The organism is Demequina sp. (assembly GCF_016278765.1).
Lineage (GTDB): Bacteria > Actinomycetota > Actinomycetes > Actinomycetales > Demequinaceae > Demequina.
In genome coordinates this window covers 1-55269 of the sequence record NZ_JADQBE010000065.1, presented here as the reverse complement: position 1 = coordinate 55269, position 55269 = coordinate 1, and the positions used below count along the sequence as shown (strand labels likewise).

The following is a 55269-nucleotide window of genomic DNA, read 5'->3' as shown; positions in this document are numbered from 1 at the left end:
TGGCAGGCAATTGTTGAGCAGCACGCCTCTCGCGTGTATCGCTTGGCCTACCACCTCACGGGTAACCAGCACGACGCGGAGGATCTCACGCAGGACGTTTTCGTTCGCGTGTTCAACTCGTTGTCGCAGTACAAGCCCGGTACGTTCGAGGGCTGGCTGCACCGCATCACCACCAACCTGTTCCTTGACCGGATGCGTCGCAAGAGCCGCATTCGCTTCGACTTCATGGCCGACGACGACGCCTCGGTGGCGACGTCCGATAGCTTTGACAGGGAAGAGCGGTCAGGACAGCCTGAAGAGGCCTTCGAGATGGCGCACCTCGGTGCGGACATCATCGAGGCTCTTGCCGATCTCCCGCCCGAGTACCGCGCAGCCGTGGTGCTCTCAGATATCGAGGGCCTGTCCTACGAAGAAATCGCGGCGACGTTGGGCATCAAACTCGGCACCGTCCGATCCCGCTTGTCCCGCGCCCGTGCCCGTTTGCGTGACTCGCTCGCGCATCACGCGCCCTCGCGGGGCGGGCAGTGAGACCTAAGCACCTCGGGGACTCCATTCACGACTTGCTTGACGGCAGGTTGCGGGGGGATCGCGCCTACACGGCAATGGCCCACCTGGGCGAATGCGAAGAGTGCACCAGCCGTTTCCACGAGCTCCGCGCCGCCAGGGACGCACTCAACAGCTCCGAGGCGGGCATCGACATGCGGTTTGCCGCGCAGCTGCTGGACCGCACCAGGATCGCAGAGATCGCGGCCGCCGAGCGTCCCGAGAACGCCCGCGCCACCCGGTCCGTGCACCGAGGGCCCCTCATCAGCGTCGCAGTCCTTGCGTTGGCGGCGGTGCTTGTCGTGGGCGCCGCTTGGCGGGTGGGCGCTCCCGACGACGTGTCGCTGGAGTTCGCTCAGCCGCGCAAGGCGGCCGGAACCTCGTCCGTCGCCTACGTTGATCCACAAGGGATGCGCAATGGCGAGATGCTGCGCTCCTGGATCCACCCCGACTTCTCACAATCTGACTTGATCCCCATTGAAGCGCGCGTCGTGCAACGCGCAAATGGTCAACTGGCGCTGTTTGCCACCCTGCTATCGGGACCGACAGTCGTGCAGATCGTGCAACAGCACGGTCACCTCACGTCGTCCGTCGTGGCGCAGATGCCGCATGCAGATGTCGACGTAGCCAATGTCTACGTCGTCGAATCGGGTACCTCCTCGACCGTGGTCTGGCAGACCGGCGACGTCGTCGTGGCGCTGTCTTGCGAGTGCTCTCTGCCCACGCTGGAGTCCGTGGCTGCCGAATTCCCGGCAGGAGCAGATCCCGGTTTCGTCGATCGCGTCTCGGAAGGCTTGCATAGTTTTGCCGACGCGCTCAGCCGTTAGGAGTTTTCATGTCTCAACTCTTCGCTTCACCTGACGAGCCGCGCCCGCAGGACGACGCGCCACGTGGCGCCGTCCGCACCGACGCCGCCGTCGAACACCACGCAGTCTCGCCCGACTCCCGTCCCCAGACCCCTGCGCCCGACGTCGCTCCCGCGAGCGGCGACCAGGTGTTTGAGGCGCCGCCGCGGAATCCTGAATCGACGACCGAATATGTTGTTCCCGGTGCCCCAGCGCGACCGTCACGGCCGGTGCCGCCTCGTCGCGGAGTGGGAGCGGCGATCGCCGTCACCTCCTTGCTGCTCGGTGTCGGCGGCGGTGTCGGCGGAGCGGCCGCGTGGCAGGCATGGGGTCCGGAGGACTCCGCGTCTCCCGCGCAGGTCGCGGCCCTGCCGGTTCCAGCGACAAGCGACTCGGGCCAACCCGCGACGGGCTCCGTCGCGGCCGTCGCCCAGGCCGCACTGCCCTCGGTCGTGCAGATCGAGACCAGGTCCGCATCGGGCGGCTCGACTGGGTCGGGCATGGTCATTCGCTCGGACGGATACGTCCTCACCAACAACCACGTGGTCGAGGGTGCAAACGGCACGGTGCAGGTGATGTTCAGCGATGGACAGGTGGAAGATGCCACGATCGTCGGCACGTCGGCGGACTACGACCTCGCCGTGTTGCAGGTGGCCCGCACCAACATCACGCCGCTCGTGCTCGGCGACTCCGACGCGATGGTGGTAGGCGACCCGGTGGTCGCAGTGGGTTCGCCGCTCGGCCTTGAGTCGACCGTGACAACGGGCATCGTGTCGGCGCTCGACCGCCCCGTCACCACCGGTCGCGGTGGCACGCCCGCCTACATGGCCGCTATCCAGACCGACGCCGCGATCAACCCCGGCAATTCGGGTGGTCCGCTGCTCAACATGAGCGGCGAGGTCATCGGCATCAACTCGGCCATCGCGGCCCTTCCAGGAGCGACCCAGGCCACGGGCGCCGGTTCGGTGGGACTCGGGTTCTCCATCCCCTCGAACCAAGCGCGCCGTGTGGCCGAGGAGCTCATCGCCACCGGCAAGGCCGCGGTGCCCGCGATCGGCGCTCAGCTCGACTCGACGTACGCGGGCCGTGGGGTGCGAGTCGCCGATTCGACGCAAACCGGCGGCAACCCCGGAGTCGTGGCAGGTTCGCCCGCCGACAAGGCGGGCATCGTCGAGGGCGACATCATCGTGGCGATCGAAGGCGAGCTCGTCGCTGATTCTGAGACCGCCATCGTCAAGATTCGCACCCACGCCCCGGGCGACGAGGTGACGTTCACCCTCGAGCGCGACGGCAAGGACGTCGACGTGAACGTGACGCTCGGCGCCCTCGGCGATCTCAACTACGGAGACACGACTTCCGGCAACGGCAGTAACGGGTCACAATAGGGGGCATGTTCGACATCAACGGGTCCGAATTCCTGGTGATCGCCGTGATCGCGGTCATCCTCGTAGGGCCCGAACGACTCCCCGAGTACGTGCGCGGGCTGCGCTCGTTCGCGAAGCGAGCGCGCGGGGCCCTGCGCGAAGGCCAGGCGGCGCTGACCTCCGAATTCGGCGAGGACGTCGACTGGAAGCAATTCGACCCACGCCAATACGATCCACGCAAGATCGTCCGCGAAGCCCTGTTCGATGACGACGACGCGACGCCTGCCGCCGGACCGGCACCGGTAGCGGCGGCAACCGGGACCGTCGGGACGGCGGGCACCGCGGCTGTCGGTTCACGTCGCAAGCGACGGTCTGCAGCGAGCGACCCGGCCGTGGTCGAGGCCGTCGCAGGGGCCCCTTTCGACGACGAGGCCACGTAGGTCCAGCTCGGGCGTCGGCGGCGCGCCCAGAGTTTGGAACAATGTCCCCATGACTCAGCGCGTGTTCTCGGCGATGCAGCCGACCTCGGACTCTCTCCAGCTCGGCAATTATCTGGGCGCCCTGCTGCAGTGGGTCGCGCTACAAGAGGGTCGCGACGCCGTGTACTCGGTCGTTGACCTGCACGCTCTGACGGTCGCACCAGATCCCGCCGTGCTGACCCGCCGCACCCGCGTCACTGCGGCGCAGTTCCTGGCGGCGGGAGTGGATCCGGAACGGTCCACGCTGTTCGTCCAGTCGCACGTGCCGCAACACGCCGAGCTGACGTGGATCCTGTCGACCTTCACGGGCATGGGCGAAGCGGGCAGGATGACCCAGTTCAAGGACAAGTCCTCCAAGGTGGGCGAGTCCGGCACCAACGTGGGCCTCTTCATCTACCCCGTGCTGATGGCCGCCGACATTCTGCTGTACGACACCAACGTGGTGCCCGTGGGCGAGGACCAGCGCCAGCATCTAGAGCTCTCGCGCGACCTCGCACACCGGCTCAACACCCGCCTAGGCGAGGGCACCGTGACCGTGCCGGAGCCACACATTGTGAAGGAGGTCGCCAAGATCTACGACCTCCAAGACCCCACCGCGAAGATGTCCAAGTCTTCGTCGAGCCCCAACGGCATCATCGACATCCTTGACGACCCCAAGGTGATCACCAAGCGCATCAAGTCGGCCGTGACGGATGCGGACACCGTGATTCGCTTCGACCGTGAGAACAAGCCCGGAGTATCCAACCTGCTGACGATCTACTCGGCCTTCACCGGCAGGCCGGTGGACCACATCGTCGCCGATTTCGAAGGCAAGATGTACGGCCACCTCAAAGCCGACCTGGCCGATGTCGTGGTGGGAGCGCTGGCTCCCGTGCGCGACGCCGCGATGGAATGGATCGAGTCCCCGGACAGGTTGGACTCGGTGTTGGCGGACGGCGCCGCGAAAGCCTCCGTCATCGCACAGGCCACGCTTGAGCGCATCTACGACCGCGTGGGTCTGTTGCCACCCAAGCGTCGCTAGTGCATGTCAGGAGGGCCGCATGATGCACAACCCGTCTCTCAAGGAGCGGGCACGGGTCCTGGCCTCCCGGGGCAAGCACCTCAAGTCGCGTTTTGACCAAACCCACGCGGGCCGCATGATTTCTCGCTACGGCGAGCGGAACGGCAACGTGCTCGCAGGCGGCATCGCGTACTACTCGCTCGTGTCGATCGCGGCGGGCCTGGTCATCGGCGCGACCATCGTCTCCTTCCTTGCCCAATACATCCCGGGTGTGCGGTCGGCATTCTTCAGGGTTCTGGAGAACGCGGTGCCAGGCGTCGTGGGATCCGGCAACGACGCGCTGGTGTCACCGGACACCACGCTGGCGACCACGGCGACGGGTCTGGTGGGATTGTTCGCGCTGCTTTTGGGTGCCAACCGCGCCTCCCGCTTCATTGGCGGCTTGCGCACGGGCGTCGTCACCATGCTCGGGCGCGATGCGGGCAACCCGTTGCAGGGCAAGTTGCGCGACGTCATTGCGCTCGTCGGGATCCTGCTGATTGGCATCGCGGGCCTCGTGGTGCAGGTGGTGGCCTCGGGTGCCGCGAAGTGGCTGGCGGGGCTGATCTCGGATACGACGGTGAGCGAGTGGTTGTTGCGCATCCCGGCACTGATGGTGGGCCTCGTGATCGACATGCTGTTCGTGGCGATGGCGATCGTGGTGCTGGGTCACGCCCGGGCGCGGTGGCGGCGCCTCTGGCCGGTGCTCCTGGTCACCGCGGCAGTGATCGGCATCCTGCGGCTCGCCAGTTCCGCGTTGGTGGGTTCCGCGGCGGACAACGCCGTGCTCGCCTCGATCGCGGCGGTCGTGACGCTCCTGATCTTCGTGGACTTCACGACGCGTGCGATCCTCATGGCTGCGGCCTGGATCGGCGCGCACCGCACGATCGATGCTGAGAACGTCGCACGGCCCGAGCGCCAGGTTGTCACGCGCGTAGGCGCGAAGGCCCGCAAGGGCAAGGTCACCACGCGGCGTGCCACGGTGCGGCTGCCACTCTAGGTGGAGCTGGCTGCTAGATCTCGCCGGTGTTGAGCACCCTCTTGACCTCGGAGATCGCTTTGGTGACCTCGATGCCGCGCGGGCACGCCTCGGTGCAGTTGAACGTGGTGCGGCACTTCCACACGCCCGCCTTGTCGTTGAGGATCTCCAGGCGGTCCCACTGACCAGAGTCGCGGCTGTCGAAGATGAACCGGTGGGCACCCACGATGGCTTGCGGGCCAAAGTACTGGCCGTCGCTCCAGAACACGGGGCACGCCGTGGTGCATGCGGCGCACATGATGCACTTGGTGGTGTCTTCGAAGCGCTCGCGCTCCTCCGGGGACTGCAGGCGCTCGCGTTCCGGCGTGGGGCCCGACGGCATCAGGAACGGCATGATCTCGCGGTAGGAGGCGAAGAAGGGCTCCATGTCCACGATCAGGTCCTTCTCGACGGGAAGTCCCGCGATGGGCTCCACGAGGATCGGCTTGGCGGGATTGAGGTCCTTCAGCAGGGTCTTGCATGCCAGCCGGTTGCGCGCGTTGATGCGCATGGCATCCGAGCCGCACACGCCATGCGCGCACGAGCGCCTGAACGCGAGCGTGCCGTCTTGCTCCCACTTGATCTTGTGCAGGGCATCGAGCAGGCGATCGGTGGCGTGGGCCTCGACCTGAAATTCCTCCCAGTAGTCCTCGCCGGCCGCGTGCTCGCCTGCTCCCTCTGGGTTCATGCGACGGATGCGCAGTGTCACCGTCATGGTGGCGATCTCGTCGACGGCGATGGGGGCGTCGTCCACAGCGGTCATGTCAGTACTTCCGTTCCATGGGCTGGTACTTGGTGATGACGACGGGCTTGTAGTCGAGGCGCACACCCTCGCCCGATGCGTAGGCCATGGTGTGCTTCATGAACTTCTCGTCGTCGCGGGTGGGGAAGTCCTCGCGGTAGTGGCCGCCACGGCTTTCCTCGCGCGCCAACGCTCCCGCGACGACCACCTCGGCCAGCTCGATCAGGAAGCTCAATTCGACCGCCTCCAGCAAGTCGGTGTTGTACTTCTGGCCGCGGTCGTGGATCGCGATGTTGGCGTAGCGCGCCTTGATGTCAGCGATCACCGCTGCGGCCTCGGCCAGGGTGTCCGACGTGCGGAACACCTGGACGTTGCGGTCCATCGTCTCCTGAAGCTCGCGGCGCAATCCCCCGACGGTTTCCGTGCCTCCGCCCGAGACGGACGTCCGCAGCTTCTCGACCATTCCGGCCACAACGGTCTCGGGGTCCTTCGGCAAAGCGGGGGTCGATGCCGTGGCCACCGCGTGTTCGGCGGCGGCGATGCCCGCGCGGCGGCCGAACACGTTGATGTCCAGCAGCGAGTTGGTGCCCAGGCGGTTGGCCCCGTGAACGGACACGCAGGCGCACTCGCCGGCCGCGTAGAGGCCGGCCACGACGTCGGTGTTGTTGCGCAGCACCTGGCCGGTGACGGTAGTGGGGATCCCGCCCATGGCGAAGTGCGCCGTGGGGAACACGGGAATGGGCTCTGTGTACGGCTCCACGCCCAGGTAGGTGCGCGCGAACTCGGTGATGTCCGGCAATTTGGCGTCGATGTGGGCGGGCTCGAGGTGGGTGAGGTCCAGCAGCACGTAGTCCTTGTGGGGTCCGCAACCGCGGCCCTCGCGCACCTCGTTCGCCATGGCGCGCGACACCATGTCGCGCGGCGCCAGGTCCTTGATGGTGGGCGCGTAGCGCTCCATGAACCGCTCGCCGGTGGAGTTGCGCAGGATGCCGCCCTCGCCGCGCGCGGCCTCGGACAGCAGGATGCCCAGACCCGCCAGGCCCGTCGGGTGGAACTGGAAGAACTCCAGGTCCTCGAGCGGCAGGCCCGCGCGCAGCACCATCCCCATGCCGTCGCCGGTGAGGGTGTGGGCGTTGGAGGTGGTCTTGAAGATCTTGCCTGCACCGCCGGTGGCGAAGATCACGGACTTCGCCCGGAACGTGTGGATCTCACCTGTGGCGAGTTCGTAGGCGACCACGCCAGCGACGGCCACCTCGGCGCCCGGTTCGGCGGACTGCGGGTCCTCCGTCAGCAGGAGGTCCAGCACGTAGAACTCGTTGAAGAACTCAACCTTCTGCTTGACGCACTGCTGGTAGAGCGTCTGCAGAATCATGTGGCCGGTGCGGTCTGCGGAGTAGCACGCGCGACGCACGGCGGCCTCGCCGTGGTTGCGGGTGTGGCCGCCGAAGCGCCGCTGGTCAATGTGGCCGTCCTCGGTGCGGTTGAACGGCAGGCCCATCTTCTCCAGGTCGAGCACCGCATCGACGGCCTCGGTGCAGAGAATCTCCGCGGCGTCCTGATCGACCAGATAGTCGCCGCCCTTCACGGTGTCGAAGACGTGCCATTCGACCTTGTCGTCTTCCACATTCGACAGTGCGGCGGCCATGCCGCCCTGGGCGGCACCCGTGTGGGAGCGGGTCGGGTAGAGCTTGGTGAGCACCGCGGTGCGGGCCCGCTGGGAACTTTCGAGGGCGGCGCGCATGCCGGCGCCGCCGGCGCCGACAATGACGACGTCGTAATCGTGGTGGGTCATAGCTTTCCGAGCTCCTGACAGAGGGGGACATTGAGATTCTGGGGGTCAGCGCCAGAGGGGCAAGGGTCAAAGGTGAAGATCACGAGCGTGCCCAGCACGATGATGATGGCCGTGGCTGCGCCGAGCAGGGCATTCAGGGTGGTGCGACTCCGCTTGGTGCGTGCGTAGTCGCTGATCAGGTAGCTCATGCCGTTCATGCCGTGGAGCATCGCCAGCACGAGCATGGTGAAGTCCCACCACTGCCACACGGGGGAGGCCCACTTGCCGGCGACAAAACCGAAGTCGATCTGGCTGACGCCGTCCCCCAACACAAGGTTGTAGAACAGGTGCGTGAAGATCAGGGCGACGAGCACGACGCCGGAGACGCGCTGGAAGATCCACCACCACCGGAGTGCGGGTGTGAGGCGCTTGCGCGTGCGGGGCAGGGGCTGAGCCAACTCTGGGGCCGCCATCACTGGCCTCCGAACACGTTGCCGAGGTGGCGCGGCAGGAATCCGGCCATGAGCACTACGAAGATGCCCCACACCACCCACACCAGCAGTTTCTGGTGGCGCAGTGCCCACGTCCACCGGTCCACCGCGATGATGCGCAGTCCGTTGAAGGCGTGCACGACGATTGCGGCGACCAAACCTGCTTCGACGAGCCCGTAGAGCGGCGTCTTGTAACTACCGATGACCTGGTTGTAGGCGTCTGGCGAGACGCGCACCAGCGCCGTGTCGAGCACATGCACAAGCAGAAAGAAGAAAATGGCCACACCGGTGGCACGGTGGACGATCCACATCCACATGCCCTCGTGGCCGCGGTAGAGCGTCGGCGTCGACGGCACGGCTTTCTCCTTCATTCGGACTTCGAGGCGAATGCCTCCCATCCTAGACTTCCCACATGAGTGCAACTTCTCCCGTCACGTCTGCCATTCCCGGATTCGCCGCCGTCATCCCCGCCGGTGGCGTCGGTTCACGCTTGTGGCCGCTATCGCGGCCCGACAGGCCCAAGTTTCTGTTGGACCCGCTGGGCGAGGGGCGCACCCTGTTGCAGGCGACCGTCGACCGGCTGCAACCCCTCGCGGACAGCACGATGGTGGTGACCGGTGCGCGGCACGCCGACGCGGTTGCAGAGCAGCTTCCTGGGCTTGCCGGGGCCAATGTGGTCACCGAGCCGAGTCCCCGTGATTCGATGGCCGCCATCGCCCTGGCGGCGGCGCTCCTGGAACGCCGTCACGGGCCGATCGTGATGGGTTCTTTCGCGGCGGACCACGTCATCCGCAAGCCCGCGGCGTTTGAAGCTGCCGTGCGCGAAGCCGTCGAAGTGGCCAGGACGGGCAAGGTCGTCACCATCGGCATCGAGCCGACGGCACCGTTGGAGGCGTTCGGCTACATCGAGGCGGGGGACCTGTTGGGGGACACCGCCCGCAGCGTGGTCGCGTTCACGGAGAAGCCCGACACTGAGACTGCCGAGCGATTTATCGCCACGGGGCGCTACTTCTGGAATGCGGGCATGTTCGTCATGCGCACCGACGTGCTGTTGGGCCACGTGGAGCGACTCCAGCCCGCCATCGCCACCGGCGCCCGGGAACTGGCCGCCGCGTGGGACGGCCCGCGCCGCGACGACGCTCTGGCCCAGTGGTGGCCCACGCTGACCAAGATTGCAATCGACCACGCCATTGCCGAGCCCGTCGCGGCAGAGGGCGGAGTGGCCGTGGTGCCCGCCGATCTGGACTGGAACGACGTCGGTGACTTCGACTCCCTTGCGGGCCTGCTCACGCCCCGGGCGGACGGCGTGATCGAGGTGGATCGGGGCGACGTCACGGCGGTGCAGGACTCGCCGGGAGCGCTCGTCATGGGCGGCAACAGGCCGGTCGTGGTCATCGGCATTCCCGATGCGGTGGTGGTGGACTCCGGCGACGCTCTGCTGGTCACCACCCGAGCCGCGGCTCAGCAGGTCAAAAATGCGTCGAATCTGGTCAAAAACCAGCGGTCGTGACCGTTTCGATGCCGAATGGCAACGTTGCCAGGTTAGCGCACGACATTTGGCGCGTAGCATTGGATTAACGCACAGGCCTGGCGTGGAACAGGCCGCAGAATTGGGGAAACACCTTATGAAGAACACCTTGCGCATCGGTGCCATCAGCGCCGTGTCGGCACTGGCACTCGCCGCATGCTCCAGCGCCCCGGCAGACGAGCCCAGCACCAGCTCCTCGGCGACCGAGACGACTCCGGCACAGACCATCGACTACAAGGCGTGCATGGTCTCCGACGCCGGCGGTTTTGACGACGGCTCCTTCAACCAGTCGGGTTACGAGGGCCTCCAGCAGGCAGCCTCTGACCTTGGCATCGACGTCGCGACAGCCGAGTCGAACGGCGAAGACCAGTACGCCCCGAACATCGAGGCCATGGTCGCCGCCAACTGCGACTTGATCATCACTGTGGGATTCGCCCTCTCGGCCGCAACTGTTGACGCGGCACTCGCCAACCCCGACACCTCTTTCGCTATCGTCGACGACCTGGCCGACAACGACTTCGACGGCACCACCGACGCCCCGAACATCAAGCCGCTGACCTTCCAGACCGACGAGGCCGCATACCTTGCGGGCTACGCGGCCGCCTCGGCTTCCGCGTCGGGCACCGTCGCTACCTTCGGCGGCATGGCGTTCCCGTCCGTCACCATCTTCATGGACGGCTTCCTCGCTGGCGCCAACGCCTACAACGCCGACAGCGGTTCCTCCGTGTCGGTCCTGGGTTGGGACGGCACCGACGGCGCCTTCACCGGTGACTTCAGCGACCTTTCGAAGGGTCAGACCACGGCTCAGGGCTTCATCGACCAGGGCGCGGACATCATCCTCCCGGTCGCGGGCCCCGTGGGTGGCGGCGCTGCCGCTGCAGCTCAGGCCGCTGGCAACACGTGGATCGTCGGCGTTGACGCTGACTGGACCGTCACGTTCCCCGAGTACTCGGACATCATCTTCACCTCGATCCTGAAGAACATCGGCAACGCCGTGTACGACACGATCTCTGAGGGTGCTTCCGACGCCGGTCTGACCTTCACGCCGTACGTGGGCACCCTCGAAAACGGCGGCGTGGGCCTGGCGCCCTTCGCCGCTGGCACGGTCTCGGCTGACGTGGAGGCAAAGCTCCAGGAGCTGACGGACGGCATCATGGCGGGCACCGTTACCCCCAACACCGGTGGCTAGCACATAGCGTTGTCACCAAGAAGTCGCAGGTGGGGCGTGCCGCGGTCACCCCGTGGCACGCCCCACGTGCTTCACTGTGCTTGTCGGTAGTGACGACGCCGCCGACAGGCGACCACAGAAGGGTCTCGACGTGAAACTCGAGTTACGGGGGATCACCAAGAAATTCGGGGACTTCGTAGCGAACGACAAGATCGACCTCACGGTCGAACCTGGCACGGTGCACGCCCTGTTGGGCGAAAACGGTGCGGGTAAGTCGACGCTCATGAACGTACTTTTTGGTCTCTATGACGCCGATGGCGGTGAGATCCTGGTCGATGGCGAAGTCGTGAACTTCGCTGGCCCGGGTGACGCCATGCGCGCGGGCATCGGCATGGTGCATCAGCACTTCATGCTGGTCCACCCGTTCACCGTGGCGGAGAACGTCATGCTCGGTCACGAGCAGTTGGCGTCCAACCGACTTCTCGACGTCGAGGCGGCGCGCCGCAGGGTGCTCGAGATCTCCGACCGTTTTGGGTTCAATGTGGATCCCGATGCCGTGGTCGAAGACCTATCGGTGGGTGCGCAGCAGCGCGTCGAGATCATCAAGGCGCTGTCCCGTGACGCGAACGTGCTCATTCTGGACGAGCCGACGGCAGTGCTGACTCCGCAGGAAACGGATGAGCTGCTCGACATCGTCGGCCAGTTGCGTGACTCCGGCACCTCGGTCGTGCTCATCACCCACAAGCTGCGCGAGGTGCAGGCCGTCGCCGACACCATCACGGTGATCCGCTTGGGCAAGGTCGTAGGAACGGCGCTGCCCACGGCCAGCCAATCTGAACTGGCCACCATGATGGTCGGCCGCGACGTGACGATGGCAGTGGACAAGCCCAAGGCGAAGCCTGGCGATGTCGTGCTCGAAGTGACCAGTCTCACCGCGATGGACGAGAACGGCCTCACCACGTTGGACGACGTGTCCCTGGAGGTGCGCGCGGGCGAGATTCTCGCGATCGCAGGAGTTCAGGGCAACGGTCAGACCGAGCTGGCTGAGGCGATCCTGGGTGCCGTGAAGGCGACCTCAGGGTCCGTCACCCTCGACGGCGAGGAAATGCTGGGACGCTCCATCAAGAGCGCATTGAACTCGGGTATCGGGTTCGTACCGGAAGACCGCACCGTAGACGGCATGGTCGCCACGTTCACGATCGAGAACAACCTGGTACTCGACCTCATTGACCAGGCGCCGTTCTCCTCGCACGGCAACATCGACGTGGAGGCTATCGAATCTAACGCTCAGGACAAGATCGCCCAGTTCGACGTTCGTACCACCTCGTCGAAGGCCACCGCGGGTTCGCTGTCCGGCGGAAACCAGCAGAAGGTGGTCCTTGCTCGCGAGCTGTCGCGGGAGCTCAAACTCCTCATAGCATCGCAGCCCACTCGAGGGCTTGACGTCGGTTCGATCGAGTTTGTGCACCAGCAGATCGTCGCCGAACGCGACAAGGGAGTGGCCGTGCTCATCGTGTCGTCCGAACTGGACGAGGTAGTGGCGCTCGCCGACCGGATCGCCGTGATGTACCACGGAAAGATCGTGGGCGTGGTGCCGCCAGACACTGACCGCAACACGCTGGGCCTGATGATGGCAGGCGCCCACGAGGAGGAAGCCGCATGAGCGTCGCCGAGGCCAAGACGGAGACCCCCGAGAACGAGGATCGTAGCGACGATGCCCGATCTTTCTTCCGCGCCGTCGTCGAGTCCAATGGGCTCGTCGTCTTCCTTGCCGTGGTCGCGGCGCTCATCGTGGGCGCCCTGCTGGTGGTGGTGGCCGACAAGTCGGTTCAGGACGCCGCCGGCTACTTCTTCTCACGACCCACGGACATGCTGTCGGCGGCCTGGACCGCCGTCACCGACGCGTATGCGGCGATGTTCCAGGGTTCGATCTACAACCTGCAGGCGGACTCGTTCTCCGGGGCGATCAAGCCGCTGACCAACTCGCTGACGTTCTCCGCGCCGCTGATCTTTGCGGGCCTCGGACTTGGCGTGGGCTTCCGGGCTGGCCTGTTCAACATTGGTGCTCAGGGCCAGGTCATCCTTGGCGCGATCCTGGCGGGATTCGTTGGATTCCAGTTCCACCTGCCGCTGGGGATTCACTTGGCCCTCGCCGTCATCGGCGCGATCCTCGGTGGTGCGCTGTGGGGTTTCATTCCGGGCCTGCTGAAGGCGACCACGGGGGCTCACGAGGTGATCGTCACGATCATGCTCAACTACGTGGGCCTCTACCTGTTGGCGTGGCTGCTCAACCTCGAGTCCTTTCAGGCTCCCGGCTCGGACAACCCCAAGTCGCCGCCCATTGACGGCAGCGCGCAGTGGCCCAAGCTCCTGGGCGACAACTACGGCTTGCACTGGGGCTTCATTGCCGCCTTGCTCGCGGCCTGGGGCGTGTGGTGGCTCATGGAGCGCTCGACGTGGGGCTTCACCTTCCGCGCGGTCGGTGCCAACCCGTCGGCCGCGACCAACGCCGGTATGAACGTCAAGCTCACGTACGTACTCGTCATGGTTATCGCGGGTACGTTGGCGGGCCTCGCGGGCGGCACTCAAGTGTTGGGAACCGAGAAGGCGCTCACCACAGGCATCGCGGGTTCGATCGGTTTCGACGCGATCACCGTCGCGCTGTTGGGGAGATCCCGGCCCGCGGGCATCGTCGCCGCGGGAATCCTCTTTGGTGGTCTCAGGGCCTCCGGCCCCACGCTGCAGGTGCAGGCCAACCTGCCGATCGACATCGTGCTGGTCATCCAGTCGGTGATTGTGCTGTTCATCGCCGCGCCTCCGTTGGTGAGGTTCCTGTTCCGTTTGCCCAGCCCCCGCCTCGTGAAGGAGGTGACCGCATGACCACGGTCAGCGCGTCAGTGCACGCAGGTCAAGTCACGTCCTTCAGGTCCGTCATCAGCGAGTGGAAGGCCGTCATCGGCTACGCCGTGATCGCCCTGGTTGCCCTCGTCGTGTTTGGGTTGCGCACGGAAAGCGGGGTGTCAACGTCGTTCGCCATTTCGCGGTCCGTCGACGCCCTCCAGGTCCCGACGTTCTCGGTGCCGGCGCAGCCGGTCACACTGACTCTGTCGGTCATTCTGTTCGCCCTCACCGGGTATCAGGCGTGGGCCAAGCTGCGCGGTGCGGCGGTGGGCGTGTGGCTACCGATTGCGTTTGGGGTGACTTTCATGGCCGCCTTGCTCACGTGGGCGGGCGCGGGTCGCGAGAACACCAACGTGGCGGTGACGGGAATGTTGGTTTCGGGGGTGTTCCTGGCGGTGCCGCTGGTGTTCGGTTCCATGGCGGGCACGCTGTGCGAACGATCCGGCGTGGTCAACATCGCGATCGAGGGCCAGCTGCTCGGAGGCGCGTTCTTGGCCGCCGTGGTCGCGTCGGTGACCAACAACGCCTACGTGGGCATGCTGGCCGCCCCCATCGCGGGCGCTCTGGTGGGAGCGCTGCTCGCATTGTTTGCAGTGCGGTACTGGGTGGATCAAATCGTCGTCGGCGTGGTGCTCAATGTGCTCGTGATCGGCATGACCAGCTTCCTGTTCTCGACCGTCCTGAGTGACAACACCGACCTCAACCAGGCGGGCGCTCAGATCGGCGCTCAGGGTGGCGTGGTGATTCAAAGCCTGCCGATCCCACTCCTGTCCGACATCCCGATACTGGGCCCCGTGCTGTTCGACCAGAACGCGCTGGTGTACATCATGTACGCGATTGTGATCGTGTTCCAGATCATGCTGTTCAAGTCGCGTTGGGGCCTGCGCGTGCGCGCGGTGGGCGAACACCCCAAGGCGGCGGACACGGTGGGCATCAAGGTCAACCGGACCCGCGTGCGCAACACCATCCTGGGCGGCGCGATAGCCGGTCTGGGTGGCGCGTTCTTCACGGTCGCCTCGGGGCTCGCGTTCTCCAAGGAGATGACGGCAGGCAAGGGCTATATCGCCTTGGCCGCCATGATCCTGGGTCGGTGGAACCCCAAAGGCGCGCTGCTGGCGGCGTTGCTCTTCGGGTTTGCCGACGCGCTGCGCATCCAGCTGGGCGTGATCGGGTCGGCGATTCCCAGCCAGTTCCTCGCGATGCTGCCGTACCTGGCCACCATCTTTGCCGTGGCCGGACTGGTGGGACGGTCGCGCCCGCCGGCCGCCGAAAACATCCCCTACAAGAAGTAATCCATGACTGATATTGATTGGGCCGGCTTGCGGTCGGCGGCGCGTGCCGCCTCCGAGCGGGCCTATGTGCCGTACTCGCACTACCCGGTGGGCGCCGCGGCGCTCACCGACACCGGCCAGGTGGTGACGGGCGCCAACGTGGAAAACGCCTCGTACGGCCTCACCCTGTGCGCGGAGTGTGCACTGGTTTCCAAGCTCCACACCGACGCCCTGGGCACCCGCCTGGTCGCGTTCGCTTGCGTCGATGCGGCCGGTTCGCCTCTGCAGCCGTGCGGCCGATGCCGTCAGTTGCTGTACGAGTTTGGTGGCGACGAGTTGCTCATCGACGGGCCCGAGGGCACGCTGACCATGAAGGACATCCTGCCGTGGGCCTTTGGCCCGCAGCACCTGGAGGACACGAAATGACCGAGGCCTTCGACGCCGTCGATGTGATCGTCACCAAGCGTGACGGGCGACGCCTGAGCCCCGAGCAGATCGACTGGGTGGTGGACGCCTACACGCGGGGCGTGGTCGCGGACGAGCAGATGAGTTCGCTCGCCATGGCGATCCTGCAGCGCGGTATGGACCGTACCGAGATAGCGCGCTGGACGCAGGCAATGATTGCGACGGGCGAGCGGCTCGACTTCTCGGGGCTGTTGCGTCCCACGGCCGACAAGCACTCAACCGGTGGAGTGGGCGACAAGATCACGCTGCCGTTGGCACCGCTCGTGGCCGCCTGTGGTGTGGCAGTGCCGCAGTTGTCCGGCCGCGGCCTCGGCCACACGGGCGGCACCCTGGACAAACTTGAGTCCATCCCCGGTTGGCGCGCGTCCGTCTCGAACGAGGAGATGTACGCACAGTTGGAAGAGGTTGGCGCCGTCATCTGCGCGGCCGGCTCCGGACTGGCACCGGCCGACAAGAAGCTCTACGCCCTGCGTGACGTCACCGGCACCGTGGAGTGCATCCCGCTGATCGCGAGTTCCATCATGTCCAAGAAGATTGCCGAGGGCACCGGCGTGTTGGTGCTTGACGTCAAGGTGGGCTCGGGAGCGTTCATGAAGGATCTCGACAGGGCGCGCGAACTCGCGGCGACACTGGTCGAGTTGGGCACCGACGCGGGAGTCGTGACGTCGGCACTGCTGACCGACATGTCGACCCCGCTTGGCCGGGCCATCGGCAACGGGCTTGAGGTCACCGAGTCGCTGGAGGTGCTCGCCGGAGGCGGCCCCACAGACGTGGTCGAACTCACCGTGATGCTGGCCCGCGAGATGCTCGCCGGCGCGGGAGTCGCAGATGTGGATCCGGCCGAGGCGCTGGCCGACGGTCGCGCCATGGACGTGTGGCGCCGCATGATCGAGGCTCAAGGCGGAGACGCGGATGCGCCCATGCCGGTCGCTCCTCACACCGAAGAGGTGCGTGCGGAGTCCGACGGCGTCATCGCCCGCATGGACGCCCTGGGCGTGGGAGTGGCGGCGTGGCGACTTGGCGCTGGGCGGGCCCGCAAGGAGGACCCGGTGCAGGCGTCGGCCGGCGTGTTCCTCCACAAGACGCTGGGAGAGACCGTGCGCAAGGGTGACATCATCATGACTCTCAATACGGAAACCCCGAAGCGTCTGGCTCGCGCACAGGAAGCACTGGCGGAGGCATGCGACGGCCAGGGCGCGTTTGAGATCGCCGCGAACGGTGCTGAGCGTGGTCCCATCGTGATGGATCGGATCGGGACGGCTACGTAGCAGTGGCGTGGACGCTGGTCTCCCTCGCCGCGCGCACCGGGCGCGCGCTGGGGGGACGCCGCGCCTTCATTTCGCGGGCGGCGACCGACCGTGCCGCCGCACTGTTGCTGACCTCCCCGGATAGTCCTGACGTCTTTGCCCGGGTGTGTGCGCGACGCTTGGAGGCGGCCTCCCCGGCCGACCGCAAGGCCCTCGAGGCGGCCCTGTCGGAAGTGGGCAATGACGCCCCCGTGGTGGAACGGGCCATCGCGACCGGCGCACCGCTCGATGCGGTCGCCATCCTGGCCGCCGCGTGGGAATCACTTGACGCCGACGCGAAGGCATTGGTGCGTGACCCGCTGTCGCGCCGCGACCCCGGACCCGTGACCTGGAGCAGGGTCACTGCCACGCAGGTCAACCAGACCACGTGCGGCGCGGCATCCATGGCCATGATGCTCATGATGGGCGACCCGCTGGTGGCGATGTGGGTGGCCTCCGGGCGCCGCGGAGGCGCCTACATGCCGCCCGAGGTGCTTGCGGCCGATGTCCGGGGCGGCGCTCACCACACCGTTGCTGACCGCTGGGACGCCCTGCAACTGGCGATCCATGACCGCGTGACGCGCCACGGCCTGGGGTTGGTCGCGTGGCCGAAGGCGTACGGCACGCCCCCGTGGCGGGTCGACGACCTCACGCGCTTTGCCGGGCTGCGCTTTCGCGGGGTCCTGGTGGACGATGCCCGGGCCGACGAGGTCTCGGCGCTGGCCGCCCACGCGCGCGCCGCCTTGGCGGACGGGATCCCCGTGCCCCTGTTCGTGTCCGGTGACTCTGACCGGGGGCTGGACGCGGTGGTGCCGCGCCACGTGGTGCTGCTGGTGGGCGTTGATGGCGACGCGTTCCTGGTCTACGAACCCTCAAGTGGGGCGTTGCATCGGCTGGACTTGGGCTCGGTGGGTGGCGGGCCGGTGGCCGCGCTCGGGAACTGGAACCGGCTGGCGTGGGCGGTGCTGCCGAAGGCGAAGGCGCGTTAGGCGCCGGCGGTCCGCCGACGGTGGGTACCCCGGGTGCACCGCGGGGCCTGTCGGGCGCGGGGCGCGTCGGGCGCCGTGCGAGCACCGACCGTGCGCTCCTACCCCCGCAGCACCTTCTCCATGGCCTTGCCGCGCGCGAGTTCGTCCACGAGCTTGTCGAGGTAGCGGATCTTCTGCATGAGCGGGTCCTCGATGTCCTCGACCCTCACGCCGCAGATCACGCCGGTGATGAGCGGGGCGTTGGTGTTCACGGTGGCGGCGTCAAAGAACTCCTCGAACGTCGTGCCGGCGTCCAGGTGCCTCTCGAGAGCGGCACCATCGAAACCCGTCAGCCACTCGATGACCTGATCAAGTTCCGCGCGCGTGCGGCCCTTGCGCTCAAGCTTGGCAACGTACAGCGGGTAGACCCTCGCCACCGGCATGCCGAAAATCTTGCTCATGTCACGAAGCGTAACCGCCCGTCCGATGCGGTTCTAGGGTGGTCGTATGCCCACTCCCGACTTCGTCCTCGACCTGCGCGCCAAGATCGGCCACGACCCCCTGTGGCTGCCCGGCGTGACCGCCGTGGTGCTGCGCGACACCGGCGCGGCCGGGTGCGACGTGCTGCTGGTCAAGCGCGCCGACACGGGCGCCTGGACCCCGGTCACGGGCATCGTCGATCCGGGCGAACAGCCCGCCATCGCCGCGGCGCGAGAGGTGCTCGAGGAGGCGGACATCGTGGCCGTGCCGGAGGCACTAAAGTCGGTCCGCTCGCTACCTCCGATGCAGTACGCGAACGGCGACCGGTCACAATACTTGGACCTCACCTTCCGCTTCCGCTACGTCAGCGGCGAGCCCCACCCGGCCGACGGTGAGAACACCGACGCCGCCTGGTTCTCGGTGGACGCCATGCCACCGATGACCGACGACATGGCCGCGCGGGTCGCATCGGGGCTGGCGCCCGGCGACGTGTGTGCGTTCGAGGGCTGAGCCAGCGTGTGGCCGGATGTGAGTCCGCCGTAGGCTTGGCCCCATGACTCTTACTCACCATGAGCTTCGCGCCCTGCCCAAGGTCCTTCTGCACGACCACCTCGACGGCGGGCTGCGTCCGTCCACCCTTATCGAATTGGCGGGCAAGATCGGCCACGAGCTGCCCTCCACCGACCCCGACGAGTTGCAGAAGGTGTTCGTGGAGAACGCCAACTCCGGCGACCTGGTGCGCTACCTCGAGGCCTTCGCCCACACGATCGCCGTGATGCAGACCGCCGAGAACCTCACCCGCGTGGCCCGCGAGGCGGTGGTGGACCTGGCCGAGGACGGCGTGGTGTACGCCGAACTGCGCTATGCGCCCGAGCAGCACCTGGAAGGTGGACTCACCCTGCAGGAGGTTGTCGAGGCGGTGCAGGCTGGCATTGAGGAGGGTGTGGCAGAGGCCGCCGAGGCGGGCAGGGGTATTCGCGCGGCGGCGCTGCTGGACGCCATGCGTCACCTGGGCCGCTCGCTCGAGATCGCCGAGCTGGCACTGGTCAATCGCGGCACCTGCTGCGTGGGATTCGACATCGCCGGGCCCGAGTTCGGGTTCCCGCCGTCGAAACACGCGGACGCCTTCGCACTGCTGCGCGACAACCACATGGCCGTCACGATTCACGCGGGCGAGGCCGACGGCGCCGCCTCCGTGGGCGAGGCCCTGGGGCTGGGCAGCGCCCGACGCCTGGGCCACGGTGTGCGCATCCACGAGGACATCGAGAACTTCGGCACCGACGAGGAAGCTGTGTTCGGCGTGATCGCCCAGCACGCGCTCGACCAGCAGATTCCCCTCGAGTGCAGCCCCACGTCCAACGTGCACACGAGTGCGGCGCCGTCGATCGAGAAGCACCCGATGCACGAGCTGCGCGACCTGGGCTTCGCCGTCACCATTAACACGGACAACCGCCTGGTCTCCGGCGTGTCCATGACGGGCGAGTTCGAGGCCATGGTGGGCGCGGGCTGGACCAAGGAAGACCTGTTCGAGGCCACCTTGGTGGCCGCGTGGGGTGCCTTCCTGCCGTATCACGAGCGCGCGGACCTGGCCGAGACCATCGTCGAGGGTTTCGAGGGCTGAGCCAACGTACGCTGGTGTCATGACTCTCTCTCGTGCGGAACTTGCTCGCCTCGTTGACCACACCCTCCTGAAGCCCGAGGCCACTACCGCCGACGTCGCGGCCCTGGTGGCTGAGGGCGCGGAACTGGGCGTGTACTCCGTGTGCGTCTCGCCGTCGATGATTCCGCCGTCGGTACCGGACGGCCTGCTGGTCGCGACGGTCTGTGGCTGCCCCTCCGGCAAGCACACCTCCGCCGTGAAGGCCGCGGAGGCCGCCGAATCCATTACGAATGGCGCAGACGAGGTGGACATGGTGATCGACATCGGCGCCGCGCTCGCGGGTGATTTTGGCGCAGTCCAGGCCGACATCGCGGCCGTGCGCGCGGCCACCAAGGGCGTGGTGCTCAAGGTGATCATCGAGTCCGCTGCGTTGACCGACGACGCCATCGTGGGCGCGTGCAAGGCCGCCGTCGCCGCCGGCGCCGACTTTGTGAAGACCTCCACCGGCTTCCACCCCGCGGGCGGCGCGAGCGTGCACGCGGTAGAGCTCATGCGCAAGACCGTGGGCCCCGACATGGGTATCAAGGCGTCGGGTGGCATCCGCACGGCCGAAGCCGCACTCGAGATGATCGCGGCGGGCGCCACGCGCTTGGGCCTCAGCAGCACGCGCGCCGTGCTCGATGGTGTGGGGCCTGTTGACGGCACGACCCCCACGGGTGACGCCGGGTACTAATTCTCGAGGTCGGTCGTCATGCGCGCCTCATCCGGACATGTACAGGGTGAGAGCAACCCTGAGGAGGAGCCATGACCGATCACGAACCACGTGAACTCGACGCACTGCTGAGCGCGTCGTCGCCCGCGACAAGCGAGCACGGCCCGGTGCGCACAGCAGCACTCGAGACGATGGCGCGTGACGCGCGCCCGAGCCGAGGTCGCCGCGTACGTCGACCGGTGCTCGTTGGAGCGGGCGCGTTGGCACTCGTGTTCGCCGGCGGGATGGGGGCCAGCGCGGCCTTCGATTGGCACCTCCCGTGGCAGAACGATGCCGCGGGATCCTACGTCTACACTTTGCCAAGCGGAGCCGAATGCAGCGGTATCTTGGGCAATGTGCAGGGTCCGGCCAATATAGTGGCTGCGACCAATGCGTTTATGGCCCGTTCGGATCTGCTCGATGTGATCGACGTCGATGCCGCGATCGCCTTCCTCCGCGCGAACCCCATGACACACGTCCTCCCTGATGGCAGCGAGGTTGCCGTGGTTCCAGGCAGTCCCTACTGGACGGCCGACTATGAGTACGAGTTGGCATTCCAGAAGGCATTCCAGGACGGGTTGCGGGCCGACCTTGCCGCCGAGGGTTACGACCTGAACTCCCTCACGTCCTTCGAGGAAGGCTTCACCTGCCCCGGCGCCGACAACCCCGACTGGATGGACCAAGCGGGTGGCTGACCTTACCCCCGCGCTCGACGCGAATGCCGGTGCGCTGCTGAGTTACCTTGAGCGGCGCATCGGCATCGACGACGCGCCCGATGCGCTCGTGGAGGTCATGACCGTGGTGTGGCGGCGCGAGGCCGACCTCCCCTCGGATGAGATCGACGTGCGCATGTGGATGTTCGGGATCGCCAAGGGGGTGGTGGCTAACGCGGCGCGCGGCAAGGTGCGGCGCGCCAAGCTCGCCGACCGGCTGCGCGCGGTGACTGCGGTGTCTAGCGGTGCTGGGTCGAGTGGCGCGGCACCTGCCGCAGATCACGGCCACGAAGTACGCGACGCGATTTCCCGGCTTGACCCCGAGCTCGCCGAAGTGGTGCGCCTGTTCCACTGGGACGGTTTCAGCCTGGGTGAAGTGGCGCAGCTCGAGGGCATCCCCGCATCCACCGTACGTAGCCGCTATGCGCGCGCCAAAAGGGAGCTCGCGACCGCGCTCGGCGCGCAAGACCGGGACTCGGTCGCGAGGCGGGCGTAATCCCCTTGGAGTGGGCCCCCGTCACGAGCGTTGCAGCTCCAGCAGGGCTGGCTCCGTGAAGAACTCACTACCACACGGACATCAGCGATGCGGAGCACCCTTGGCGAACCGCGTGTGGGTCGAACCAGTAGTGAGTTCTTCACGCGGACGCAGGATTCGGCCGCCGGGCGGGCGCCGAGCGCGTCACAGCAGGTGCCCCTCGCAGGGAAGACCTCTAGACCCCGAGCAACTTCTCCACATCGGCGCTCAGTGCTGTCATCGCGACCCCGGCGGCGGCGCGCGCACTGCGCACATCTCCACCGGTGACCGGCTCAATGACCTCGAGGTACGCCTTGACCTTGGGCTCCGTGCCCGAGGGCCTGATGATCACCCGCGCGCCCGACTCGGCGGCCAGGTGCAGCCCGTTGGTGGGAGGCAGTCCCGCGAAGCCGTCGTTCATGTCGTCGGTTGCGGTCACGGGCGAGCCGGCCAGGGTCGAGGGCGGCTCGCCCAGCAGCCGCGACATCAGCTCCGGAATCTGAGCGAGGTCGTCGAACCTCGCAGAGACCTGTGACGACAGATACACGCCGTAGTGGCGAGCGAGGTCGTCGATCGCGTCGGCCAGGGTGCGGCCGTCGGCCTTCAGTTCGGACACCATCTCCGCGATCAGCACCGCGGTGGAGACGCCGTCCTTGTCGAGCACCACGTCCGGCGCCACGCAGTAGCCCAGGGCCTCCTCGTACCCGTAGACCAGATGGGGTGCCCGGGAGATCCACTTGAAGCCCGTCAGCGTGCTCGCATGGGCCAGCCCGTGGCGCCTGGCGATCGCCACCAACTGCTGGGACGAGACGATCGAGTTGGCCAGAGTCGCGAGAGGCTCACCCGCGAGTGCGGCCGCCATCCGCTCGCCCAACAACGAGCCGACCACGTCGCCGTGCAGCATCCGCCACTCACCGTCGATCACCGTGGCCACCGCACATCGGTCCGTGTCCGGGTCATTGGCGATCACCACGTCGGCGTCGATGGTGGTCGCCAGCTTGAGGGCCAGGTCGATCGCGCCGGGCTCCTCCGGGTTGGGGAACGCGACGGTCGGGAACTCCGGATCGGGCTCGGCCTGCTCGGGCACCGAGGTGAGGTCGGCAAAGCCCGCGGCGGTCAGCGCCTTGCGGACGGTCGCGTCGCCGACGCCGTGGATGGGCGTGAGCACCACCTTGAGGCCCGCGCGGCGCTGGCTCACGTCTCCGGACGGCGGGGGAACCAGGGCGGCGACCTTGGCCGCGTACTCGTCGACGATGCTGGGGGAGAGAATCTCCCAGCCCGACGTCGCGCGCTGCACGCCGGCCACGGCGTCGACCGCCTCGATCAGCTTCGCGATGGCGGCGTCATGTGGAGGGACGATCTGCGCGCCCGCCGCCTCGGGCGTGATCGACGCGCCCAGGTACACCTTGTAGCCGTTGTCCCACGCGGGATTGTGGGACGCGGTGACCATGACGCCGGCGTCGGCGCCCAGCGCGCGCACCGCATAGGCGAGCACGGGCGTGGGCAGGGGGGACGGCAATAGCAGCGCCCGATGCCCGGCGGCCACGGCGACCGCGACGGTGTCGTGAGCAAAATCAGTCGAGCCGTGGCGGGCGTCGTAGCCGACCACGATCGTGCCCGGGCGGCCGAGTTGGGCGGTCACGTAGGAGGAGAGCCCCGCCGCCGCGCGAATGACCACGGCGCGGTTCATGCGGTGGGGCCCGGCGCCCAGGCGCCCCCGCAGACCGGCGGTACCAAACTGCAGCAGGCCGGACATGCGATCGGCTAGGTCGGCCACGGCATCGTCGTCGCCGGCCGCGATCGACTCGAGCACCGCTTGGAGTTCCGCCCGGGTGACGGGGTCCGGGTCGTCGGCCAGCCATTGGGCGGCCGCGACGGCCGCGTCGTCGATCTCGGAAACGTCCACGGCTACATCTTCCCCACGATGTCGGCGAGCAGTCGCGAGATGCGGGGAGCGGCGGCGGCGCCGGCGTCCAGTACCTCTTGGTGGTTGAGCTCGTCCGTGCCGATGCCGGCGGCCAGGTTGGTGACGAGCGAGAGGCCCAGCACCTCAAGGCCCGCCTCGCGCGCCGCGATGACCTCAAGCGCGGTAGACATTCCGACCAGGTCGGCGCCCATGATGGTGGCCATCGTGACCTCGGCGGGAGTCTCGTATTGCGGACCCGTGAATTGCGCGTAGACGCCCTCGATCAGGTCGCCGTCGACGCTGCGGGCCAGGTCGCGCAGGCGGGGGGAGTAAGCGTCGCCCATCGGCACAAAGGTCGCACCCTCAAGCGGCGTGGCGCCCGTGAGGTTCAGGTGGTCGGAGATCAGGACCACCGACCCGGGGCCGACGTGGGGGCGGGTGGAGCCGCACCCGTTGGTGACGACGAGCTGAGTGCAACCCGCTGCGGCCGCCATGCGCACCGCGTGGGTCACGGTCGCCGCGTCCCGCGACTGGTAGAAGTGCTGGCGGGCGCCCAGCACGAGCACCCTCTTGCCACTCGGAGTCAGGAGAGAACGGAAGGTGGAATGATGCCCGGCGACGGCGTGCCCCGTGAACCCCGGAACGTCGGATGCCTCGACGGAGGCGACCTCATCACCAATCACCTCGGCGGCTCCACCCCAGCCCGAACCCAGGATCAAGGCGATGTCATGGGAGGGCACGCCGGTGCGGTCGGCAAGGAGGGTGGCGGCTTCGGCCGCGAGTGCGTGTGCAGACATGGAAATAGCGTATCTCCCGGCCTCGCACCCACCTAGGACCAGGTCAGCCGCGCGTAGCGACACCGCCCTCACAGTGGGACCATGGTCCCATGGTGAATGTGGTCATTGTCGGGGGAGGGCCCGGCGGTTATGAGGCGGCCCTGGTCGCGAAAGCGGCGGGAGCCGACGTCACGCTCGTGGAGCGGCAGGGCCTCGGAGGCAACGCCGTGCTCACGGACGTGGTGCCGTCCAAGACGGTGATCGCGACCGCGGAGTGGCTCACGATCGCGGATCGCGCAGGGCAACTGGGCATTCGCGATACTCGCGGGCACGCCACGGGAGGCGCGAACCATCACACGGTGGACCTTGGCGCCGTCAACGAGCGCGTCACGCGCCTTGCCGACCGCCAGAGTTCCGACATCCATGCGCGGCTCGAGCGCGAAGGAGTGGTGGTGGTACGGGGAACCGCGCAACTGACGTCTCCGTCGACGGTGGCAGTCGACGGCACGGAGCTTCACGCCGACGCCATTCTGCTGGCGCTCGGGGCCCGGCCCCGGATACTGCCCGGCTGCGAGCCCGATGGGGAACGCATCTTTACGTGGACGCAGCTGTACGCACTGCAGGAGCTCCCCGAGCACCTGATCGTGGTGGGTTCGGGCGTGACAGGTGCCGAGTTTGCGGGCGCCTACCGGACCCTTGGCGCGCGGGTCACACTCATTTCCTCGGGCGACCGCGTGCTCGCCACCCAGGATCCCGAGGCGGCCGCCGCGGTGCAGGACGAGTTTGCCCGCCGCGGCATGACGGTGCTGGGCGGTGCCCGGGCCGCGTCCGTCGAGGCGGTCGCCGGCGGAGTGCGTGTCACGCTGGCCGACGGCCGCGTGATCGAGGGTTCTCACTGCCTGATGGCGGTCGGAGCGGTCCCCAACACGGAGGATGTCGGCTTGGCCCACGCCGGCGTGGACGTCGACGCTCGCGGATACATCGAGGTGGACCGCGTGTCGCGCACGAACGCCAAGGGCATCTACGCCGCGGGCGACTGCACCGGAGTGCTGCAACTCGCGTCGGTGGCGGCCACCCAGGGTCGGATTGCCATGGCCCACGCCTTGGGCGATGCAGTCAAGCCGCTCGATCTGCGTGAGGTGGCATCGAACGTCTTCACGCTTCCGGAAATCGCGTCCGTGGGCGCGACGGAGGCGGACCTCCAGCGACGCGGCATCTTCTATGAGGTCTCCAGGTTGGACCTGGCCCGCAATCCGCGTGCCAAGATGCTGGGCATCGAGCACGGGTTCGTCAAGATCTTCGGCCACACGGTCACCGGCCAGATCCTGGGGGCCGTGGTGGTGGGGCCGCGCGCGGGCGAGAGCATCTTCCCCCTCACGCTCGCCGTCACGCATCACCTCACGGTTGACGACGTGGCGTCGGCGTTCACCGTCTACCCGTCCTTGGCGGGAACCATCGCCGAGGCGGCACGCCGGCTCCACACCATGACCGACGGCGACGGGACGCGCTGACGGACGCTAGGTCACGAGCGATACGCCAACGTCATGACCGGAACACCTAGCCCGCGTCGGTCGCGACAAAGTCGGCACGGATGTCATCGCCATCCATGCCTGGGTCGCACGACGTGACGTACGTGCCGGGTTCCAGTTGGGCGACAAGGTCCCGCGTGAGGCCGGGCCCGACGTTCTCCACTTCGGCCACGATCGTGGTGCCGTCGGCCTCGTACACATAGAACTCGGTTTCCTGGGAGCCGTCATTCGTCACGGAGAAGACGACGTTGCCTGCGGGTGCGGACGCCTGGGCGACCACGCAGCTGTCGTCGGTGGAGGACACCGCCACGGTGAGGTCGCCCCCGGAACTCGAAGCGGTGCATGCGGTGGCGGCAAGGGCAGAGACGGGCAGGAGGCAGGCAAGCGCCCACCTGTGGGTGGTGTTCATGGTGATTCCTTGTCAGTTCAGACGGACGTGGCGACCGCTTGCTGCGGCGCCTTGTGCGGTGTGCGCGCAAACGCCATGCGCACGAACAGCCACATGGTGGGTACGACGTAGGCGACCCACGCCACCGCCTCAAGAACGGTCGTGGAGGGGGAGAAGTTGAAGATGCCCTTGAGGAGCGTTCCCAGCACCGAACCAGGGGTGATGGTGTCGCTCACATCGAATGCGAGGGTGTTCATGCCGGGAAGGACACCCGCCTCCTGCAGGTCGTGGATGCCGTAGGAGAGCACTCCACCGGCCACGATAATCAGGAAGACTCCGGTCCACTGGAAGAAGACGCGCAGATTGATGCGGACGGCCCCGCGGTAGATGAGCGCGCCGAGCGCGACCGCGGTGGCGAGGCCGAGTGCGGCGCCGACGATGGGTGCGGCGGTCGATCCTGCGGCCTCGATCCCGGCCCACAGGAACAGTGCGATCTCGAGGCCCTCGCGGCCGACCGCGATGAGCGCCATGGCCAGGATCGCACCCTTGCCGACGGCGATAGCGCGTTCCATGCCGTCTTCGAGACGTTGCTTCAGGAAGCGGGCGGTCTTGCCCATCCAGAAGATCATCCACGTGATGAGCCCCACCGCCAGGATGCTGAGGCTGCCGCCGATGATCTCCTGTGCCGTGAAGCTCAGGCCGCGCGGTCCCAGCGTCAGGGCCGCGCCCACGGCCATCGACACCCCGATCGCGATGCCCACGCCGTTCCACACCGACGGCAGCAAGTCACGACGCCGCGTGCGCACCAGGTAGGCGACCAGAATGCCGATCACGAGGGCCGCTTCGAGACCCTCTCGCAAGCCGATGAGGTAGTTGGCGAGCACGTGGCCTCCAGGGGGTGAGTAAGGCTGACCTAACTCGACGAGGCTATGGGGCATCAATGGCCCGTGTCAATATTTCGCAACGGATACGTTGCGAAATTCGCTGGGGTGGGCCGAAGAGGCCCAGGCGCCTACTCCGAAGGGGAGTCGACGATGTCGCAGATCAGCGCGCCCGCCGTCACCGAGGAACCCACTGCGGCCGTCAAACGGCTCACCACGCCCGTCCTGTGGGCCCTCAGAGGCTGTTCCATCTTCATCGCCTCGAGCACCACCACGAGGTCGCCCTCGGCCACCGTGGCGCCGTCCTCGACAGCAACCTTGACGATGGTTCCTTGCATGGGCGAGGACAGGGTGACGCCTGACGAGGCCCGCACGGTCCCCGCCTTCTTGGTGGTGCGGCGCGTGGGGGTGCCGGCCCGGGCGCGCGCTCTGCCGGCCTGCGCGAGCGCCGCCGGGAGCACCACCTCAAGCCGCTTGCCGCCCACCTCGACCACCACACGCTCGGTCGCGGGGCCCTCATCGCCGCCGTCGGCCGAGCCGGCGGCGCCCAGCGCCTCCACGGTGTCGGCGAAGCCGGTCTCGATCCACGTGGTGTAGACGCCGAAGCCCTGGTCGCCGACGAACTCGGGTGCGCTGAGCACCGCCGCGTGGAAGGGAAGCACCGTGGGGATGCCCTTCACGACAAACTCGGAGACGGCCCGACGCGCACGCTGAATCGCCTCGGCGCGCGTGGCGCCCGTCACGATGAGCTTGGCGATCATGGAGTCGAAGTTGCCCGAGACAGTGTCGCCTTCGCGCACGCCGGCATCGACGCGGACGCCGGGGCCCGCTGGCAAGCGCAGGGTGTTGATCCGACCGGGCGCGGGAATGAAGCCTGCCGATGGGTCCTCGCCGTTGATGCGGAACTCGATGGAATGCCCGCGCACCTGAGGCGTGAGGTTGGCGATCGGCTCGCCCGCCGCAATGCGGAACTGCTCGCGCACCAGGTCCACGCCCGTGACCTCTTCCGACACGGGGTGTTCGACCTGGAGTCGGGTGTTGACCTCGAGGAAGCTGATGGTGCCGTCCACGCCGATGAGGAACTCGCAGGTGCCGGCGCCGACATAACCGGCCTCGCGCAGAATGGCCTGGCTGGACTGCACGAGCCGGGCATTCTGATCGTCGGTGAGGAACGGGGCGGGCGCCTCTTCCACCAACTTCTGGTGGCGCCGCTGCAGCGAGCAGTCGCGCGTGGAGACCACCACGATGTTGCCGTGCGTGTCCGCCAGGCACTGGGTTTCCACGTGACGCGGCTTGTCAAGGAAACGCTCCACAAAGCACTCGCCGCGCCCGAATGCCGCGACGGCCTCGCGAGTCGCCGAGTCGAAGAGTTCCGGGATCTCCTCGCGGTGGCGTGCCACCTTCAGCCCGCGTCCGCCGCCGCCGAAGGCGGCCTTGATAGCGACCGGCAGGCCAAACTCGTCCGCGAAGGCAACCACCTCATCGGCCGATGCGACGGGGTCGGCGGTGCCGGGAACGAGGGGGGCCCCGGCCGCCTGGGCGATGTGGCGGGCGCTCACCTTGTCGCCGAGCGACACGATGGCGGCGGGCGGCGGCCCGATCCACACGAGACCGGCATCGAGCACCGCCTGCGCGAATTCGGCGTTCTCCGACAGGAAGCCGTACCCGGGGTGGATTGCCTCCGCTGTTGAACGCCTGGCGACGTCGAGGATCTTGTCGATGTCGAGGTAGGACTCCCGCGCGGTCGTGCCGCCAAGGGCGTAGGCATCGTCCGCAAGCGAGACGTGGGGGGCATCGCGGTCGGGATCGGCGTACACCGCGATCGAACGCAACGAGGCGTCTTGACAGGCGCGGATCACGCGCACGGCGATCTCGCCGCGGTTGGCGATGAGAACCGAGGAGAACGCAGGCACGTCGCTCAACCTACCTTGGCCACAGCCGCCTGCACCGACCCGGGACTCTCATGCGGACGGATTTGGTCGGAAGTACAGCACTTAGGGATCATGTTGTGGAAAACCTACAACGAATCGATCGAGAATCGAGGCTACCTCGTCGCTGGTTGTGGGTACGCAACAAACCGCGGTCTAGGACCCGCTAGCGCCACAGGTCCCGGATGAGCACGCCACACTCGCCGAGCAGATGCCGTAGCACCGGCAGGCTGACGCCCACGACGTTGTGATGGTCGCCCTCGATGCGCTCCACGAAGGGGCCGCCGAGCCCGTCGACGGTGAACGCTCCCGCGACGTTCAATGGTTCGCCGGTGGCGACGTACGCGTCGATCTCGCCGTCCGTCAGGTCGGCAAAGTGGACCGTGGTGGACGCCGTCTGCCCCGTGTGCGAGCCGTCGCCGGAGCGCGCGTCGACAAGCCAATGCCCGGTATGGAGCACGCCCGTGCCACCCCTCATGGCGCGCCAGCGGTCGCGGGCGGTCTGAGCGTCGCCTGGCTTGCCCAGCACCTCGCCGCCGAACTCGAGCATCGAGTCGCAGCCGAGCACCAAGGAACGGGTTCCCTTGGCGGCGACGTCCTCCGCCTTGGCTCGCGCCAACAGCAACACCGCTGTGGTGGGGCTCACGCCCTCGGGTGACGCCGCGGTGGCGCCGGCGAGCACGGCGTCTTCGTCGACGTTGCTGACCACCACGGTGGGGGAAATCCCGGCGGCGCGCAGCACGGCCAGGCGGGCGGGGGAGGCGGAGGCAAGGATGAAGGGGACGCTCACCCAAGTGAGCCTAGCGAGTGACCCCGCCATCCTCGGGCGGCGGTGCCGTCGCGCGGCCGGTGCCTAAGCGGATGCGAGCGGACACCCGGCACACGCGGGCGACGACTGGGGTATGCACGTGCCGCATGCCGCCGATGCCGACACCACGAGTCCCAACCGGGCGGCCTGGTCGGCGACGGCCTCTGCCAGATCGAGGGGGATGCCCAAGGTGCGTGCCGCGGCACGCGGGCTCTCGCCTGCGGCCAACCGCTCCATCACGGCCCCGAAGACGCCGCTCACAGCAGCCTCCCCAGCTGAAACACCGCGGTGGCCATCAGGTATGCGCCGGTGAATTGAGCGCCGGCCGCAAGGGCCGTCCAGCGCCAGCCGTACAGCCGGCGCTGCTCGGCCAACGTGGCCATGCACGGCACGTAGGACAGGGTGAAGATCATCAGCGCCAGGGCCGCCGCGCTCGCGTGCCCACCGGAGGTCTGTGTGACCGTGGCGCGCAGGTGCTGACCCAGGGTGGCATCGGCGTCGGCGGCGGCATCGTCCACCGCGTAGGACTGGGCGAGGGCCGCGATCACCACCTCCTTGGCCGCCACGCCGGTCACGAGTGCGGAGGCGATCTTCCAGTCGTTGAGGCCCATCGGAGTCAGGCCGGGTGCGGCCGTGTGGGCTACGGCACCGTACGCGGAGTCCTCGATGGGAACGTCCGCGAGCGGGTGGCCGCCGCGCACCGGAATCGCCTGCAGCACCCACAGGGCGATCACCACCAGCACGATGATGGTGCCCGCCTTGCGCACGAACGAGGACACGCGGGTCCACACGCTCATGCCCAACGAGCGCGCGTGCGGAGACTGGTAGTCGGGCAAGGCGATGATGAGCGGTTCGGGGACCACGTCACGTAGCACCGTGCGGCGCGCGATCAAGCCCCAACCGATGACGAGCACCGCCGACCCGACGTACATGGCGAACACGACCGTGCCCGCCTGGGAGGGGAAGAACGTGTGGGCAAGCATGAGATAGGCGGCCAGTCGCGCCGTGCAGGACGTGAGGGGTACAAGCAATCCCGTGAGCAGTCGCTGCCGGGCGTGAGGCAGCACGGCCGTCGCCGACAGCGCGGGCACGTTGCATCCAAAGCCCACGATGAGCGGCAGCATGGCCCGGCCATCGAGGCCCAGGGCGCGCATCGAGCGATCCGCCACCACGGCCACGCGCGCGAGGTACCCGCTGCCCTCGAGCGCGCCCACTGCGGTGAACATGATCGCCATCAGGGGCACGAACGACAGCACGGTGCCCACGCCGGCGAGCACTCCGTCAACGGCGAAGGACACTATCCAGCCGGGCGCGTTGATCGCACCGAACGCGGACGACACCGCAGTCGCCACGGGACCGCCGACGAGCCGGGCGGCGGCGTCCATGAGCGGGCCCGCGACCGCGGTGGTCAGTTGGAAGACGGCCCACACGACGACGAGGAAGGACGGGAGTCCAAGCCACGGGTTGAGGAGCACCGAGTCGAGGCGGTCGGAAGCAGTCAGGCGCGGCTCGCCGGTGGGCACGGCGGCGTCGGTCACCGACTCCACCCAGTCGAACAGGTGCTGCGCGCACGCCAGGGTGTCGGGCAATGTAGCAGCGTGCAGGTCAGGCTCGATCCCGCGCACCGTGGGGGGCTCCACGAGAGCCGCGGCGACGGCGAGTTCAAGGGCCGTTGAGCCGTGGCCCGTGCGCCCGTTGACTTCCACCACGGGAACGCCGAGGCTGGCGGACAGCGCCGCAGCATCGGGTCGAAGCCCTCGCGCCTGAGCGAGGTCGACCATGGTGAGGGCCGCCACCACCGGCTGACCTGCGGCGGCGACCTGTCCCAGCAGGTACAGCGACCGACTGAGCGCCGTGGCGTCGAGCACCACCACCGCGAGGTCGTGGCTGGAGTCCTCCACGGCGTCGGCGGCCACCTGTTCATCGGGCGAGCGGGAGATGAGGCTATACGTGCCCGGGAGGTCGACGAGCGACACGGCATTGCCACCGACGCTCCAACTGCCCGACGTCAGCGCAACCGTGGTGCCCGGGGCATTGACGACGCGCTGTCGCGACCTCGTGAGGGCGTTGAACAGCGTCGACTTGCCGACGTTGGGATTGCCGACGAGCAGAACGCTCGCGGTGCGCACGGCCTGCTTCATGTCGGGTCCACCTCGATGAGTGAGCACGTGGTGGCGTCGATCGCCAGACGAGCCGCACCGATCGACACGATGCGCGACCCCGACGCCCCGCGTGCGGTGAGGCGCAGCACGGTGCCGGGTCTCAGCCCCATTTCGCGCAGCCGCAACACGGCGGCAGACTCGGCGCTCACCGCACGCACGTGGGCGCGGGCGCCGGTCGGCAGTGCCGTGAGTTCCATGCCACCACGGTATTTCGAAAGGTAAGCCTTACCTAATTACTTTGGTCCCGGCTCGGCGCCCGAGAGGCGTGTCTAGCCCAGGGGAGATCGGCCGCGTGCCACGTCCATCACGGCCTTGCCCACGGCGGCGACCTCGCGGACGTTGCCCCACACCGTGCTCTTGGTCAGGCGAACCGGCGGATAGGACCCCTGCGCTTCCAGTCCGGCCTGGTCGCACAGCCACACGGCTCGTGGAATGTGGAATTCCTGGGTGGCGACCACCACCGACGTCGCGCCGTACACCTCGCGGGCTCGCATGCACGAGGAGTAGGTGTCTACCCCGAGCGGGTCCTCCACGATCGCCTCCGGTGGAACGCCCATCTCTTCCGCAACCCGGCGCATCACGGAAGGCTCCCCAAAACCGGACGAGTCTTCTCCATCCCCACTCATGATCAGGCGATCCACAGCGCCGGCGCGATGCAACTCGACGCCCACCTCGACCCGTTCGCGGAGGAATCGTGATGGCCGTCCGTCCGCGTAGACGCGCGCGCCCAGGACGAGGGCCGCGTCGGCATGCTCCACAGGCGAGCCCGCGGCGTGGATTGACGACACCGTGACGATGCGCACGTAGCCCCACGGTGCAGCCACCAGCGTCGGCAACGCGACCGCCGCGACCACAATCCACCGGTAGCGCGGGTGCAGCCGGGGGTGCCGCCTCATCGAAGCGAGTGCCGCCACGCGACCGAGCCGCGACCAAGGACGCCTACGCGGACTCCGCGCATCGTCCGTGCGCGATCCATCCATGCCGACGTGGGCGAGCCGGGCTCGTCGTCATCGTCCGCGGCGCCCGCCATCGCCACCATGCCCGCCACGAGCGCGGCGAGCTCCTCGTCGTCGGGAGCCCCGCGGACCACGCGCATCGAGGCGGCCGCGTTTGCGACGTCGTGGGAGTGACTCACAGCGGAATGTTCCCGTGCTTCTTGGGCGGCAGCGCGGCGCGCTTGGTGCGCAGTGCCCGCAGGCCGCGCACAATCTGAGCGCGCGTCTGGGAGGGCTCGATTACGGCATCCACGTAGCCCTTGTCGGCGGCGTTGTACGGGTTGACGATGCGCTCCTGATAGTCGTCGATCAGCGCCTGCCGCTCCGCTTCGACGTCGCCGCCCTGCTCTTTGACGGTGGCGAGGGTGCGGCGCGAGAGGATGTTGACGGCGCCGCCGGCACCCATGACGGCAATCTGTGCTGTGGGCCACGCGAGGTTGATGTCCGCGCCTAGCTGCTTGGAGGCCATGACGATGTACGCGCCGCCGTAGGCTTTGCGCGTGATGACGGTGATGAGCGGCACCGTGGCCTCGGCGTAGGCGTAGATCAGCTTGGCGCCGCGGCGGATGATGCCCTGGTGCTCCTGATCCACACCCGGCAGGAAGCCGGGTACGTCCACCAACGTCAGTACCGGGATGTTGAACGCGTCGCAGGTGCGGACAAACCGTGCGGCCTTCTCGGCGGCGTTGATGTCGAGAGTGCCCGCCATGGACAGCGGTTGGTTCGCGACGATGCCCACCGAGTGGCCCTCGACGTGGCCGAAGCCCACCACCACGTTGGAGGCAAACAGCGGTTGCACTTCGAGGAAGTCGCCCTCGTCGACGATGGTCTCGATGAGGGTCTTCATGTCGTACGGCTGGTTGTCGCTGTCGGGCACCAGGCTGTCAAGCGCGAGGTCGGCCTCGGTGACGTCCAGATCCGCTTCCATGTCCCACACCGTGGGGTCGGAGAGATTGTTCTGCGGCAGGAACTGCAGCAGGTGCTGCACGTACTCGATCGCGTCGTCTTCGTTGTCGGCGAGGTAGTGCGCCACCCCCGACTTCACGTTGTGGGTCTGGCCGCCGCCCAACTCCTCGAACGTGACCTCTTCGCCTGTCACGGACTTGATCACGTCGGGGCCGGTAATGAACATTTGCGAGGTGCCGTCCGCCATCACGATGAAGTCCGTCAGGGCGGGGGAGTACACCGCGCCGCCCGCGCTCGGGCCCAAGATAATCGAGATCTGCGGGATGACGCCCGATGCGGCCACGTTGCGGCGAAAGATCTCGGCGAACTGGGTGAGGGCCGCGACGCCCTCCTGAATGCGCGCGCCGCCGCCGTCGGAGATGCCGATGAGGGGCACGCCCGTGCGCAGGGCGAAGTCCTGCACCTTGGTGATCTTGTGGCCGTGAATCTCGCCAAGCGAGCCGCCAAAGACGGTGAAGTCTTGGGAATAGACGGCCACCTGGCGACCGTCAATTGTCCCGTACCCGGTGACGACGCCGTCGCCGAAAGGACGGTTGTTCTCCAGGCCGAATGCGGTGGCGCGGTGTCGCGTGAGGGCGTCAAACTCGACAAACGAGCCCTCGTCAAGCAACAGCTCGACGCGCTCGCGCGCGGTCTTCTTGCCGCGTGCGTGCTGCTTGTCTTGCGCCGTCTCCTCCGGCGCGTCAATCGCGGCGGTCATCTTGTCGCGCAGCGCATGGAGCGCGGACGCGGTGGACTTGGCATTTGGGGTGTCGGCCACAGTGCTCCCTTAGGTCAACTCGGACACAGCCTAGCCGGGGCCGGGCGTCTTGCCACAGTCGTCGGGTGTGTGAGTGTTCCACAGAAAAGTCCGATTAAGTCTGTTTAACACTTGACTTCGCCCGCTTGCGGGTCTAGATTGCCGAATGTCAACTAAAACGGGTCCAAACGGGCACCGAGTATCTCCGCCTCTCGCAAAGACGCGAGGCATGGAAGGGAAGGTACGCATGTCAGCAACTGATATGCAGGCAAACAAGAATCGCCAGGGCTCGGGCGCAGCCGCTCAAGTCCAACGTGCAGGACGATTCCTGTCGGGCATGATCATGCCCAACATCGGAGCTTTCATCGCGTGGGGGCTCATCACTGCAATGTTCATCGAGACCGGTTGGGTGCCGAATGAGGGCCTCGCCGCTCTCGTTGGCCCCATGATCACCTACCTGTTGCCGCTGCTCATCGGATACACCGGTGGTCGCATGGTTCACGGTCAGCGCGGTGCCGTGATTGGTGCCATCGCCACCGCCGGTGTGATCGTCGGCGCTGACGTGCCGATGTTCATGGGCGCGATGCTCGCTGGCCCCGGCGCAGCGTGGGTCCTCAAGCAGTTCGATAAGTCCATCGATGGCAAGGTGAAGCCTGGCTTCGAGATGCTGATCGACAACTTCTCGCTCGGCATCATTGGCACAGGCCTCGCCGTACTCGGCAAGTGGCTCATCGGCCCAGCCGTCAACTGGTTGGTCGAGGTTGCTGGCAACGGCGTGGACTTCCTCATCTCGAACAACCTGCTCCCGCTCGCCTCGATCATCGTCGAGCCCGCCAAGGTGCTCTTCCTCAACAACGCCATCAACCACGGCGTGTTCACACCGCTCGGCTCGCAAGACGTTTTGGAAAGCGGCAAGTCCATCCTGTTCATGATCGAGTCCAACCCCGGGCCGGGCCTGGGCATCCTCACGGCGTTCTGGCTGTTCGGCCCGCGCCTGCTGCGGTTGTCGGTTCCCGGCGCGATCATCATCCACTTCTTCGGTGGAATCCACGAGATCTACTTCCCGTACATCCTCATGAAGCCCAAGATGATCCTCGCGGCCATCGCGGGCGGAATGACCGGCGTGCTCACCGGCGTCGTGATGGACAACGGACTGGTGGCGCCGCCATCGCCCGGAAGCATCTTCGCGTACTTCACCTTCACGCCTCCCGGCGGCTACGTCGGCATGATTCTCCAGGTCACCCTGGCCGCCGTCGTGGCGTTCATCGTGGGCTCCTTCCTGCTGGGCTTCGGCCGCGGTGAGAAGGAGGAACTCACCGAGGAGGACGTCGCCGCTGAGCGTGCCGGCGCCGTCGCCTAACCTGCTAGTAGACCGATAGAAGAGGAGAGTCCGAGATGCCATCAGTCAATGGATCAGATGTGAAGCGTGTGGTCGTGGCATGCGACGCGGGTATGGGGAGTTCGGTGATGGTTGCCAGCACCTTGCGTTCCAAACTGAAGAAGCACGATGTGGAGGTGCTCCACACGTCCGTCGACGAGATTCCTGCCGACGCGTCCGTGGTGTTGTGCCACCAGAGCTTGGCCTCTCGGGCCCAGGCCACCGCGCCCAACGCGGTGGTGGTGCCGTTCGCTGTTTTCATGGGCGACCCGGCATTTGCGAAAGTCGAGAACGCCATCATCAACGGTCAAGACCTTGAGTCCTGACCCTCGGGCGATCCTCGAGCCCAGTGCCGTCCGCCTTGGCCTCGTTGCCAGGGACAAGGCGGACGCGCTGCGGCAGTGTGGGGCGGTGCTCGTCGAAATCGGCGCAGCATCGTCCGCGTACGCCGATGCGCTGTTCGAGCGGGAGAAGTCCGTCTCGACGTACATCGGCGAAGGCGTGGCGATTCCCCACGGCACGAACGAAAGCCGCGTTTCCATCGAGCGCGCGGCAATCGCCTACCTTCAGTTTCCTGATGGGATCGATTGGGACGGCAACCAGGTGCAGGTCTGCATCGCGATTGCGTCCCGCTCCGAGGAGCACGTCGACATTCTGCAGTCCCTGGCCACCGTTCTCATGGATCCCGAGTCGGCCGCCGCATTGCGTGAGGCGTCGTCTGTCGACGACGTGGTGGCGCTCTTGTCTCCCCAGGCATAAAACCCCCGCCAAAGGAAGGAAAGACCAGTCGTGAAAGCCCTGATGTTCTACGCCCCGGAGGATCTACGCGTCGAGGATGTGCCGGAACCCGAAGTCGGCCCCGGCGAGATCAAGCTGCGGGTGCGCAATTGCTCCACGTGCGGCACCGACGTCAAGATCTTCTACAACGGCCACCAGAACCTCTCCCCGCCGCGCATCATCGGCCACGAGATCGCTGGCGAGATTGTCGCGATTGGCGACGGAGTCGACGGCTGGGAAATCGGTGCGCGCGTTCAGGTCATCGCCGCCGTCCCGTGTGGAGAGTGCTATGAGTGCTCCCGCGGCTGGATGGAGGTCTGCCAGAACCAGACCTCGATGGGCTATCAGTACGATGGCGGCTTCGCCGAGTACATGATTGTGCCGCGCGCGGTGCTCAAGGTTGACGGGCTCAACCGCATCCCTGCGGGCGTGGGCTATGACGAGGCCTCGGCCGCCGAGCCCCTCGCATGCGCCATCAACGCGCAGCGCATCCTCGGCATTGAAGGGGGCGACACCGTCGTGGTGTTCGGTGCCGGACCGATCGGCGCCATGCACATCCGGCTGGCGCGCGCCAACGGTGCTGGACGCATCTTTCTGGTCGACGTCAACGACGAGCGCCTCAAGATGACGGCCGATGCCGTTCATCCCGACGAGGTCATCAACGGCGCGGAGATCATTGACGGCGTAGCGGTCGACGTGGTCGAGCGCGTCAAGGAGCTGACCAATGGCCGCGGCGCGGACGCGATCATCACGGCGACAGCAGCGAACATCGCCCAAGAGCAGGCCATCTCCATGGCCGCGCGCAACGGCAAGATTTCGTTCTTCGGCGGGCTGCCCAAGACCAATCCGACGATCACGTGCGACTCGAACCTGGTGCACTACCGTCAGTTGCGCATCTTTGGTGCGAACGGCTCGGCGCCCCACCACAACAAGGCCGCCCTTGAGATGATTGCGTCTGGAAAGGTCCCGGTAAAGGACCTCATCACAGAGCACATTGCGCTGGAGAACGTGCTGGACGCTTTCGATATTGTGAAGCGCGGAGCCGCCATCAAGGTCACGGTCGAGCCGTAGCCTGGCGCTGACGGAACGGACGGGACCACGGGTGTACGCCGCTGAACGACACGAGGCCATCCTGGAGCGCGCACGCGCCCAAGGACGGGTCGAGGTGGGAGCGCTGTCCGAGGAGCTGGAGGTAACAGTTGAGACGGTGCGTCGCGACCTGACCGCCCTCGAGCGCCTTGGGGTGGTGCGACGCGTTCACGGCGGCGCCCTGCCCGTGGAGAGGCTCACGCTCGAACCGACTCTGGCCGTCCGTGAGTCTCAGCAGTCCGAGCAGAAGAAGCGGATCGCGGAACGTGCCGTCGCGGAGATTCCAGAGGGCGGCTCCATTCTGCTCGACTCCGGCACCACGACGGTCGCGATCGCCGCGTTGTTGCCACGCGACAAGCGATTCACCGTCGTGACCAACTCGATAGCTATTGCTGCCCGGCTTTCCGACCGGGCGGGTATCGAATTCATGATGCTGGGCGGTCGGGTCCGCAATCGCACGGGCGCCGCCGTGGGCCAGTGGACCACCGACGCGTTGCACGACATGGCAGTCGACGTGGCGTTCGTCGGCACCAACGGATTCTCGGTGGAGCGCGGCTTCACCACGCCGGATCAGGCCGAGTCCGCCGCCAAACGTGCCATGGTGACCGCAGCCCGCCGCGTCATCGTCGTATCGGACTCCACCAAGGCCGGCCAAGTGCACATGCATCGCTTTGCCGACACCTCGGAGGTGGCCATGTTGGTGACGGACTCGGGCCTGGATGACGAGACCACGGAGGAGTTCGACGCTGCAGGAGTGGAGGTGGTGCGCGCGTGATTGTCACGCTTACGCCCAATCCCAGTCTTGATCGCACCATCACCGTTGACGAGTTGCTGGTCGGAGAGGTGCACCGGGCGAGAGGGCTCCACATCGATGCCGGCGGCAAGGGGGTCAATGTCTCTCGCGCACTTGCTGCGAACGGACTGAGCACCATGGTGGTCATGCCAGCCAGCGGTGCACCTGCGCTCGAGTTCTCCTCACGCCTGGACGATGACGGCGTGCCTCACGACTACATCGCCCTTGAGGGCGCCGTGCGCACCAACATCACGATCGTGGACGCGGAGGGCACCACCACCAAGATCAACGAGCCCGGCAGGGCGTCCACCGCCGCCGACGCTGCAGCCATGCTCGATGCCGTGGACCGCCACATTGCCGATGCCACGTGGGTGGTCGGTTGCGGTAGTTTGCCTCCCGGCATTGAGGGGGATCTTTACGTCGGCCTGATCGACAGGGCGCGCGCTCGCGGAGTCCACGTCGCGATCGACACGTCGGGTACAGCGTTGCGCAAGGCGGTGGCCGCCCGCCCTGACCTGATCAAGCCCAATCACGAAGAGCTGGAGGAGTTGGTGGGGACGCCGTTGCCCACCCTCCACGACGTGCTCGAGGCCGCGCGCCGCCTGGTCGCAGGCGGCATCGGTGCGGTGGTCGTCAGTCTTGGCGAGCACGGCGCGCTGGCCGTCGACGCCACGAACGCGGTTCATGCATCGGCCGTCGTGAGCCATCCGCAGTCAACCGTGGGGGCTGGCGACTGCCTGCTTGCGGGCGTGCTCGCGGCGATCGAGAGAGGTTCGTCCCTGGAGGATGCGCTGTCGACGGGAGTGCGGTGGGGCGCCGCGGCGGTTGCCCTGCCGGGCAGCACGGTCCCTTCACCGGGGGACCTGTCTCTTGCTACGGTGAGTGTGTCGTTACAGATGCCTCTTGACCTCAACCTGGCGACATCTTGACCTCACATCCAGGCCACATGGCTCCGACCAATAAAGGAAGAATGCGATGCCTACCCGTTCCGTGAAAGTTGGCTCCTCCGTCGGCCTGCACGCGCGCCCCGCCGCGCTGTTCGTTCAAGCCGTCAACGACTCCGGCGTCGCGGTGACGATTTGCAAGCCGGGCGGCACGCCCGCCCCCGCCAACTCGATGCTCACCATCATGGCGCTCGGGGCTAAGCATGGCGAAACCGTGGAACTCGGTTGCGACGCCGACAACGCCGACGCGGTGCTTGACGATCTGGTGGCGCTGGTCGAGCGCGACCTCGACGCCGAACAGTAGGGGCGCCATGGACAACGTCGTCCAAGGAATCCCCGTCAGCTCGGGAGCAGCGTTCGCTCCGGTGGTGCAAGTGGGTGCCGCCGTGCGGCCGCCATCCGATGAGGCCGTGCTGTCAGCAGAGGAGGCGGAGAGGCGCATTCGCGCCGCCCTCGCCGAGGTGGCGACCGAGATTGAAAGGCGCGCGGCATCGGCAAGTGACAATGCCGCCGAGATCCTCGGTGCGACGGCGATGCTCGCGCGGGACCCCGGCCTGATCGATGGCGCCATTGCGCAGGCGAAGGCGGGCAAGGGCCCGGCGCATGCGATCGACGCCGCCACCCAGGACTACATCGACCAGTTCGTGGCACTCGGCGGATACTTTGCGGAACGCGCCACGGACCTGCGTGACGTCGGCGACCGCGCGATCGCCGCGGTCCTGGGGGAGCCGGCTCCCGGAGTGCCGCCGCTGACCGGTGAGTGCGTCTTGGTGGCAATGGACTTGGCGCCGGCGGAGACGGCCACTCTGGACCGCTCCAAGGTGGTCGGCATCGTCACCGAGCAGGGCGGCCGCACCAGCCACACGGCAATCCTCGCCGCGCAGATGGCGATTCCTGCGGCCGTGAAGGTGGCGGGCGCGACCGACATTCCGGACGGCACTCCGGTGCTGGTGGACGGAGACAGCGGACAGGTCCACATCAATCCCAGTGGCGAACTCGTCGAGAGGCTCAGGCAGAGGTCCACACGGCGCGAAGCCGCCTTGGCGGAGAGTCACGGCCCGGGCATGACCAAGGACGGCAAGCGAGTGGCGCTGCTGGCCAACATCGGCGGCGTCGAGGATGCCGTCGCCGCGGGCAAGGCCGACGTTGAAGGGGTCGGCCTGTTCCGCACCGAGTTCGTATTCCTGAGCGCGTCCACCGCGCCCACGGTCGAGGAGCAGGCGGAGATCTACCGGAAGGTGTTCGAGGCATTTGGAGACCGGCGAGTGGTGGTCCGCACGCTCGACGCAGGGGCGGACAAGCCACTCGCGTTCGCGGACCTGGGCGCGGAGGAGAACCCCGCCCTCGGGCGACGGGGTCTGAGACTCTCCGCCGAGCGGCCCGACCTTCTTGACGCGCAACTCGAGGCCCTGGCGGTCGCGGCGGGCGAGACGGGCGCGGATGTGCGCGTCATGGCTCCCATGGTGGCGCTCGTGGAGGAGGCCGCCTGGTTCGCCAGGCGCGTGCGAGAGAACGGGCTCAAGTCGGTGGGCGTCATGATCGAGGTGCCCGGTGCCGCGCTCCGGTCCGAGCACGTGCTTGAGGAGGTCGACTTCGGCTCCCTCGGCACGAATGACCTTGCGCAGTACACGATGGCGGCGGACCGCATGCAGGGCGAACTGTCCGACCTGCTTGACCCGTGGCAGCCCGCTTTGCTCGACGTGGTGGCGGCCGCGTGCCATGGCGGTGCGGTGACGGGCAAGCCGATGGGCGTGTGCGGCGAGGCGGGTGGCGACCCGCTGTTGGCGCTCGTGCTCGCCGGGCTGGGCGTGTCGAGCCTGTCGATGGCCCCGTCCAAAGTGCCCATGGTGCGACTGTCGTTGTCGCTGCACACGTTCGCGCAGTGCCAACGGCTCGCGCACGTGGCGCGCACCGCGAGAACGGCGCACGACGCGCGGGAGGCCGTGTTCGCCGCGGCCTCGCCATCGTTGACCGCTGTGCTGTGATGCGCCTGGCCCGCGCGCACTAGCCTGGGCAGCGTGACTGAAGACGGTGTGCGTGGTGCGCCGCTCACGGCGGACAACCTTGCCGCGCTGGTGGGCGGCAGTGGAGCGCTGACGGCCCTGGCCGTGACGGCGGCGTCGCCCTCGACCAATTCGGAACTGCTCGAGGCGCTCGCGGCGGACCCGCAGGCGTGGCCACACATGAGCGCGCTCGTCGCCGATCATCAAACGTCGGGCCGGGGGCGCGCCGGTCGCGGGTGGGACACGCCTCGCGGCGCCGCCCTCACCGTCAGCTTCGTGGTGAGGCCACACCTGGGTGCGGAACGGTGGGGGCTCGTGCCGTTGGCCGTCGGCCTCGCCTGTGTGCGCACGCTGCGGGCGGATGGCCTGCACGCCATGCTCAAGTGGCCCAACGACGTGGTGGTCTCCGTTGACGGCGCCGACGTCCCTGGTTGGGGGCCACTTCGCAAGGTCGCTGGCGTTCTGTGCGAGCGCCAAGACGACGCGGTTGTCGCCGGCATCGGCATCAACGTGTCGCAGACCTCGCAGGAGTTGCCGGTGCCGCACGCGGCCTCCCTTGCGATGGTGGGAGGGCGCCACCTGGATCGTCGCGAACTGCTGGACGGGCTCGCTCATCGCTTGGCGACGCTCATGATCGAGGCGGAGCATGATCCCGACGCCTTGGTGGCCGATGTGGCCGCGGTGACATTCACGCTGGGCCAGCAGGTGGTGGTCGAGAGCCCGGGCCAGTCGCCGCTGTCGGGGACGGCCGTGAGGCTCGGCGCCGATGGTGCGCTCGTGGTGCGGACTGCTGGCGGGGATGACATGGCCGTGCACGCGGGGGACGTTCGCCTGCGGCTGGCGTAGCGCGTGGAAAAGGGTGAGACGCCGTGGAAGTTCGAGACGTCATGACAGTTCACGAGTTGCGATCGTCCACACCGGACGGCACGAGGCGAGCACGGACGGCGTTGCCGCTGGCCATGGCGTGTTTCGCCGTGCCGTACGTGGCGATGCTCTTCACGATTCAGTGGCTCCAGCCGGCGGGGCGCGAGGGATTTGCGGACCTCGCCTACGTTGTTGGCCTGCTGGTCTTGGGTGTGGCGCTCTTGATCTCGGTGCGGTTCCAGTAATTCACGAGCGGGTGGGCTCTACCAGATCCGGCGAGTTGTTGCGCACGTTGCCCACCGCCTTGTCGACCTCATGCCAGGCGAGGTCGGGGGCGTCGGCGAGTGCCGCGTCCAGCAGGTCCTCCTTCGCCGACGCCGGGTCCAGCCAGGTGCGCCAGGCATCGTCCCGCATCATCACGGGTTGGCGGTCGTGGATCGTACGCATCTGTCCACGTGCCGCCGTGGTGACGATCGCGCACGTGATGAGCCATTCGTCGTCACCCGAAGCTCGCCAGGCCTCCACCAGGCCCGCGAATGCCAGCGGCGCGCCATCGGCGGGGTGGATGTAGAACGGCCGCTTGCCCGACGCGTCGGTCTGCCACTCGTAGTATCCGCTCGCGGGAACGATGCAGCGGCGCTTGGCAAAGGCCGTGCGGAACGACGGCTTCTCGGCGACCGTCTCGACCCTGGCGTTGATCATGCGGGAGCCGATGGCCGGGTCTTTGGCCCAGGAGGGCACCAGGCCCCACCTGGCGACGTCGAGCGTCGCCGCGTCCTGTGCGGCGCGAATAATGCGCACCAGTTGTGTGGGTGCGACGTTGAACGACGGGGGCAGCAGGCGTGCGTCACCGGCGTCGAGCGCCAACGAAAACGCGTCGGCCACATCCTGGTCCGCAAGGAAGTCCGCATAGCGCCCACACATGCCTCCATTGTGCCTCTCTGTGACGAAACGCACCGTGTGATTCGCCGCACTCTGAACGGCCTGCTCGTGACCCCTCGGGGTGGGTATTTGGTCACATGACTCCGGCCCGATATGCCCGTTGTGGAATGTAAGTGGCGGTATAAAACGGACAAAACGCCCTGGTTGTGAGCAGGTTCACACGGGCGCCAGGAAGGCAGTAATGGGCGTGGGAGCGTTTGGCGGCCCGCGTGCCGAATGTCATCGTTGAGTCATCGGGCAAGACGTCCCGGCGCCCAAAGGAAGGGAAGGATCATGGCTACGCTCGTCGCGTCAAAGGCGGTGCAGCCCCTCGCCACGCGTGCGCTCGCTTCCGCCGTCAGCTACGTCGTGATCTACGGCGTGACGTTCGCCTTCTTCGCCCCTCCCGCCACTCAGATGGTCGCCAGCGGACACGCGGGCCTCGACGCCGCCAGCGTCTCGTTCGCCCTGCTCCTGATGGCGGCGTTGACGGTCACCTTTGGCGCCACCACCTTCGGATACTTGGTGGGCTGGAGGGTGGAGTCGGATGTGCGACAGCTCCGCATGAGTCAGACGCGCGGCTCGGTCGAGTTCGCTTCCCTGGGCACGCTGCTCGCGTTGGCGACGGCCGGCGTCTTCCTGTTGATCGTCACCGGCGGCACCGGCATCACCCTGTCCCTCACCGGTGCGGCGACGCTCGGCCTGGTGGTGCCCGGAATGGTCGCCGCGTTGTGCACCCGGTCGGTGGTGGAGCACGTCGCCGCAGCCAAGCGGGACATGCTCGCCACGTCCCTCAGCGCACTCGTGGTGATCGTGCTGGTCAACTACCTCATCGTCGGCTCGCTGCCCCCCCTGGCCGAGCTACCTCAGCTCTTCGGATTGTAGAAACTACGCCGTCGGAGGTTCCGCCCAATCATCCGACGGGGTATCTACCGCGGCGGCCACCTTGCCCGAGGTGGCCGCCGCCGTCATCTCGGCGGTCATTTCGCCCCCGCCAAACGAGGTGTGAGCCCGCGGTGCCCCCATCCACAGGGGCTCCCGCAAACGACCGTTTGGCTCCATGGTTCCCGTGATGGGGGCGGAGACGACGATTGCCATCGAGTCGCAGGTGCGGGATCAGATCCGCAAACTCGGCCTGGCATTGATTCCCCCGGCGGTGCGATGCGCTGGCGTCCGGCGTTGGATGTATCGGTGGTACCGGCGGGGGAGTCCATTGCAAACCTCCTGGTAGATCAGTGGTTTCTTAGCTCTTACGGTAGATGGCGGGGGTTGGGGTGGCGGAAAGGTGCACGGGATCAGTCGTCAATACTGCGTACAAGCACAACGGAAGTCGTCCAGTGGCCTTCGTCGACGAGACCTACAGCGTTGACCCCGCGCACGCCCTCTCGCCTCATCGGTCCTACCCGTACCGGACGGCCCAAGCCGGCCACATCCCGGGCGTCCCGACCACCGGGTGCATTGGCGACGGGCCGCCAACGCTGGATGGATCCGGTAGGGGATGTGGCTCCAGTGGAGGACCGCACGTCGCTCGCGAAGTCGGTGCTGGACAACGTGGCCGCGCTGGGGCCGCTGCATCGCGCGAGCATGCTCGGCAACGGAGCCGTACCGCCGGAGAACCCTTGCCCGGTGGGAATCATCACATCTACGCGCTCACCGTCTCGCTGCCAGTGCGACTCGTGGCATGCCACCTTGTTGCGCTCTGGCGTAAACCCAAGGTCTTTGAGCGCCCGGCTGAACACGTACAGGATCTTGGCGCGAGCGCGGACATCCAGACCGGTGTCCGCGTTCATCGTCGGACGGGCTCTCATGACGCCGCGGTCCATGCAGTGTGCGTAGCCCATCTGGCGGCCCACGATGGTCCAGTGATCGGGAACGAGCTGGTGTAGCTCGACGAGAGTGCCCCACGCCCGCGCTTGTGCGTCGGGCATCGGCCCCAACTCCGATCACGCCAAGGGCTCCCCAAAGTCGATTGCGTTGATGATGTCGCTCGCGGCAGCCTGGGCTCGAGGGCTACCCATGTCCGCGAGATCGGCTGCGGCGACCAGGGTGGGGGCGTCGCGAGTCAGGTCCACGTCATCGGCCACGACACGGATCCGTGCGTTGGCGCGAGACTGGGGCACCTCCACCAGTGCGTGGTCAAGCCGCAGGTCTTCCCAGGTTGACCCATGAACGTAGAGGTCGATGTCGTCGACAGACTGGATCGCCGAGCGAGACCAAGCCAGGCCCGAGCGAGCCACACGTGGGTCCGCAGCCAGTCCGACAAGATCGGCTGCGCGCACGTGGTGAAGGTCGCCGCGGTTGACACACAAGGTGGCGACAGCCAGTAAGCGCGACGGGCCAATCTCTGTGGCCGCCAGCCGTCGGAGGACCCGCTTCGCGGCACGGCGACGCTGTGGGTCGCGACCTCGGTCGAGGTTTCCCTCCTCGAGTGCGAGAGCCGCAGACCACACGGTGGCGGCGCTCGGCGGCCTCCCCGCGCTACGGACAGATCGCATCGCGCCGCCGTCGGACACCACCCACTGAGATCCGACTTTGCGCGCGCCGATACGGCCCTGCGACGCCAGCGCGCGCGCACGCTGAGAACTGATCCCGTGGCGTCGGGCATATTCGGCGAGAGTCACATCGGCCATGCGTTAATAGTAGCGTAGTCGCAATAATTACGACATACGCGGGTCTTGGGCGTCGTCGATGCTGCCGCTGTACCCGAGTCGGCCGCCGAGGGCATTCGTGGTGATTATCCACAACTCACCAGGCGAAAAGTGTGGTGAGCCTCTACTCTCCTGTTCATGGGGGCCGAGACCACAATTGCCATCGAGTCGCAGGTACGCGATCAGATCCGCAAGCGCGGGGTGGATCCCGTACGGGATGTGGCTGCGGTGCGGGCGTTAGTGGACGACGCCTTGGCGGCGTGGGACGAACGGGCGCTCGTGGGCGCCGTGGCGCCGGTGGAGGACCGCGCGGCTGTCGCGAAGTCGGTGCTGGACAACGTGGCGGGGCTGGGGCCGCTGCAGCAGTACTTGGACGATCCCGAGGTTGAGGAAATCTGGATCAATGATCCGGCCCAGGTGTACGTGGCGCGTCGGGGGGAGTCGGAGCTGACCTCGACCATTCTGGCCTCACAGCAGGTCCGCGACCTGGTCGAGCAGATGCTCAAGCTGTCGGGGAGGCGGCTGGACCTGTCCAGCCCCTTTGTGGACGCGTCCCTGCCGGGCGGGGAGCGCCTGCACGCCGTCATCCCGGACGTCACGCGCGAACACTGGTCCGTCAACATCCGTAAGTATGTGGCGCGCGCCAACCACGTCCAGGATCTGGTCGCTCTGGGTTCGCTGCCCGCCCAGGCGGCCGCATTCCTCTCGGCTGCCGTGGCATCGGGGCTCAATGTGCTCGTGGCTGGCGCTACCCAAGCCGGAAAGACCACGTTCTTGAACGCTCTAGCTGGGTCCATACCGCCGCGCGAACGGGTGATCACCTGTGAAGAGGTCTTCGAACTCAAGATCCCCCTGCGGGATGTGGTGGGCCTTCAGTGCAGGCAGCCATCCCTTGAGGGCACGGGGGAAATCCCGCTGAGACGTCTTGTCAAAGAGGCGCTCCGCATGCGCCCAAGCCGCATCATCATCGGCGAGGTTCGGGAAGCGGAATCGCTCGACATGCTCGTCGCCCTCAACGCAGGGGTGCCGGGGATGTGTACCATCCACGCGAACTCGGCCAGGGACGCGATCACCAAGATGTGCACATTGCCGCTCCTGGCTGGTGAGAACGTGTCTGACCGATTCGTGGTGCCGACGGTGGCGTCGGCGATCGACATCGTGGTGCATCTCGAACTCGACGGCCGCGGCAAGCGGCGCGTGAGAGAGATCGTCGGCGTGCCGGGCCGCGTCGAGCAGGGAATCATCGAAATCAGCGACCTCTTCCACCGCAGCGGTCACGAGCTCGTGCGCGCAGACGGTTATCCGCCTCACGAGGACCGATTCGCGAGAGCAGGATTTCGGCTCAGTGAACTGCTGGCGGCGCAGGCATGACAGCCGTCATCGGATTGGTGTTAGGCGCTGGACTGTTTCTGGTCTGGTGGTCCTTCTGGCCCCCGCAGCAGGCCGCTCCCCGAAGGCCGGATGGCTGGTACGCCCGCACCCAAGATCGCCTCATTCAGGCCGGAGCGCCCGCCGTGACGCCGTGGGCGCTGGTATCCACCGCCGTGGGTCTTGGGTTGGCGATCGCCGTGCTCGCATCCGCGGGGTCCGGTTCGCCCGTGATTGGGCTGGCATTCGGAGTCATCGCCGCGCGGGGACCCTTTGCCCTCGTGCAAGCGCGGGCCGGCCGCCGACAGGCGTCGATGCGTGAGGTGTGGCCCAATGCGGTGGACAACCTCGCCTCAGGTATTCGGGCGGGCCTGTCGTTGCCGGAAGCGCTCGGTCAACTGGGTGAGCGGGGGCCGGAGTCCCTGAGGGAGCCCTTCACGGCATTCGCCGAGGACTTCCGGGCGTCGGGTCGATTCGGCGATTGCCTCGACGCTCTCAAGGTTCGACTCGCGGACCCCGTCGGCGACCGGATCATCGAGGCGTTGCGGCTCACCCGCGACGTCGGCGGCACCGACGTTGGCCGCCTGTTGCGCACCCTCAGTGAGTTTCTTCGCGACGACGCCCGCACCCGAGGGGAACTTGAGGCCCGCCAGAGTTGGACCGTCAATGCCGCCAGGCTCGCGGTCGCAGCCCCGTGGGTGGTACTGGCGCTCTTATCGACGCGGCCCGAAAACGCGCACGCGTACAACTCGGCCTCCGGATTCTCTGTGCTTCTTGTGGGCGGCGGTAGCACCGTGCTCGCGTATCGGCTGATGGTCAGACTGGGCAGGCTGCCGGAGGAAAGCAGGGTGCTGCGATGACGCTGACTACGGCACTCCTGGGACTCACTGGCGGCCTGGGGCTCGCGCTGCTCGGGGCATGGTGGCGGGCGCGTACGCCTCGGCTCGTTGACCGAATCGCTCCACATGTGCGCACCTCCGTTGCCGAAGAACTTCGCCTGCGCGCGGAGCCCATCACCCCCTTTCCCACCTTGGAACGGCTCGTCGCTCCCGTGTTGCGCGACGGCGTCCGCTGGATCGAGCGATGGGGATCTCCCGGCCATGAACTGAAGGCACGCCTGAAACGCGCCGGAGCGGACCTCACCGTCGAGCAGTTCCGGGCGCACCAGGTGGTCTGGGGCGTCGGCGGTCTTGTACTCGGCACCGCCGCGGCAATCTTCCTGGCCGCCACGAGGGGATCATCGCCGGTTGCCCTGGTGGTGCTCATTGCCTCGACTGGAGTGGGGGGAGCGGTGGCGCGGGACTACGTGTTGACGCGCGCGGTCACCCGACGCGAGGAGCGCATCGTCGCGGAACTGCCCACGGTCGCCGAACTGCTCGCGTTATCGGTCGCTGCTGGCGAAGGTGCGGTGGGCGCGCTCGAACGAGTGTCGCGCAGCACCCAAGGCGTCATGTCGGAGGAACTTCGCACGACGCTCGCTGCCTCGCGCACCGGGACACCTCTGGCTCGGGCGCTGACCGACTTGGCCGACCGCACAGGTGCCGTGCCGTTGCGACGGTTCGCCGACGGCGTGGCGACGGCGGTGGAGCGTGGCACGCCACTTGCGGAGGTGTTGCGCGCGCAGGCCCACGATGTGAGATCCGCAGGACAGCGAGCGCTCTTGGAAGAGGGTGGAAAGCGGGAGATCGCCATGATGGTGCCCGTGATCTTCCTCATCCTCCCCGTCACCGTCGTGTTCGCGGTGTTTCCGGGACTGACCACTATTCGATTGGGCCTGTAAAGCGCAGGTTCTCGGGGGAAAGGAAGAACGATGGCTTACCTGAGGGAGCGGCTCCTGAGCCGCCATGAGTTTGACGACCGGGGCGACGTGCCGGGCTGGGTGCTCATCACACTCATGACCGCTGGACTGGTCGCCGGTATCTGGGCAATCGCGGGGCCCACACTGAATGACCTGTTTACGCGGGCCATCGAAGGTGTCACCGGCGGCTGAGCGCGGGCGGGACGACGGCAGCGTTGTTGTCGAATTCCTCTTGGTGTCGATTCTTGTGATCACGATCGCCATGGGGGTGATCCAACTGACCCTCGCCCTGCACGTGCGCAACATGTTGAGTTCGGCCGCCTCGGAAGGCGCGCGCCTCGCTGCAGCGAACGATCGGGACCTGAACGACGGTGCGATGCGGACCGAGTTCCTGCTGTCCGAGTCGCTCGGCGGCTACGACGTGAACGTCGTCGCTTCCGACACCGTGATCGATGGGGCTCCAGCCACGCGAGTGACGGTGACCGCCCCGGTACCCGTGTTCGGGTTGTGGGGCGTCGGCACCATGTCGGTCTCGGGCCGAGCGTTCGAGGAAGTCGACCGTGGCTAGCAGCCACGGGCCGAAGCGGCTCGACGCCCGCGGCGACCAAGGCGCCGCCATGCTCGAGTTCATCGCGCTGTCGCTCGTGCTGCTGGTGCCGTTGATCTACCTTGTGGTGACGCTGTCTCGCGTTCAGGCGGGAGCTTTCGCGGCGGAATCGGCCGCGAGCGAAGCGGCGCGCACCGTCGTGGTCACGGGGGTGCGCGAGCTTGAGAACGGCGGTCGCCGCTCGGCCGCGATGGACCAGGGCGAGCGGCGGGCACGGGCCGCAGTCCGGCTGGTCGCTTCGGACTTCGGGTTCGGCTCTGACGACGCCTCGCTCGTCCTCGCCTGCGGCGGCACGTGTCTCGCGCCTGGCAGCAATGTCGCCGCTGAGGTGACGGTGCGCGTCACACTGCCGGGGATCCCGGGATTCCTCAGTGGGGGCGTTCCGCTTGCCGTCGAGGTGGTTGGCACTGCTCGCGCGCCGGTGGACAGCCTGACGGAGGACTCATGAATCGGCGACGGAGGTTGCACTCGGACGACGGCACCATCGGGATTCTCACCCTCGGCTTCACGGTGCTGGCCCTCATGCTGATCTTGGTGGTGTCCTCGGCGTCGGCCGTGCACCTGACGCGACTGCGACTCACTCACCTCGCCGACGAGTTGGCCGAGGATGCCGCCGACGCGGTCGACGCCACTCGCTACTTTGACGGGTCGGGCACGTCGCCGGCATCGCTTGACCTGGCGACAGCCGCCATGACGTCTGCGGTGCAACGCCACGCCGCCGAACGGGGAGTCGACCACCTTGAGGGTGTCCAGTTGGTGTCCGTCGAGGCCGTCGATGCCTCCACGGCGCGCATCACCATCGAGGTGACCGTGTATCCGCTCTTTGGGGTCGAGGCGCTGTTGCCGTTCGCGGACGGCATCACCCTCCAAGCGACAGGGCAGGCGCGGTCGTTCTAGCCGCACCCGGTCGCTCTAGGGGGTCGTGGCGGCCAGCCTGGCGGCCTCGGTGGCCACCGTCCACGCATCGGCGCTGCCCACGTTGCCCGCTTCGACCTCGCCCAGCACATCCTGCAGCGTCGCCTCAATGGTGGCGTTGCTGGGGGAGTAGGAACTCTGCGTGGGCAGCTCCGTCACGGCCTTGGCCAGAATGGGCCCCACCGGCGCGTCGTTGAAGAACGGAATGGCGTAACTCTTCACGCTGCTTTCGTCATACAACGCCGGTTGCGACGGCAGCGAACCGGTGGCCTGGAAGATGCGCAGCTGCTGCTCGGGTTGGATGAGCCAATCGAGGAAGTTCCAGGACGCCTGCTGCTGCTCCGTGGTGCCCTGTGCGGGCATGGCGTAGAACGCGCCTCCCCAGGACCCGCCGGGACCCGGGATGTCGGCGATGTCCCACTGAGCGCTACCCCCAGAGGTCTCCACTACATTCTGGATGTAGCCCATTCCCCACACGGGGCACAGGGTGGCCGCGAACGCCCCGTTGTCCAATCCGGCATCCCACTGGTCCGTAAACGGCGCTATTCCGGCCGACAGCCCGGCATCAATGGCGTCGAGAGACACGTCGAAGGCGGGCTTGACGGGACTCAGATTCAGGTCGCCCGCGGCGTTGAAGTAGCTGCCGCCCGACTGGACCCGCACGGGCTTCAGTAGCGTGCCGGCATCGTCCAAGAACGCTCCCGCCTCGGCCCCGGCCTCATACTGCTTGCCCAGCGCGATGAAGCCCTCCCACGTGTCCCCGATGGCGGCGTTGACCGCGTCTCGATCGGCGGGCAGTCCCGCATTCTCGAAGAGGTCCCGGCGGTAGCACAGGGCCAAACCCGACACGTCGGCGCCGATGCCGATCAGGGCCGAGCCGTCCGGCGTTGAGCCCTGAGCCCACTTCCAATCGAGGTAAAGGGCCTGGTATTCGCCCGCACCGAAGGTGAGCAGGTTGGTGAAGGATTCGGGTTGCGCGGCGAACTTGCCGATGTAGTCCTCGCCGATGGCGACGATGTTCGGAGCGCCGGTGCCCGCCACAAGTTGGCGCTGCAATTCATCGTGGACGTCGGTGTAGCTGCCCGAGTTCAAGGTGATGGTGACGCCCGGGTGACCGTCTTGGTACTCGGTGACCAGCGCGTCGAGCCCAAAGTCGCCCCAGAAGGTCATGGAGATGTCGACCGGATCCACGGGCGGAGCCGTGGTTGCGGCAGAGGGGGTGGGGTCATCACCGGTGAGCCCGCACGCGGCCAACACCAGGCTCGAACCGGCGATGATTGCCAGCAGGCGTCCTGCTGCCGTGCGGTTCAACGTCATCGTCGCTCCCTTGGTGCGTGCCACGGATACCGGCTCTCGGGACATGGCTGTCACTGTAGCCGTACCTGCAGCGCGCGGCGAAGCCGGTACCCGGGACCCAGGACCTTGGGGTCGATAGTCCCGACATTGCTCGCTCCCGGCGGCATACCCTCGTGGGCAACGGTGCTACAGCGCCTGATCCCCATGCAGGAAGGTCTTACCGAGATGACAATCGCGGCTGACAGAACCACCCCACCCCAGTCTGACGCCCAGCAGACCGGCACCCAGTTACCCCACGCGTGGCGTTCGTTCCCCGCCGGGCCGTGGACCGACTCCATTGATGTTCGCGGCTTCATCCAGGCCGCCTACACCGAGTACACCGGCGACGACAGTTTCCTTGCCGGACCCACCGAGCGCACCACGCGCGTGTGGCAGACGCTGCTCGGCATGTTCCCCGAAGAGCGCGAAAAGGGCGTCTACGACGTCGATTGGGAAACACCCGCGACGATCACCGCCCACGCTCCTGGCTACATCAGCGAAGACGACAACCTGATCGTCGGCCTGCAGACCGACGCGCCCCTGAAGCGCGCGATCATGCCCTTTGGCGGCTGGCGCATGGTGGTCAAGGAACTCGAAACCTACGGCTACCCGGTTGACCCCAACCTGGAGAAGATCTTCTCGACGTACCGCAAGACCCACAACGACGGCGTGTTTGACTCGTACCCGCCCAACGTGCGCGCCGCCCGCTCCAGCCACATCGTCACCGGCCTGCCCGATGCCTACGGCCGTGGCCGCATCATCGGCGACTACCGCCGCGTGGCGCTGTATGGCGTCGACGCCCTGATCAAGGACAAGAAGAACGAGCGCATCGAGCTCGACATGCAGCGGTCGGTCGAGGACATCATTCGCGATCGCGAAGAGAACTCGGAGCAGATCAAGGCGCTCGGCGAACTCAAGCAGATGGCCGCGTCCTACGGCTTCGACATCTCGAAGCCCGCGACCAACGCCAAGGAAGCCGTGCAGTGGCTGTATTTCGCTTACCTGGCCGCCGTGAAGGAGCAGAACGGCGCCGCCATGTCGTTGGGTCGCACCTCGACCTTCATCGACTGCTACATCGAGCGCGACCTCGCGGAGGGAACCCTCACCGAGGTCGAGGCCCAGGAACTGATCGACGACTTCGTCATCAAGCTCCGCATCGTCCGCTTCCTGCGCACCCCCGAGTACGACGCCCTGTTCTCCGGCGACCCGCTGTGGGTGACCGAGTCCCTTGGCGGTCTCGGCGAGGATGGCCGGTCGCTCGTGTCCAAGTCCACGTTCCGCTACCTGCACACGCTGTACAACTTGGGCCCTGCGCCCGAGCCGAACATGACGGTGCTGTGGAGCGACCGGCTGCCCCAGGGCTTCAAGGAGTTCTGCGCCAAGGTGTCGATCGACACGTCGGCCGTGCAGTACGAGTCGGACGAGTTGCTGCGCTCCCAGTGCGGTGACGACGCCGCGATTGCGTGCTGCGTGTCCGGCATGGAGGTCGGCAAGCAGATGCAGTTCTTCGGGGCCCGCGTCAACCTTGCCAAGGGCCTGCTGTACGCCATCAACGGCGGTCGCGACGAGGTCAGCGGCAAGCAGGTCTCCACCAAGCTCGCCCCCGTCGAGGGAGACGTGCTCGAGTTCGATGACGTGATGTACAAGTTCGACACCTTCATGGACTGGTTGGCCGAGACCTACGTGGACGCGCTCAACGTCATCCACTACATGCACGACAAGTACTCGTACGAGCGCATCGAAATGGCTTTGCACGATAAGGAAGTCCTGCGCACGATGGCTTGCGGCATCGCCGGCCTGTCGGTCGCTGCCGACTCCCTGTCCGCGATCAAGTACGCGAAGGTCAAGGCCGTGCGTGACGAGACGGGCCTGATCACGGACTACGAAGTCGACGGTGAGTTCCCGACCTACGGCAACGACGACGACCGCGCCGACGACATCGCCGTGGACCTGGTTCGCCGCTTCATGAACAAGATCCGCAAGCAGAAGACCTACCGCGACGCGAAGCACACGCAGTCCGTGTTGACCATCACGTCCAACGTGGTCTACGGCAAGGCTACGGGCAACACGCCCGACGGCCGCCGCTTGGGCGAGCCGTTCGCTCCGGGTGCCAACCCGATGAACGGGCGCGACGTGCACGGCATCATGGCGTCGGCGCTGTCCGTGGCCAAGCTGCCCTACGAGGACGCTGAGGACGGCATCTCGCTGACCACGTCGATCGTGCCCTCGGCGCTGGGCCGTGATCGCGAAGAGCAGGTCACGAACATGGTGGGCATCTTGGACGCTTACACGGTCAGTCAGGGCTTCCACATGAACGTCAACGTGCTCAACCGCGAGACGCTCGAGGACGCCATGGTGCACCCGGAGAACTACCCGCAGCTCACGATCCGCGTGTCCGGCTACGCCGTGAACTTTGTGCGACTGACCCGCGAGCAGCAGCTCGACGTGCTGTCGCGCACCTTCCACGCGGGTCTCTAATACTCAAGACGCCACGGCGCTCCGTCCTCGGGGGAGGGGCGCCGTAGTCTTGTCTGACCCCGGGCTGGTCCCAACCCTGGCGTGGAAGGAGCGAGACGATGACCGACCAACCCGTTGCGGTGCCGCTCCTTCAGGCGCCTCCCATGGACGTCGCGGACGCCGAGCTCGCGGCCAGCGAGGCCCTCCACGACAACACAGCCGGCTCAGTGCACTCCTGGGACCTCGTCACCGGAGCCGATGGTCCTGGGACCCGCATGACGCTATTCACCGCGGGTTGTGGACTGCGCTGCCAGTTCTGCCAGAACCCCGACACGTGGCGCATGAAGGACGGAGTGC

62 protein-coding genes (1 of these 62 only partly in view) are annotated in these 55269 nt (G+C 67.1%); 40 read left to right on the top strand and 22 right to left on the bottom strand.

Features of this window, described 5'->3' with window-relative positions; translation table 11 throughout:
• The 6 genes in view from sigE to QZZ29_RS10745 are tightly spaced (at most 49 nt apart) and all read left to right on the top strand, a layout consistent with a single transcriptional unit that may run on beyond the window.
• Positions 1–528: the 3' portion of an RNA polymerase sigma factor SigE gene (sigE, locus tag QZZ29_RS10770; protein WP_291383177.1), read on the top strand. 48 nt of this gene lie to the left of the window's left edge; 528 of the gene's 576 nt are visible here — the last part of the coding sequence; the start codon falls outside the window, past its left edge; it ends in the stop codon at positions 526–528.
• The gene (locus QZZ29_RS10765; protein WP_291383175.1) at positions 525–1370 is read left to right on the top strand and encodes a hypothetical protein; all 846 of its coding nucleotides are present in this window, start codon (positions 525–527) and stop codon (positions 1368–1370) included. The genes sigE and QZZ29_RS10765 overlap by 4 nt, the downstream gene beginning before the upstream one ends.
• An 8-nt stretch (positions 1371–1378) precedes the next feature.
• Positions 1379–2773 carry a trypsin-like peptidase domain-containing protein gene (locus tag QZZ29_RS10760; protein ID WP_291383174.1) on the top strand — a complete coding sequence of 465 codons (1395 nt, stop codon included), beginning with the start codon at positions 1379–1381 and terminating at the stop codon, positions 2771–2773.
• Between the two features lie 5 nt (positions 2774–2778).
• A complete protein-coding gene (locus QZZ29_RS10755) occupies positions 2779–3192 on the top strand; it encodes a twin-arginine translocase TatA/TatE family subunit (RefSeq protein ID WP_291383172.1) in 414 nt (137 codons plus the stop codon).
• Between the two features lie 49 nt (positions 3193–3241).
• Positions 3242–4252, top strand: a complete 1011-nt coding sequence (gene trpS / locus QZZ29_RS10750; RefSeq protein WP_291383170.1) for a tryptophan--tRNA ligase — start codon at positions 3242–3244, stop codon at positions 4250–4252.
• A gap of 19 nt (positions 4253–4271) precedes the next feature.
• Positions 4272–5270: a YhjD/YihY/BrkB family envelope integrity protein gene (locus QZZ29_RS10745; protein ID WP_291383168.1), complete on the top strand. Its 999-nt coding sequence runs from the start codon at positions 4272–4274 to the stop codon at positions 5268–5270.
• A 13-nt stretch (positions 5271–5283) separates the two neighbouring features.
• Here QZZ29_RS10745 and QZZ29_RS10740 read toward each other — a convergent pair whose 3' ends face one another.
• The 4 genes from QZZ29_RS10740 to sdhC are packed head-to-tail and all read right to left on the bottom strand — an operon-like array spanning position 5284 to position 8648.
• The gene (locus QZZ29_RS10740; RefSeq protein WP_291383167.1) at positions 5284–6051 is read right to left on the bottom strand and encodes a succinate dehydrogenase iron-sulfur subunit; all 768 of its coding nucleotides are present in this window, start codon (positions 6049–6051) and stop codon (positions 5284–5286) included.
• A gap of 1 nt (position 6052) precedes the next feature.
• Positions 6053–7822 carry a succinate dehydrogenase flavoprotein subunit gene (gene sdhA / locus QZZ29_RS10735; protein ID WP_291383165.1) on the bottom strand — a complete coding sequence of 590 codons (1770 nt, stop codon included), beginning with the start codon at positions 7820–7822 and terminating at the stop codon, positions 6053–6055.
• Positions 7819–8274 carry a succinate dehydrogenase hydrophobic membrane anchor subunit gene (locus QZZ29_RS10730; RefSeq protein ID WP_291383163.1) on the bottom strand — a complete coding sequence of 152 codons (456 nt, stop codon included), beginning with the start codon at positions 8272–8274 and terminating at the stop codon, positions 7819–7821. The genes sdhA and QZZ29_RS10730 overlap by 4 nt, the downstream gene beginning before the upstream one ends.
• Positions 8274–8648, bottom strand: a complete 375-nt coding sequence (sdhC, locus tag QZZ29_RS10725) for a succinate dehydrogenase, cytochrome b556 subunit (protein WP_291383162.1) — start codon at positions 8646–8648, stop codon at positions 8274–8276. Before sdhC ends, QZZ29_RS10730 begins: the two co-directional genes overlap by 1 nt.
• Positions 8649–8704: 56 nt before the next feature.
• Here sdhC and QZZ29_RS10720 point away from each other — a divergent pair, with 56 nt between their 5' ends.
• The 8 genes from QZZ29_RS10720 to QZZ29_RS10685 all read left to right on the top strand — a co-directional run bounded on the left by QZZ29_RS10720 (position 8705) and on the right by QZZ29_RS10685 (position 17900).
• Positions 8705–9802, top strand: coding sequence for a mannose-1-phosphate guanylyltransferase (locus QZZ29_RS10720; RefSeq protein ID WP_291383161.1), 1098 nt, complete (start codon positions 8705–8707; stop codon positions 9800–9802).
• Positions 9803–9917: 115 nt separating this feature from the next.
• Positions 9918–11009 carry a BMP family ABC transporter substrate-binding protein gene (locus QZZ29_RS10715; RefSeq protein ID WP_291383159.1) on the top strand — a complete coding sequence of 364 codons (1092 nt, stop codon included), beginning with the start codon at positions 9918–9920 and terminating at the stop codon, positions 11007–11009.
• Between the two features lie 130 nt (positions 11010–11139).
• Complete coding sequence (locus QZZ29_RS10710; protein WP_291383158.1) at positions 11140–12651, top strand: ABC transporter ATP-binding protein; 1512 nt, start codon at positions 11140–11142, stop codon at positions 12649–12651.
• Positions 12648–13868, top strand: a complete 1221-nt coding sequence (locus QZZ29_RS10705; RefSeq protein WP_291383157.1) for an ABC transporter permease — start codon at positions 12648–12650, stop codon at positions 13866–13868. Before QZZ29_RS10710 ends, QZZ29_RS10705 begins: the two co-directional genes overlap by 4 nt.
• Complete coding sequence (locus QZZ29_RS10700) at positions 13865–15181, top strand: ABC transporter permease (RefSeq protein ID WP_291383155.1); 1317 nt, start codon at positions 13865–13867, stop codon at positions 15179–15181. Before QZZ29_RS10705 ends, QZZ29_RS10700 begins: the two co-directional genes overlap by 4 nt.
• 3 nt (positions 15182–15184) lie before the next feature.
• Positions 15185–15586 (top strand): cytidine deaminase, encoded by a 402-nt coding sequence (locus QZZ29_RS10695; RefSeq protein ID WP_291383154.1) that lies wholly within the window; start codon positions 15185–15187, stop codon positions 15584–15586.
• On the top strand, positions 15583–16893 hold the full coding sequence (locus QZZ29_RS10690; RefSeq protein ID WP_291383153.1) for a thymidine phosphorylase: 1311 nt from the start codon (positions 15583–15585) through the stop codon (positions 16891–16893). Before QZZ29_RS10695 ends, QZZ29_RS10690 begins: the two co-directional genes overlap by 4 nt.
• 2 nt (positions 16894–16895) lie before the next feature.
• Positions 16896–17900 (top strand): hypothetical protein, encoded by a 1005-nt coding sequence (locus QZZ29_RS10685; protein ID WP_291383151.1) that lies wholly within the window; start codon positions 16896–16898, stop codon positions 17898–17900.
• Between the two features lie 98 nt (positions 17901–17998).
• Here the strand turns inward: QZZ29_RS10685 and QZZ29_RS10680 are convergent, their stop codons facing one another.
• On the bottom strand, positions 17999–18340 hold the full coding sequence (locus QZZ29_RS10680) for a DUF2200 domain-containing protein (RefSeq protein ID WP_291383149.1): 342 nt from the start codon (positions 18338–18340) through the stop codon (positions 17999–18001).
• Between the two features lie 46 nt (positions 18341–18386).
• On the opposite strand from QZZ29_RS10680, the gene QZZ29_RS10675 reads away from it, so the two are divergent.
• The 5 genes from QZZ29_RS10675 (at position 18387) to QZZ29_RS10655 (ending at position 21919) form a co-directional block, all read left to right on the top strand.
• Positions 18387–18869 (top strand): NUDIX domain-containing protein, encoded by a 483-nt coding sequence (locus tag QZZ29_RS10675; protein WP_291383147.1) that lies wholly within the window; start codon positions 18387–18389, stop codon positions 18867–18869.
• 43 nt (positions 18870–18912) lie between these two features.
• A complete protein-coding gene (locus QZZ29_RS10670; protein ID WP_291383145.1) occupies positions 18913–19980 on the top strand; it encodes an adenosine deaminase in 1068 nt (355 codons plus the stop codon).
• A 19-nt stretch (positions 19981–19999) separates the two neighbouring features.
• Positions 20000–20692 carry a deoxyribose-phosphate aldolase gene (gene deoC, locus QZZ29_RS10665; RefSeq protein WP_291383144.1) on the top strand — a complete coding sequence of 231 codons (693 nt, stop codon included), beginning with the start codon at positions 20000–20002 and terminating at the stop codon, positions 20690–20692.
• 71 nt (positions 20693–20763) lie between these two features.
• Positions 20764–21405, top strand: a complete 642-nt coding sequence (locus QZZ29_RS10660; RefSeq protein WP_291383142.1) for a hypothetical protein — start codon at positions 20764–20766, stop codon at positions 21403–21405.
• The gene (locus QZZ29_RS10655; RefSeq protein ID WP_291383140.1) at positions 21398–21919 is read left to right on the top strand and encodes a sigma-70 family RNA polymerase sigma factor; all 522 of its coding nucleotides are present in this window, start codon (positions 21398–21400) and stop codon (positions 21917–21919) included. Before QZZ29_RS10660 ends, QZZ29_RS10655 begins: the two co-directional genes overlap by 8 nt.
• Positions 21920–22133: 214 nt before the next feature.
• Here QZZ29_RS10655 and QZZ29_RS10650 read toward each other — a convergent pair whose 3' ends face one another.
• Together QZZ29_RS10650 and QZZ29_RS10645 are read right to left on the bottom strand one after the other, a co-directional pair.
• Positions 22134–23843: a phospho-sugar mutase gene (locus QZZ29_RS10650; RefSeq protein ID WP_291383139.1), complete on the bottom strand. Its 1710-nt coding sequence runs from the start codon at positions 23841–23843 to the stop codon at positions 22134–22136.
• A gap of 2 nt (positions 23844–23845) precedes the next feature.
• The gene (locus QZZ29_RS10645) at positions 23846–24640 is read right to left on the bottom strand and encodes a purine-nucleoside phosphorylase (RefSeq protein WP_291383137.1); all 795 of its coding nucleotides are present in this window, start codon (positions 24638–24640) and stop codon (positions 23846–23848) included.
• An 89-nt stretch (positions 24641–24729) separates the two neighbouring features.
• Here QZZ29_RS10645 and QZZ29_RS10640 point away from each other — a divergent pair, with 89 nt between their 5' ends.
• Positions 24730–26130, top strand: a complete 1401-nt coding sequence (locus QZZ29_RS10640) for an NAD(P)H-quinone dehydrogenase (protein WP_291383135.1) — start codon at positions 24730–24732, stop codon at positions 26128–26130.
• 46 nt (positions 26131–26176) lie between these two features.
• On the opposite strand, the gene QZZ29_RS10635 is transcribed toward QZZ29_RS10640, so the two are convergent.
• The 10 genes from QZZ29_RS10635 to QZZ29_RS10590 all read right to left on the bottom strand — a co-directional run bounded on the left by QZZ29_RS10635 (position 26177) and on the right by QZZ29_RS10590 (position 34976).
• Positions 26177–26557, bottom strand: a complete 381-nt coding sequence (locus tag QZZ29_RS10635; RefSeq protein ID WP_291383133.1) for a cupredoxin domain-containing protein — start codon at positions 26555–26557, stop codon at positions 26177–26179.
• A 17-nt stretch (positions 26558–26574) separates the two neighbouring features.
• Positions 26575–27420, bottom strand: coding sequence for an iron uptake transporter permease EfeU (gene efeU / locus QZZ29_RS10630; protein ID WP_291383131.1), 846 nt, complete (start codon positions 27418–27420; stop codon positions 26575–26577).
• 128 nt (positions 27421–27548) lie between these two features.
• A complete protein-coding gene (locus QZZ29_RS10625; RefSeq protein WP_291383219.1) occupies positions 27549–29330 on the bottom strand; it encodes a biotin carboxylase N-terminal domain-containing protein in 1782 nt (593 codons plus the stop codon).
• Positions 29331–29511: 181 nt separating this feature from the next.
• Positions 29512–30135, bottom strand: a complete 624-nt coding sequence (locus tag QZZ29_RS10620) for a Maf family protein (RefSeq protein WP_291383129.1) — start codon at positions 30133–30135, stop codon at positions 29512–29514.
• A 63-nt stretch (positions 30136–30198) separates the two neighbouring features.
• Positions 30199–30414: a hypothetical protein gene (locus tag QZZ29_RS10615; RefSeq protein WP_291383127.1), complete on the bottom strand. Its 216-nt coding sequence runs from the start codon at positions 30412–30414 to the stop codon at positions 30199–30201.
• Complete coding sequence (locus tag QZZ29_RS10610) at positions 30411–32294, bottom strand: ferrous iron transporter B (RefSeq protein WP_291383126.1); 1884 nt, start codon at positions 32292–32294, stop codon at positions 30411–30413. Before QZZ29_RS10610 ends, QZZ29_RS10615 begins: the two co-directional genes overlap by 4 nt.
• Positions 32291–32512: a FeoA family protein gene (locus QZZ29_RS10605; protein ID WP_291383125.1), complete on the bottom strand. Its 222-nt coding sequence runs from the start codon at positions 32510–32512 to the stop codon at positions 32291–32293. The genes QZZ29_RS10610 and QZZ29_RS10605 overlap by 4 nt, the downstream gene beginning before the upstream one ends.
• 72 nt (positions 32513–32584) lie before the next feature.
• Positions 32585–33211, bottom strand: coding sequence for an ElyC/SanA/YdcF family protein (locus QZZ29_RS10600; RefSeq protein WP_291383124.1), 627 nt, complete (start codon positions 33209–33211; stop codon positions 32585–32587).
• Entirely contained in the window at positions 33208–33450 is a 243-nt protein-coding gene (locus QZZ29_RS10595) for an acyl-CoA carboxylase subunit epsilon (protein ID WP_291383122.1), read from the bottom strand. The genes QZZ29_RS10600 and QZZ29_RS10595 overlap by 4 nt, the downstream gene beginning before the upstream one ends.
• A complete protein-coding gene (locus tag QZZ29_RS10590) occupies positions 33447–34976 on the bottom strand; it encodes an acyl-CoA carboxylase subunit beta (RefSeq protein WP_291383218.1) in 1530 nt (509 codons plus the stop codon). Before QZZ29_RS10590 ends, QZZ29_RS10595 begins: the two co-directional genes overlap by 4 nt.
• Positions 34977–35262: 286 nt before the next feature.
• Here QZZ29_RS10590 and mtlA point away from each other — a divergent pair, with 286 nt between their 5' ends.
• From mtlA to QZZ29_RS10550, 10 genes are read left to right on the top strand one after another with little or no spacing between them, the layout of a single operon-like run.
• Entirely contained in the window at positions 35263–36375 is a 1113-nt protein-coding gene (gene mtlA / locus QZZ29_RS12830; RefSeq protein WP_366479470.1) for a mannitol-specific PTS transporter subunit IIC, read from the top strand.
• A gap of 35 nt (positions 36376–36410) precedes the next feature.
• Positions 36411–36719, top strand: a complete 309-nt coding sequence (locus tag QZZ29_RS12825; RefSeq protein ID WP_366479468.1) for a PTS lactose transporter subunit IIB — start codon at positions 36411–36413, stop codon at positions 36717–36719.
• Positions 36709–37152: a PTS sugar transporter subunit IIA gene (locus QZZ29_RS12820; RefSeq protein WP_366479466.1), complete on the top strand. Its 444-nt coding sequence runs from the start codon at positions 36709–36711 to the stop codon at positions 37150–37152. The genes QZZ29_RS12825 and QZZ29_RS12820 overlap by 11 nt, the downstream gene beginning before the upstream one ends.
• A gap of 30 nt (positions 37153–37182) precedes the next feature.
• Positions 37183–38241 (top strand): zinc-dependent dehydrogenase, encoded by a 1059-nt coding sequence (locus QZZ29_RS10580; RefSeq protein ID WP_291383120.1) that lies wholly within the window; start codon positions 37183–37185, stop codon positions 38239–38241.
• Positions 38242–38272: 31 nt separating this feature from the next.
• A complete protein-coding gene (locus QZZ29_RS10575; protein WP_291383119.1) occupies positions 38273–39034 on the top strand; it encodes a DeoR/GlpR family DNA-binding transcription regulator in 762 nt (253 codons plus the stop codon).
• Positions 39031–39981, top strand: a complete 951-nt coding sequence (gene pfkB, locus QZZ29_RS10570; protein ID WP_291383117.1) for a 1-phosphofructokinase — start codon at positions 39031–39033, stop codon at positions 39979–39981. Before QZZ29_RS10575 ends, pfkB begins: the two co-directional genes overlap by 4 nt.
• 46 nt (positions 39982–40027) lie before the next feature.
• Positions 40028–40300, top strand: a complete 273-nt coding sequence (locus QZZ29_RS10565) for an HPr family phosphocarrier protein (protein WP_291383116.1) — start codon at positions 40028–40030, stop codon at positions 40298–40300.
• Between the two features lie 7 nt (positions 40301–40307).
• Complete coding sequence (gene ptsP, locus QZZ29_RS10560; protein ID WP_291383114.1) at positions 40308–41981, top strand: phosphoenolpyruvate--protein phosphotransferase; 1674 nt, start codon at positions 40308–40310, stop codon at positions 41979–41981.
• Positions 41982–42014: 33 nt separating this feature from the next.
• A complete protein-coding gene (locus QZZ29_RS10555) occupies positions 42015–42845 on the top strand; it encodes a biotin--[acetyl-CoA-carboxylase] ligase (protein WP_291383112.1) in 831 nt (276 codons plus the stop codon).
• A 23-nt stretch (positions 42846–42868) separates the two neighbouring features.
• Entirely contained in the window at positions 42869–43108 is a 240-nt protein-coding gene (locus tag QZZ29_RS10550) for a hypothetical protein (RefSeq protein ID WP_291383111.1), read from the top strand.
• 1 nt (position 43109) lies between these two features.
• On the opposite strand, the gene QZZ29_RS10545 is transcribed toward QZZ29_RS10550, so the two are convergent.
• Positions 43110–43787, bottom strand: a complete 678-nt coding sequence (locus QZZ29_RS10545) for an SOS response-associated peptidase (protein ID WP_291383110.1) — start codon at positions 43785–43787, stop codon at positions 43110–43112.
• A 291-nt stretch (positions 43788–44078) separates the two neighbouring features.
• Between QZZ29_RS10545 and QZZ29_RS10540 the strand changes: the two genes are divergently transcribed.
• Complete coding sequence (locus QZZ29_RS10540; protein ID WP_291383108.1) at positions 44079–44669, top strand: hypothetical protein; 591 nt, start codon at positions 44079–44081, stop codon at positions 44667–44669.
• Between the two features lie 3 nt (positions 44670–44672).
• Here the strand turns inward: QZZ29_RS10540 and QZZ29_RS10535 are convergent, their stop codons facing one another.
• The 3 genes from QZZ29_RS10535 to QZZ29_RS10525 all read right to left on the bottom strand — a co-directional run bounded on the left by QZZ29_RS10535 (position 44673) and on the right by QZZ29_RS10525 (position 46414).
• Positions 44673–44882, bottom strand: a complete 210-nt coding sequence (locus QZZ29_RS10535) for a hypothetical protein (RefSeq protein WP_291383106.1) — start codon at positions 44880–44882, stop codon at positions 44673–44675.
• Positions 44883–45079: 197 nt separating this feature from the next.
• Entirely contained in the window at positions 45080–45712 is a 633-nt protein-coding gene (locus QZZ29_RS10530) for a hypothetical protein (RefSeq protein ID WP_291383105.1), read from the bottom strand.
• Positions 45713–45727: 15 nt separating this feature from the next.
• The gene (locus QZZ29_RS10525; protein ID WP_291383104.1) at positions 45728–46414 is read right to left on the bottom strand and encodes a hypothetical protein; all 687 of its coding nucleotides are present in this window, start codon (positions 46412–46414) and stop codon (positions 45728–45730) included.
• A gap of 156 nt (positions 46415–46570) precedes the next feature.
• On the opposite strand from QZZ29_RS10525, the gene QZZ29_RS10520 reads away from it, so the two are divergent.
• The 7 genes from QZZ29_RS10520 to QZZ29_RS10490 are packed head-to-tail and all read left to right on the top strand — an operon-like array spanning position 46571 to position 51102.
• Complete coding sequence (locus QZZ29_RS10520) at positions 46571–47803, top strand: ATPase, T2SS/T4P/T4SS family (RefSeq protein WP_291383102.1); 1233 nt, start codon at positions 46571–46573, stop codon at positions 47801–47803.
• On the top strand, positions 47800–48660 hold the full coding sequence (locus QZZ29_RS10515; RefSeq protein ID WP_291383100.1) for a type II secretion system F family protein: 861 nt from the start codon (positions 47800–47802) through the stop codon (positions 48658–48660). The genes QZZ29_RS10520 and QZZ29_RS10515 overlap by 4 nt, the downstream gene beginning before the upstream one ends.
• Positions 48657–49580, top strand: coding sequence for a type II secretion system F family protein (locus QZZ29_RS10510; protein WP_291383098.1), 924 nt, complete (start codon positions 48657–48659; stop codon positions 49578–49580). The genes QZZ29_RS10515 and QZZ29_RS10510 overlap by 4 nt, the downstream gene beginning before the upstream one ends.
• A gap of 30 nt (positions 49581–49610) precedes the next feature.
• Entirely contained in the window at positions 49611–49790 is a 180-nt protein-coding gene (locus QZZ29_RS10505) for a hypothetical protein (RefSeq protein ID WP_291383096.1), read from the top strand.
• Complete coding sequence (locus QZZ29_RS10500) at positions 49774–50166, top strand: TadE/TadG family type IV pilus assembly protein (RefSeq protein ID WP_291383094.1); 393 nt, start codon at positions 49774–49776, stop codon at positions 50164–50166. Before QZZ29_RS10505 ends, QZZ29_RS10500 begins: the two co-directional genes overlap by 17 nt.
• Positions 50159–50653: a pilus assembly protein gene (locus tag QZZ29_RS10495; RefSeq protein ID WP_291383092.1), complete on the top strand. Its 495-nt coding sequence runs from the start codon at positions 50159–50161 to the stop codon at positions 50651–50653. Before QZZ29_RS10500 ends, QZZ29_RS10495 begins: the two co-directional genes overlap by 8 nt.
• The gene (locus QZZ29_RS10490; protein WP_291383091.1) at positions 50650–51102 is read left to right on the top strand and encodes a hypothetical protein; all 453 of its coding nucleotides are present in this window, start codon (positions 50650–50652) and stop codon (positions 51100–51102) included. Before QZZ29_RS10495 ends, QZZ29_RS10490 begins: the two co-directional genes overlap by 4 nt.
• Positions 51103–51117: 15 nt before the next feature.
• Here QZZ29_RS10490 and QZZ29_RS10485 read toward each other — a convergent pair whose 3' ends face one another.
• Positions 51118–52482 (bottom strand): extracellular solute-binding protein, encoded by a 1365-nt coding sequence (locus tag QZZ29_RS10485; RefSeq protein ID WP_291383089.1) that lies wholly within the window; start codon positions 52480–52482, stop codon positions 51118–51120.
• 159 nt (positions 52483–52641) lie between these two features.
• On the opposite strand from QZZ29_RS10485, the gene pflB reads away from it, so the two are divergent.
• Both pflB and QZZ29_RS10475 read left to right on the top strand, forming a co-directional pair.
• Entirely contained in the window at positions 52642–54933 is a 2292-nt protein-coding gene (gene pflB, locus QZZ29_RS10480) for a formate C-acetyltransferase (protein WP_291383087.1), read from the top strand.
• A 143-nt stretch (positions 54934–55076) separates the two neighbouring features.
• The coding region (locus tag QZZ29_RS10475) for a 4Fe-4S cluster-binding domain-containing protein (protein WP_291383216.1) at positions 55077–55269 on the top strand (193 nt) is incomplete at its 3' end.

Bases quoted from the DNA above. Each gene is read 5' to 3' on its own strand.
- QZZ29_RS10760 (WP_291383174.1), top strand. From the start codon at position 1,379: ATGTCTCAACTCTTCGCTTCACCTGACGAGCCGCGCCCGCAGGACGAC.
- QZZ29_RS10755 (WP_291383172.1), top strand. From the start codon at position 2,779: ATGTTCGACATCAACGGGTCCGAATTCCTGGTGATCGCCGTGATCGCG.
- trpS (WP_291383170.1), top strand. From the start codon at position 3,242: ATGACTCAGCGCGTGTTCTCGGCGATGCAGCCGACCTCGGACTCTCTC.
- QZZ29_RS10745 (WP_291383168.1), top strand. From the start codon at position 4,272: ATGATGCACAACCCGTCTCTCAAGGAGCGGGCACGGGTCCTGGCCTCC.
- QZZ29_RS10740 (WP_291383167.1), bottom strand. From the start codon at position 6,051: ATGACCGCTGTGGACGACGCCCCCATCGCCGTCGACGAGATCGCCACC.
- sdhA (WP_291383165.1), bottom strand. From the start codon at position 7,822: ATGACCCACCACGATTACGACGTCGTCATTGTCGGCGCCGGCGGCGCC.
- QZZ29_RS10730 (WP_291383163.1), bottom strand. From the start codon at position 8,274: ATGGCGGCCCCAGAGTTGGCTCAGCCCCTGCCCCGCACGCGCAAGCGC.
- QZZ29_RS10720 (WP_291383161.1), top strand. From the start codon at position 8,705: ATGAGTGCAACTTCTCCCGTCACGTCTGCCATTCCCGGATTCGCCGCC.
- QZZ29_RS10715 (WP_291383159.1), top strand. From the start codon at position 9,918: ATGAAGAACACCTTGCGCATCGGTGCCATCAGCGCCGTGTCGGCACTG.
- QZZ29_RS10705 (WP_291383157.1), top strand. From the start codon at position 12,648: ATGAGCGTCGCCGAGGCCAAGACGGAGACCCCCGAGAACGAGGATCGT.
- QZZ29_RS10700 (WP_291383155.1), top strand. From the start codon at position 13,865: ATGACCACGGTCAGCGCGTCAGTGCACGCAGGTCAAGTCACGTCCTTC.
- QZZ29_RS10695 (WP_291383154.1), top strand. From the start codon at position 15,185: ATGACTGATATTGATTGGGCCGGCTTGCGGTCGGCGGCGCGTGCCGCC.
- QZZ29_RS10690 (WP_291383153.1), top strand. From the start codon at position 15,583: ATGACCGAGGCCTTCGACGCCGTCGATGTGATCGTCACCAAGCGTGAC.
- QZZ29_RS10680 (WP_291383149.1), bottom strand. From the start codon at position 18,340: ATGAGCAAGATTTTCGGCATGCCGGTGGCGAGGGTCTACCCGCTGTAC.
- QZZ29_RS10675 (WP_291383147.1), top strand. From the start codon at position 18,387: ATGCCCACTCCCGACTTCGTCCTCGACCTGCGCGCCAAGATCGGCCAC.
- QZZ29_RS10670 (WP_291383145.1), top strand. From the start codon at position 18,913: ATGACTCTTACTCACCATGAGCTTCGCGCCCTGCCCAAGGTCCTTCTG.
- deoC (WP_291383144.1), top strand. From the start codon at position 20,000: ATGACTCTCTCTCGTGCGGAACTTGCTCGCCTCGTTGACCACACCCTC.
- QZZ29_RS10660 (WP_291383142.1), top strand. From the start codon at position 20,764: ATGACCGATCACGAACCACGTGAACTCGACGCACTGCTGAGCGCGTCG.
- QZZ29_RS10645 (WP_291383137.1), bottom strand. From the start codon at position 24,640: ATGTCTGCACACGCACTCGCGGCCGAAGCCGCCACCCTCCTTGCCGAC.
- QZZ29_RS10640 (WP_291383135.1), top strand. From the start codon at position 24,730: ATGGTGAATGTGGTCATTGTCGGGGGAGGGCCCGGCGGTTATGAGGCG.
- QZZ29_RS10635 (WP_291383133.1), bottom strand. From the start codon at position 26,557: ATGAACACCACCCACAGGTGGGCGCTTGCCTGCCTCCTGCCCGTCTCT.
- QZZ29_RS10610 (WP_291383126.1), bottom strand. From the start codon at position 32,294: ATGAAGCAGGCCGTGCGCACCGCGAGCGTTCTGCTCGTCGGCAATCCC.
- QZZ29_RS10605 (WP_291383125.1), bottom strand. From the start codon at position 32,512: ATGGAACTCACGGCACTGCCGACCGGCGCCCGCGCCCACGTGCGTGCG.
- QZZ29_RS10600 (WP_291383124.1), bottom strand. From the start codon at position 33,211: ATGAGGCGGCACCCCCGGCTGCACCCGCGCTACCGGTGGATTGTGGTC.
- QZZ29_RS10590 (WP_291383218.1), bottom strand. From the start codon at position 34,976: ATGACCGCCGCGATTGACGCGCCGGAGGAGACGGCGCAAGACAAGCAG.
- mtlA (WP_366479470.1), top strand. From the start codon at position 35,263: ATGTCAGCAACTGATATGCAGGCAAACAAGAATCGCCAGGGCTCGGGC.
- QZZ29_RS12825 (WP_366479468.1), top strand. From the start codon at position 36,411: ATGCCATCAGTCAATGGATCAGATGTGAAGCGTGTGGTCGTGGCATGC.
- QZZ29_RS10565 (WP_291383116.1), top strand. From the start codon at position 40,028: ATGCCTACCCGTTCCGTGAAAGTTGGCTCCTCCGTCGGCCTGCACGCG.
- ptsP (WP_291383114.1), top strand. From the start codon at position 40,308: ATGGACAACGTCGTCCAAGGAATCCCCGTCAGCTCGGGAGCAGCGTTC.
- QZZ29_RS10545 (WP_291383110.1), bottom strand. From the start codon at position 43,787: ATGTGTGGGCGCTATGCGGACTTCCTTGCGGACCAGGATGTGGCCGAC.
- QZZ29_RS10540 (WP_291383108.1), top strand. From the start codon at position 44,079: ATGGCTACGCTCGTCGCGTCAAAGGCGGTGCAGCCCCTCGCCACGCGT.
- QZZ29_RS10535 (WP_291383106.1), bottom strand. From the start codon at position 44,882: ATGGCAATCGTCGTCTCCGCCCCCATCACGGGAACCATGGAGCCAAAC.
- QZZ29_RS10530 (WP_291383105.1), bottom strand. From the start codon at position 45,712: ATGCCCGACGCACAAGCGCGGGCGTGGGGCACTCTCGTCGAGCTACAC.
- QZZ29_RS10525 (WP_291383104.1), bottom strand. From the start codon at position 46,414: ATGGCCGATGTGACTCTCGCCGAATATGCCCGACGCCACGGGATCAGT.
- QZZ29_RS10520 (WP_291383102.1), top strand. From the start codon at position 46,571: ATGGGGGCCGAGACCACAATTGCCATCGAGTCGCAGGTACGCGATCAG.
- QZZ29_RS10515 (WP_291383100.1), top strand. From the start codon at position 47,800: ATGACAGCCGTCATCGGATTGGTGTTAGGCGCTGGACTGTTTCTGGTC.
- QZZ29_RS10510 (WP_291383098.1), top strand. From the start codon at position 48,657: ATGACGCTGACTACGGCACTCCTGGGACTCACTGGCGGCCTGGGGCTC.
- QZZ29_RS10505 (WP_291383096.1), top strand. From the start codon at position 49,611: ATGGCTTACCTGAGGGAGCGGCTCCTGAGCCGCCATGAGTTTGACGAC.
- QZZ29_RS10490 (WP_291383091.1), top strand. From the start codon at position 50,650: ATGAATCGGCGACGGAGGTTGCACTCGGACGACGGCACCATCGGGATT.
- QZZ29_RS10485 (WP_291383089.1), bottom strand. From the start codon at position 52,482: ATGTCCCGAGAGCCGGTATCCGTGGCACGCACCAAGGGAGCGACGATG.
- pflB (WP_291383087.1), top strand. From the start codon at position 52,642: ATGACAATCGCGGCTGACAGAACCACCCCACCCCAGTCTGACGCCCAG.